Source organism: Brevundimonas sp., assembly GCF_029945885.1.
In the GTDB taxonomy this organism is placed as follows: Bacteria; Pseudomonadota; Alphaproteobacteria; order Caulobacterales; family Caulobacteraceae; genus Brevundimonas.
This window is the reverse complement of record NZ_JAQSDK010000004.1, coordinates 279,656-329,371: the sequence shown is the minus strand read 5'-3', so window position 1 is coordinate 329,371 and position 49,716 is coordinate 279,656. Positions and strand designations below refer to the sequence as shown.

General features: G+C 66.2%; 35 protein-coding genes, 2 tRNA genes and 1 other annotated feature (1 of these 38 running past the window's edge). Of the genes, 18 read left to right on the top strand and 19 right to left on the bottom strand.

All coding sequences use genetic code 11. The features are described 5' to 3' along the window. Positions 1–122 precede the first annotated feature (122 nt). From PSV00_RS04105 to PSV00_RS04095, 3 genes are all read right to left on the bottom strand, one after another. Positions 123–1,598, bottom strand: a complete 1,476-nt coding sequence (locus PSV00_RS04105; RefSeq protein ID WP_366944632.1) for a SulP family inorganic anion transporter — start codon at positions 1,596–1,598, stop codon at positions 123–125. 68 nt (positions 1,599–1,666) lie between these two features. Further along, positions 1,667–1,721: a sequence feature (sul1 is cis-regulatory element that is thought to sense ions involved in sulfur or methionine metabolism; They are found in Alphaproteobacteria), on the bottom strand. Between the two features lie 99 nt (positions 1,722–1,820). Next, positions 1,821–2,036, bottom strand: a complete 216-nt coding sequence (locus PSV00_RS04100) for a hypothetical protein (protein WP_300445154.1) — start codon at positions 2,034–2,036, stop codon at positions 1,821–1,823. Between the two features lie 33 nt (positions 2,037–2,069). Further along, complete coding sequence (locus PSV00_RS04095; protein ID WP_300445153.1) at positions 2,070–2,702, bottom strand: glutathione S-transferase family protein; 633 nt, start codon at positions 2,700–2,702, stop codon at positions 2,070–2,072. Between the two features lie 113 nt (positions 2,703–2,815). Between PSV00_RS04095 and PSV00_RS04090 the strand changes: the two genes are divergently transcribed. The 5 genes from PSV00_RS04090 to PSV00_RS04070 all read left to right on the top strand — a co-directional run bounded on the left by PSV00_RS04090 (position 2,816) and on the right by PSV00_RS04070 (position 9,681). Continuing rightward, entirely contained in the window at positions 2,816–3,244 is a 429-nt protein-coding gene (locus PSV00_RS04090) for a hypothetical protein (RefSeq protein WP_300445152.1), read from the top strand. 8 nt (positions 3,245–3,252) lie between these two features. Then, positions 3,253–6,885, top strand: coding sequence for a hydantoinase B/oxoprolinase family protein (locus PSV00_RS04085; RefSeq protein WP_300445151.1), 3,633 nt, complete (start codon positions 3,253–3,255; stop codon positions 6,883–6,885). Positions 6,886–6,959: 74 nt separating this feature from the next. Continuing rightward, positions 6,960–7,703 carry a DUF969 domain-containing protein gene (locus PSV00_RS04080; protein ID WP_300445150.1) on the top strand — a complete coding sequence of 248 codons (744 nt, stop codon included), beginning with the start codon at positions 6,960–6,962 and terminating at the stop codon, positions 7,701–7,703. Next, positions 7,700–8,665, top strand: a complete 966-nt coding sequence (locus PSV00_RS04075; RefSeq protein WP_300445148.1) for a DUF979 domain-containing protein — start codon at positions 7,700–7,702, stop codon at positions 8,663–8,665. The genes PSV00_RS04080 and PSV00_RS04075 overlap by 4 nt, the downstream gene beginning before the upstream one ends. Then, complete coding sequence (locus PSV00_RS04070) at positions 8,665–9,681, top strand: DUF2891 domain-containing protein (RefSeq protein WP_300445146.1); 1,017 nt, start codon at positions 8,665–8,667, stop codon at positions 9,679–9,681. The genes PSV00_RS04075 and PSV00_RS04070 overlap by 1 nt, the downstream gene beginning before the upstream one ends. On the opposite strand, the gene arsC is transcribed toward PSV00_RS04070, so the two are convergent. Continuing rightward, the gene (gene arsC, locus PSV00_RS04065) at positions 9,678–10,046 is read right to left on the bottom strand and encodes an arsenate reductase (glutaredoxin) (RefSeq protein ID WP_300445144.1); all 369 of its coding nucleotides are present in this window, start codon (positions 10,044–10,046) and stop codon (positions 9,678–9,680) included. The two genes, PSV00_RS04070 and arsC, sit on opposite strands and share 4 nt — an antisense overlap. Positions 10,047–10,184: 138 nt before the next feature. On the opposite strand from arsC, the gene PSV00_RS04060 reads away from it, so the two are divergent. From PSV00_RS04060 to PSV00_RS04050, 3 genes are all read left to right on the top strand, one after another. Then, complete coding sequence (locus tag PSV00_RS04060) at positions 10,185–11,444, top strand: multidrug effflux MFS transporter (protein ID WP_300445143.1); 1,260 nt, start codon at positions 10,185–10,187, stop codon at positions 11,442–11,444. Positions 11,445–11,511: 67 nt separating this feature from the next. Then, a complete protein-coding gene (locus tag PSV00_RS04055) occupies positions 11,512–13,470 on the top strand; it encodes a M1 family metallopeptidase (RefSeq protein ID WP_300445141.1) in 1,959 nt (652 codons plus the stop codon). Between the two features lie 79 nt (positions 13,471–13,549). Then, a complete protein-coding gene (locus PSV00_RS04050; protein ID WP_300445139.1) occupies positions 13,550–15,208 on the top strand; it encodes an amidohydrolase in 1,659 nt (552 codons plus the stop codon). Between the two features lie 86 nt (positions 15,209–15,294). Here PSV00_RS04050 and PSV00_RS04045 read toward each other — a convergent pair. The 5 genes from PSV00_RS04045 to PSV00_RS04025 all read right to left on the bottom strand — a co-directional run bounded on the left by PSV00_RS04045 (position 15,295) and on the right by PSV00_RS04025 (position 22,205). Further along, a tRNA-Gly gene (locus tag PSV00_RS04045) sits at positions 15,295–15,369 on the bottom strand. A gap of 103 nt (positions 15,370–15,472) precedes the next feature. Continuing rightward, positions 15,473–16,414, bottom strand: a complete 942-nt coding sequence (locus PSV00_RS04040) for an alpha/beta hydrolase (RefSeq protein ID WP_300445137.1) — start codon at positions 16,412–16,414, stop codon at positions 15,473–15,475. Next, entirely contained in the window at positions 16,414–18,645 is a 2,232-nt protein-coding gene (locus tag PSV00_RS04035; protein ID WP_300445135.1) for a TonB-dependent receptor, read from the bottom strand. Before PSV00_RS04035 ends, PSV00_RS04040 begins: the two co-directional genes overlap by 1 nt. 134 nt (positions 18,646–18,779) lie before the next feature. Beyond that, positions 18,780–19,766: an AraC family transcriptional regulator gene (locus PSV00_RS04030; RefSeq protein ID WP_300445133.1), complete on the bottom strand. Its 987-nt coding sequence runs from the start codon at positions 19,764–19,766 to the stop codon at positions 18,780–18,782. 84 nt (positions 19,767–19,850) lie between these two features. Further along, positions 19,851–22,205: a heavy metal translocating P-type ATPase gene (locus PSV00_RS04025; protein WP_300445132.1), complete on the bottom strand. Its 2,355-nt coding sequence runs from the start codon at positions 22,203–22,205 to the stop codon at positions 19,851–19,853. Between the two features lie 101 nt (positions 22,206–22,306). On the opposite strand from PSV00_RS04025, the gene PSV00_RS04020 reads away from it, so the two are divergent. Further along, complete coding sequence (locus PSV00_RS04020) at positions 22,307–22,582, top strand: metal-sensitive transcriptional regulator (protein WP_300445173.1); 276 nt, start codon at positions 22,307–22,309, stop codon at positions 22,580–22,582. Between the two features lie 349 nt (positions 22,583–22,931). After that, positions 22,932–24,704, top strand: a complete 1,773-nt coding sequence (locus PSV00_RS04015) for a hypothetical protein (RefSeq protein ID WP_300445130.1) — start codon at positions 22,932–22,934, stop codon at positions 24,702–24,704. 90 nt (positions 24,705–24,794) lie between these two features. Here the strand turns inward: PSV00_RS04015 and PSV00_RS04010 are convergent, their stop codons facing one another. Next, complete coding sequence (locus PSV00_RS04010; protein ID WP_300445128.1) at positions 24,795–26,282, bottom strand: hypothetical protein; 1,488 nt, start codon at positions 26,280–26,282, stop codon at positions 24,795–24,797. A gap of 196 nt (positions 26,283–26,478) precedes the next feature. Here PSV00_RS04010 and PSV00_RS04005 point away from each other — a divergent pair, with 196 nt between their 5' ends. The 4 genes from PSV00_RS04005 to dcm all read left to right on the top strand — a co-directional run bounded on the left by PSV00_RS04005 (position 26,479) and on the right by dcm (position 31,170). Then, entirely contained in the window at positions 26,479–27,051 is a 573-nt protein-coding gene (locus PSV00_RS04005) for a recombinase family protein (protein ID WP_300445127.1), read from the top strand. Positions 27,052–27,064: 13 nt separating this feature from the next. Next, positions 27,065–28,081 carry a hypothetical protein gene (locus PSV00_RS04000; protein ID WP_300445125.1) on the top strand — a complete coding sequence of 339 codons (1,017 nt, stop codon included), beginning with the start codon at positions 27,065–27,067 and terminating at the stop codon, positions 28,079–28,081. Between the two features lie 127 nt (positions 28,082–28,208). Beyond that, the gene (locus tag PSV00_RS03995; protein WP_300445124.1) at positions 28,209–29,126 is read left to right on the top strand and encodes a hypothetical protein; all 918 of its coding nucleotides are present in this window, start codon (positions 28,209–28,211) and stop codon (positions 29,124–29,126) included. 421 nt (positions 29,127–29,547) lie between these two features. Then, positions 29,548–31,170: a DNA (cytosine-5-)-methyltransferase gene (gene dcm, locus PSV00_RS03990; protein WP_300445122.1), complete on the top strand. Its 1,623-nt coding sequence runs from the start codon at positions 29,548–29,550 to the stop codon at positions 31,168–31,170. On the opposite strand, the gene PSV00_RS03985 is transcribed toward dcm, so the two are convergent. The 4 genes from PSV00_RS03985 to PSV00_RS03970 form a co-directional block, all read right to left on the bottom strand. Next, on the bottom strand, positions 31,171–32,031 hold the full coding sequence (locus PSV00_RS03985) for a DUF3883 domain-containing protein (protein WP_300445120.1): 861 nt from the start codon (positions 32,029–32,031) through the stop codon (positions 31,171–31,173). Beyond that, entirely contained in the window at positions 32,028–33,773 is a 1,746-nt protein-coding gene (locus tag PSV00_RS03980) for a DEAD/DEAH box helicase (RefSeq protein WP_300445118.1), read from the bottom strand. The genes PSV00_RS03985 and PSV00_RS03980 overlap by 4 nt, the downstream gene beginning before the upstream one ends. A 70-nt stretch (positions 33,774–33,843) precedes the next feature. Then, positions 33,844–35,160 (bottom strand): hypothetical protein, encoded by a 1,317-nt coding sequence (locus PSV00_RS03975; RefSeq protein ID WP_300445117.1) that lies wholly within the window; start codon positions 35,158–35,160, stop codon positions 33,844–33,846. Between the two features lie 2 nt (positions 35,161–35,162). After that, positions 35,163–35,618 carry a BglII/BstYI family type II restriction endonuclease gene (locus PSV00_RS03970; protein ID WP_300445115.1) on the bottom strand — a complete coding sequence of 152 codons (456 nt, stop codon included), beginning with the start codon at positions 35,616–35,618 and terminating at the stop codon, positions 35,163–35,165. 601 nt (positions 35,619–36,219) lie between these two features. On the opposite strand from PSV00_RS03970, the gene PSV00_RS03965 reads away from it, so the two are divergent. Next, the gene (locus PSV00_RS03965; RefSeq protein WP_300445113.1) at positions 36,220–36,648 is read left to right on the top strand and encodes a hypothetical protein; all 429 of its coding nucleotides are present in this window, start codon (positions 36,220–36,222) and stop codon (positions 36,646–36,648) included. Positions 36,649–36,829: 181 nt separating this feature from the next. Here PSV00_RS03965 and PSV00_RS03960 read toward each other — a convergent pair. After that, a tRNA-Arg gene (locus tag PSV00_RS03960) sits at positions 36,830–36,906 on the bottom strand. Between the two features lie 143 nt (positions 36,907–37,049). Here PSV00_RS03960 and PSV00_RS03955 point away from each other — a divergent pair. Next, on the top strand, positions 37,050–38,807 hold the full coding sequence (locus tag PSV00_RS03955; protein WP_300445111.1) for a gamma-glutamyltransferase family protein: 1,758 nt from the start codon (positions 37,050–37,052) through the stop codon (positions 38,805–38,807). Here PSV00_RS03955 and PSV00_RS03950 read toward each other — a convergent pair whose 3' ends face one another. Both PSV00_RS03950 and PSV00_RS03945 read right to left on the bottom strand, forming a co-directional pair. Next, complete coding sequence (locus PSV00_RS03950) at positions 38,808–39,656, bottom strand: lipid A-modifier LpxR family protein (RefSeq protein ID WP_300445109.1); 849 nt, start codon at positions 39,654–39,656, stop codon at positions 38,808–38,810. Between the two features lie 204 nt (positions 39,657–39,860). After that, a complete protein-coding gene (locus PSV00_RS03945) occupies positions 39,861–41,744 on the bottom strand; it encodes a ribonucleoside-diphosphate reductase subunit alpha (RefSeq protein WP_300445107.1) in 1,884 nt (627 codons plus the stop codon). A 280-nt stretch (positions 41,745–42,024) separates the two neighbouring features. Here PSV00_RS03945 and PSV00_RS03940 point away from each other — a divergent pair, with 280 nt between their 5' ends. Both PSV00_RS03940 and PSV00_RS03935 read left to right on the top strand, forming a co-directional pair. Continuing rightward, positions 42,025–42,792 (top strand): phosphatase PAP2 family protein, encoded by a 768-nt coding sequence (locus PSV00_RS03940; protein WP_300445105.1) that lies wholly within the window; start codon positions 42,025–42,027, stop codon positions 42,790–42,792. A 76-nt stretch (positions 42,793–42,868) separates the two neighbouring features. After that, complete coding sequence (locus tag PSV00_RS03935; RefSeq protein WP_300445103.1) at positions 42,869–45,007, top strand: response regulator; 2,139 nt, start codon at positions 42,869–42,871, stop codon at positions 45,005–45,007. A gap of 881 nt (positions 45,008–45,888) precedes the next feature. Here the strand turns inward: PSV00_RS03935 and clpB are convergent. Both clpB and PSV00_RS03925 read right to left on the bottom strand, forming a co-directional pair. Continuing rightward, positions 45,889–48,477: an ATP-dependent chaperone ClpB gene (clpB, locus tag PSV00_RS03930; protein ID WP_300445102.1), complete on the bottom strand. Its 2,589-nt coding sequence runs from the start codon at positions 48,475–48,477 to the stop codon at positions 45,889–45,891. A gap of 105 nt (positions 48,478–48,582) precedes the next feature. Then, positions 48,583–49,716, bottom strand: the 3' portion of a protein-coding gene (locus PSV00_RS03925) for a TonB-dependent receptor (RefSeq protein WP_300445100.1). Its footprint extends 1,101 nt past the window's final position; 1,134 of the gene's 2,235 nt are visible here — the last part of the coding sequence; the start codon falls outside the window, past its right edge; the stop codon is at positions 48,583–48,585.

Genomic DNA, 49,716 nt, shown 5'->3' with positions numbered 1-49,716 from the left:
ACACATAGTCATACGGTCTCCGGGCGGACGCCCGGCGCTCCGCCCACGCCCCCATACCCGCAGCCGGACCGGCGCGGCCCTTTGGCCTGCCTGCCCGACAGGCGGTCGGCCCCTGCCCGCGATCAGTGCGCCCCGGCCCCCTCGGGCAGATGCTGTCGCTCGTGCCTGCCGACGCGGGTCACCAGGGTCTGGCTGGCGGCGTTCATGCCGGTCAGCACAACCTCGGCCCCCTGGCGGCGATAGCGGAACACCACCTTGTCGACGGCGGCGGCCCCGGTCAGGTCCCACAGATGGGCCTCGGTCATGTCGATCTCGACCCGGGTCGGGTGGCCGTGATGTTCGAAGGCGGCGGCGAACACATCGGCCGAGGCGAAGAACAGCTGGCCGCTGACCGCGTAACACAGCTCGCCCTCGGGCGAGTCGACCTCGGTCACCACCACCGTCTTGCCGACCTTGCGCATGAAGAAGACCGCCGAAAGGATCACGCCCAGCATCACCCCCTTGGACAGGTCGTGGGTCAGGACCACCGTGCCGGTGGTGGCCAGCATCACGATCGACGACTGCATCGGCGTCTCGCGCAGCTTCAGCATCGAGCCCCAGTCAAAGGTGCCGATCGAGACCATGATCATCACCGCCACCAGGGCGGCCATGGGAATGACCGCGACCCAGTCCTGCAGCACCAGGATCAGGAACAGCAGGAACACCCCGGCCCACAGGGTCGACAGCCGCCCGCGCGCGCCGCTGGTTACATTGATGATCGACTGGCCGATCATGGCGCAACCGGCCATGCCGCCGAACAGGGGCGACAGGATGTTGGCGATGCCCTGGCCGCGCGTCTCGCGGTCCTTGTCCGACGGGGTGTCGGTGATGTCGTCGATCAGATTGGCGGTCAGCAGACTCTCCAGCAGGCCGACGAAGGCCAGGGTCGCCGCCACCGGGGCGATGATGGCGAAGGTCTCCCAGGTCAGCGGCACCTGCGGCAGGTGGAACATCGGCAGGGTCGAGGGCATCTCGCCCATGTCGCCCACGGTGCGCACGTCCAGCCCCATCCACACGGCCAGGCCGCTCAGCACCACAATGGCCACCAGCGGCGACGGCACGGCCCTGGTGATCCTCGGCAGGCCGTAGATGATGACCAGGCCGGCGGCGACCATGGCGAAGGTCTGCCAATTGGCCCCGATCAGCTCGGGCAGCTGGGCCATGAAGATCAGTATGGCCAGCGAGTTGACGAAACCGGTCATCACCGATTTCGAGACGAATTTGATGTACCGCCCCAGCCGCAGCAGGCCGACGGCGACCTGGAAAATGCCGGTCAGGATCGAGGCGGCGAACAGATATTCCAGCCCGTGATCGCGCACCAGGGTGACCATCAACAGGGCCATGGCCCCGGTGGCGGCGCTGATCATGGCCGGACGGCCGCCGACGAAGGCGATGGTCACGGCGATGACGAAACTGGCGTACAGGCCGACGGCCGGATCGACCCCGGCGATGATCGAGAAGGCGATGGCCTCGGGGATCAGGGCCAGGGCCACGACCGTGCCCGCCAGCAGGTCCTTGCGGGGATTGGCCAGCCATTGCTGGCGGGCGTTGGCGATCAGGGTCATTCCGTCAGGGTCCGTCGCTGGATCGACCGGGCGCGACAGGCGCGGGATGTCCGGGATCGATCCGTTTCCCGGGGGATCGGCACCCAGGCTAGCCACCCGGTCGAGGCCGGGTCCGTGATGACGGCTGCTGATGCGATATTGCAGTGCAAAAGGCAAGACGCCGCCACCCCCGGTCGGGGAGCAGCGACGTCCTGTGCCGTCCGGCTCGCGTCGGAGTCAGCGATCGATGCGGGTGGCCGGGCCGCTGATGTGGCAGGCGAACTCGGTGCCCGGATGGCCGGTGATCGCGCCGGTGGAGACGAGGACGCCGCCGCGGTCGCGGCAGCTCTGTTCCAGGGCGGTCAGTTCGCGCTGGTATTGCGAGTCACCGACGGTGCCGGTGGCACAGGCGCTCAGGGTGAGCAGGGCGATCAAGGCGAGGGAGGTACGCATCGGCTGGTCTCCTTCCAGTTCAGGGGGATGGGTTCAGACGGTCTTGGCGGCGGCGATCAGGGCGTCGTCGATCTCCCGGGCCCGCACCGCCGCCGGCCGGGTCGAGAGACGTTCGGCATAGGCCTGGAAGGCCGGCCGTTCGGGCAGGGTCTTGAACATCAGGCCCCAGATGATCTGGCTGCCGACATAGACGTCGGCGGCGCTGAACCGGTCACCGAGGATATACGGGCCGGCGGCCACGGCGGTTTCGAGGGTGTCGACCGCGGAGTCGAAACTGCCGTAGCCGGCCTGCATCGCCTTGTCGGCCGGAGCCAGCAGGCCCAGCGATTTGGCGGTGACGGCGGCCTCCAGCGGTCCGGCGGCGAAGAACAGCCAGCGCAGCCAGGTGCCGCGGGCCGGATCGTCAAACGCCGGGGCCAGGCCCGCCTCGGGAAAGGCGTCGGCCAGCCAGGCGCAGATGGCGGCGCATTCGGTCACCACCACGCCGCGGTACGCCACCGCCGGCACCTTGCCCATCGGATTGATGGCCAGATAGGCCGGGGCCTTCATCGTCGTGCCGTACTCCAGCACCTCGGTGCGATAGGGCTGGCCCAGCTCTTCCAGCATCCAGCGCACGATCCGTCCGCGCGACATCGGATTGGTATAGAAGACGATCTCGTCGCTCATCGCGCGTCTCTCCGGTCAGGGCAGATCCAGTCTAGTCTCCCGACGCGGCCGCCGCCAGCACCCTCACGCGCCGGTGACTATCGCCCGGCGCAGCCGGACGCTAAGTCATGCCCATGACCGCATCGCCCCGCCTGCGCCGCCTGATCGACCTGCCCGGCATCGATGACCTGGAATACCGGGCGCTGATGAAACGGGCCTGGGCCGAGCCGGACGCCCGCGCCGAATTCCCCGAGATCGATGCCTGCTCCCGCGCTGTCTTCGGCCTGACTGCCGACGAGGCCGAGGCCCTGCCCCGACCGGACGGCTGGGACGGGATCGACCAGGCGTCCCAGGCCCGCCAGATCGAGGCCTTCGCCGCCGAGGGCTGGGACGTCACCGATGACCGCCGCAAGCCGCTGCGCATGCTCGACCATTTCAGCACCCAGCTGTGGCTGGCCATTCGCGGTGTCGCCGGTGAACTGCCGTTCCAGCCTGACGACGAACAGCCCGACGCCTGGGGCGCGTCCCTCGCCGGCGACGCCGCCCGTTTCCGCAAACGCTGAGCCGCCCGATGACCCGTGACGACCGACAGCCGGGCTGGCGCTTCTGGATCGATCGCGGCGGCACCTTCACCGACATCGTCGCCCAGTCGCCGGACGGCCGCGTCCTGACCGGCAAACTGCTGTCGGAAAATCCCGAACACTATGCCGACGCCGCCGTCGAGGGTGTGCGTCGCCTGCTGGACGCCGGACCCGGCCCCCTGCCGCCGGGCCGGGTCGAGACCGTCCGCATGGGCACCACCGTCGCGACCAACGCCCTGCTGGAACGCAAGGGCGAGCCGACCGTCCTGGCCATCACCCGCGGTTTCGGCGACGCCCTGGCCATCGGCTGGCAGAGCCGTCCCGACATCTTCGCCCGCCACATTGTTCTGAACCGCCAGCTCTACGACCGGGTCATCGAGATCGACGCCCGGGTCGCGGTCGACGGTACGGTCCTGGAACCGCTGGACGAGGCCACGGCCCGCGCCGGACTGACAGCCGCCCATGCCGCCGGCTTTCGCGCCCTGGCCATCGTTCTGCTGCACGGCTGGCGCTGGACCGCCGACGAGGCCCGGCTCGCCGACATCGCCCGGGAGGTCGGCTTCGACCAGGTTTCGGTCAGCCACGAGATCGGGGCCCTGATCAAACTGGTCGGCCGCGGCGACACCACGGTGGCTGACGCCTATCTGTCGCCGGTGCTGCGGGCCTATGTCGACCGGGTCGAAACCGAACTGGGGGCGGACACGCCCCTGCTGTTCATGCAGTCGAACGGCGGCCTGACCGGTGCCCGCGCCTTCCGCGGCAAGGATGCCATCCTGTCCGGTCCCGCCGGCGGTGTGGTCGGCATGGCCGAAACGGCGGCCGCCGCCGGTTTCGACCGGGTCATCGGCTTCGACATGGGCGGCACCTCCACGGACGTCTGCCACTACGCCGGTGAATTCGAACGCACCTCCGACAGTATCGTCGCCGGGGTCCGGCTGCGGGCCCCGATGCTGGCCGTGCATACGGTCGCGGCCGGCGGCGGCTCAATCTGCCGCTTCGACGGCGCGCGGCTGCGGGTCGGGCCGGAATCCGCCGGGGCCGTGCCGGGGCCGGCCGCCTATCGTCGCGGCGGCCCGCTGACGGTGACCGACTGCAACGTCATGCTGGGCAAGCTGCGCCCCGAATTCTTCCCGCCGGTCTTCGGCCCCTCGGCCGACCAGCCGCTGGACGCCGATATCGTGCGCATCCGGTTCGAGGCCCTGGCAGACGAGGTTGAGGCCGCGACCGGCCAGGCCATGTCCCCGGCTGAACTGGCCGAGGGCTTTCTCGCCATCGCCGTCCAGGACATGGCCGAGGCGATCAAGGCCATCTCCATCCAACGCGGCCATGACGTCACCACCTATGTGCTGAACAGCTTCGGCGGAGCCGGCGGCCAGCACGCCTGTATGGTCGCCGACGCCCTCGGCATGACCCGGGTCATGGTCCACCCCCTGGCCGGTGTCCTGTCGGCCTACGGCATGGGACTGGCGGCGGTGCGGACCCTGCGCGAGGAGACCGTGGCCCTGCCCCTGGCCGATGACCAGGCCCGCCCGCTGGAGCAGCGCGCCAGCGCTCTTGAACAGCTGGCCCGGACCGAGCTGGTGACCCAGGCCATGGCCTTCGATTCCGTCGAGACGCGGGTCCGGGCGCGAATCCGTTATGACGGCACCGACACGGCCCTGGCCGTCCCCTTCGGCCCGGTCGCGACCATGCGGGCAGCCTTCGACGCCCTGCATCGTCGCCGCTTCGGCTTCGTTGCCGGCGACAAGGCCCTGATCGTCGAGAGTCTGGAGGCCGAGGCCACCGGCCGGTCCGACACGCCGGAACGCGCAGCCGTCCCGCCGTCGACAGCGGGGAGCGCGCCCATCCCCGCAGCCCGTATCCGCATGGCCGGCAGCGACCACAACACAGCGATCGTGCGGCGCGAGACCCTGACGGCCGGGGCCATTGTCGACGGTCCGGCCATCGTCCTCGAACAGACCGGCACCACGGTGATCGAACCCGGCTGGCGGGCCACCGCCGATGCCGGACTGAACCTGATTCTCGAGCGCGTCGCGCCCCTGGCCCCGCGTCTTGCCGCAGGCACGGCCGCCGATCCCATCCTGCTGGCCGTGTTCAACAGCCGCTTCATGGCCGTGGCCGAACAGATGGGCGAGGCGCTACGGGCCACCGCCTATTCGGTCAACATCAAGGAGCGGCTCGACTTCTCCTGCGCCGTCTTCGATCACGGCGGGGCCCTGATCGCCAACGCCCCGCACATCCCGGTGCATCTGGGATCGATGGGCGAAAGTATTGCCGCCGTTATCCGCGCCCGGGGCGAGGCCCGTGACGGCCGCGGCCTGCGCGACGGCGACGTCTATATGCTGAATGCCCCGTGGAACGGCGGCACCCACCTGCCCGACATCACCGTCATCATGCCGGTCTTCCTGCCCGACGACGACGCCCCGGCCTTTTTCGTCGCGGCCCGCGGCCACCATGCCGATATCGGCGGCATCACCCCGGGCTCCATGCCGCCGGGCAGCCGCACGGTTGAGGAGGAGGGCGTGCTGATCGACGACGTCCTGCTGATCGACGAGGGCCGACTGTGCGAGGCCGAGACCCGGGCCCTGCTGAGCTCGGGTCGCTGGCCGGCCCGCAACATCGACCAGAACCTGGCCGACCTGAAGGCCCAGGTCGCCGCCTGCGCCCGCGGGGCCCAGGAGCTGGAGGCCATGGTGGACGCCTTCGGTCGCGCCGCAGTCGAGGCCTATATGGGCCACGTCCAGGACAATGCCGAGGCGGCCGTGCGCCAGGTGCTGGCCGTGCTCAAGCCCGGCGAATTCGCGCTGGAGATGGATGACGGCGCGATCATCCGGGTCCGGATCGACGTCGACCCGGTGGCGCGGCGGGCCACCATCGACTTCACCGGCACCAGCCCGCAGCGCGACAATAATTTCAACGCGCCGCTGTCGATCACCCGCGCCGCCGTCCTCTACGTCTTCCGCACCCTGGTCGACGACGCCATTCCGTTGAACGCCGGCTGTATGAAACCGCTCGAGCTGATCGTGCCCGAGGGGTCGATGCTCAGCCCGCGCTATCCGGCCGCCGTCGTGGCCGGCAATGTCGAGACCAGTCAGGCGGTGGTCGACACCCTCTACGGTGCCCTCGGTGTGCTGGCCGCCAGCCAGGGGACGATGAACAATTTCACCTTCGGCGACGAGACCCGCCAGTATTACGAGACCATCGCCGGCGGCTCGGGTGCCGGACCGGATTTCGACGGGGCCGACGCGGTCCAGACCCATATGACCAACAGCCGGCTGACCGATCCCGAGGTTCTGGAAACCCGCTTTCCGGTGCGGCTGGACTCCTTCTCGATCCGGCGCGGTTCGGGCGGAGCGGGGGCCCATCACGGCGGCGACGGCGTGATCCGCCGCGTGCGCTTCCTCGAACCGATGACCGCCGCCATCCTGTCGAACCGCCGCCGTGTGCCGCCCTTCGGGGTCGCCGGCGGCCTGCCGGGCGCGGTCGGACGCAACAGCGTCGAGCGCGCGGACGGTACCCATGAGGCCCTGGGCTCGACGGCCGAGGTGCAGATGCAGCCGGGCGACGTCTTCGTCATCGAGACCCCGGGCGGCGGCGGATTCGGGCCACCGCCGGAGCGCTAGGCGCGGGCATTCGCGGGGGGCTTTCATCGTCCCCCGTTCCAAGTCACCATCACGGACGTTCGGGGGAATTCAACATGCTGGTGCTTCTGGGGATCGCGGTGGTCGTGGCCGGCTTCGTCGCCCGCATCAATCCGCTGCTGGTCATTCTGGCCGCCGCCATCGTCACCGGCGTGATGGCCGTGGTCGTCCCCGGCGTCGAACCCCGGGCCCTGCTGCAGGCCGCGATCGACACCCTGTCGGCCTTCGGCAACGCCTTCAACGACAACCGCTATTTCCATATCACCTGGCTGGTCCTGCCCGTGATCGGCCTGCTGGAACGCAAGGGATTACAGGAACGGGCGCGGATACTGGTCGGCAAGGTGCGGGCCGCGACCGCCGGGCGGCTCCTGGTCAGCTATCTGCTGGTGCGCCAGGCGACCGCGGCGCTGGGCCTGACGTCGCTGGGTGGGCATCCGCAGATGGTCCGCCCCCTGATTGCCCCGATGGCCGAGGGGGCGGCCGAGGTCGAGGCCGGCAGGCCCCTGACTGACCGGGTCCGCTTCCGGATCCGCGGGATGTCCGCCGCGACCGACAATATCGGCCTGTTCTTCGGCGAGGACATCTTCATCGCCATCGGCTCGATCGTGCTGATCGTCGGCTTCCTCGAACAGGCGGGGCTGATCGTCGAACCCCTGCAGATCTCGATCTGGGCCATACCGACCGCCATCGCGGCCTTCGTCGTGCACGGCGCGCGACTGCTGCTGTTTGACCGGTCGATCCACCGGGAGATTGCGGACACCGCCCCTGCGGCGGGTCCGGACGGGGAGGTGGGCCAGTGATCACCCTCGAACACGCCTATCTGGTGGTGGGGCTGATGTTCCTCGCCTTTGCCGTCCTGACCCTGCGCGACCGCGAGCATCCGACACGCATCCGCAGCGCCCTGTTCTGGGGTCTGATCGCCGCCTCCATGCTGTTCGGTACCTGGCTCGGCGGACTGGGCAACGGCATTCTGGTTCTGGCGCTGGTGGCCATCGGCGGGCTGAAGCGACTGGGGGTCGCCAGGCCGGCCACGACCGGTCCCGAGGTTCGCCTCGCCAGCGCCGCGCGGCGCGGCAATGCCCTGTTCCTGCCGGCCCTGATCGTGCCGGTCGTGGCCGTCGGCGGAACCCTGGCCGCCAAACATTCCGCCGCCGGTGCCTGGCTGATCGCGCCGGTCCAGACCACGCTGATCGCCCTCGGCCTGGGCTGTGTCATCGCCCTCGCCGTGGCCATGGCCTGGCTGCGCCCCCCGGTGCTGGCACCGGTTCAGGAAGGGCGGCGGCTGATGGATTCGATCGGCTGGGCCGCCCTTTTGCCGCAGATGCTGGCCTCGCTGGGCGCGGTCTTCCTCGCCACCAATGTCGGCGGGGTGGTCGGGGAACTGGTGACCCAGGCGGTGCCAATGACCTCGGCCCTGATCGCCGTGGTCGCCTACTGCCTGGGCATGGCCCTGTTCACCGTCATCATGGGCAATGCCTTCGCCGCCTTCCCGGTGATGACGGCGGCGATCGGCCTGCCCTTCGTCATCTACCAGTTCGGTGGCAATCCGGCGATCGTCTGCGCCATCGGCATGCTGGCCGGTTTCTGCGGGACGCTGATGACGCCCATGGCCGCCAATTTCAATGTGGTGCCGGCCAACCTGCTGGAACTGCCCGACCGCAACTCACCGCTGAACGGCGTCATCCGGGCCCAGATGCCCACCGCCCTGATCATGCTGGGGATCAATATTGTGCTGATGTACCTTCTGGCCTTCCGTTTCTGATGGCCGTCCTCACCCCCGACATCGCCGCCCTCTATGCCCGCACCGCCCTGGGCCATGTGACGCGCGAATATCCAAACAAGCTGGATCACGTGCTCGAGTCGGCCGCCGATGCGCAGGGACCTCGGGCCCTGCATCCGGTCTTCTTCGGCAGTTTCGACTGGCACTCCTGCGTGCACGGCTGGTGGACCCTGTTCACCGTCTATCGTCTGTATCCGGAGGGGCCCGAGGCCGGGCGGATCCATGCCCTCGCCGACAGCCTGTTTACGGCTGACAAGATCGCTGCGGAGGTTGCCTATCTGGCGCGTCCGTCCAGTCGCGGATTCGAACGGCCCTATGGCTGGGCCTGGTGTCTGATGCTCGCGGCCGAGCTGGCCCGGCATCAGACAGACCCGGGCCGGCGCTGGGCCGCCGCGCTCAAACCGCTCGCCGACGCCTTCGTGCAGCGGTTCATGGCCTATCTGCCACTGTCGACCTATCCGGTCCGGGTCGGCACCCACTACAACACCGCCTTCGCCCTCCGTCTCGTACTCGACTATGCCGATGAAGCCGGAGAGGCCGCCCTGGCAGCCCTGTGCCGCGAGCGGATCATCGCCTGGCACGGCGAGGATCGCGACTGCCAGGCGTGGGAACCGTCGCAGGACGAGTTCCTGTCACCGGCCCTGATGGAGGCCGAGCTGATGCGCCGGGCCCTGGCCCCGGACAGCTTCGTCGACTGGCTGGACCGGTTCCTGCCGCGTCTGGCGGAACAACAGCCGCAGACCCTGTTCACCCCGGCCTCGGTCAGCGATCGCAGCGACGGCAAGATCGCCCATCTGGACGGACTGAATCTCAGCCGCGCCTGGTGCTGGCGCGGCATCGCCTCGGCCCTGCCGGCGGACGACGCCCGGCGGGCCGTGGCCCTGACGGCGGCCACCCGCCATCTCGATGTGGCCCTGCCGCAGGTGACCGGCGACTATATGGGCGAGCACTGGCTGGCCAGTTTCGCCCTGCTGGCCCTTCTGGCACCGGCCGCCTAGCCGGGCAGCAGGTCCTGCACGGTCTCGACCGGGCGACACAGCTTCACACCCTTCGGCGTCTTCACGATCGGCCGGTTCACGAGGATCGGATGCTCGACCATCGCGTCCAGCAGGGCGTCATCGGAGACGGCCGGGTCCAACAGGCCGAGGTCGGTGACCAGGTCGCCGGTCGTGCGCATCAGCTGGCGCGGGGTCTTGTCCATGGCAGCGAACAGGTCGGTCAGCTGCTCCCGGGTCCATCCGGTCTTCACATAGTCAACGACCTCCGGTGTCAGTCCCGCCGTCTCGATCGCGGCCAGCACCTTGCGCGAGGTCCCGCAGGCCGGATTGTGGAAGACGGTGACGGGGAAGGCAGCGTCGGCCATGGTCAGCTCCTGCAATGGCGGATCGGGCGGCGCATCGCCGGTACGGCCTCGTAACAGTCCTCGCGCCGCCGATCACCTCGTGTGACGCCACGATCAAATCCCGGCCTCGCGGTTGCGGTCCAATCCGGTAGCGCGCACATGCAGGCGATGATCGAACGTCCGCCTGTCGCCGTCAGACCGAAAGGGCCGGGCTTTCCCGAGTTCGTCTGCCTGATCGCCATGATGATGGCGTTGAATGCCCTCGCCATCGACGCGATGCTGCCCGCCCTGCCCGCCATCGGCACGGCCCTGGGCGTCGTCACGGAGAACAGCCGCCAGTGGGTCATTACCGCCTATCTGCTGGGCTTCGGCGTGGCCCAGATCATCTACGGCCCGCTGGCGGACCGCTACGGCCGCAAGCCGATCCTGATGGTCGGGCTCAGCCTCTATGTCCTGTTCAGCGTCATCGCCGCCTTCGCCCCGACCTTCGAGGCCCTGATCCTGGCCCGGGTCTGCACCGGCGTCGGGGCTGCGGCGATGCGGGTGCTGGCGGTGTCGATCGTGCGAGACCGCTACAGCGGCCGGACCATGGCCCGCGTCATGTCGCTGAGCTTTCTCGTCTTCCTCGGCGTGCCCATCCTGGCCCCGACGCTCGGTCAGCTGATCCTGAACGTGGCCCCCTGGCCGTGGATCTTCGGCGTCCTGGCCCTGGCCGGCGGAGCCTTCACCCTGTGGGCCGCGCTCCGCCTGCCGGAAACCTTGCACCGCGAGGACCGCCTGCCGATCAAGGTCGATCGCATCGCCGCCGCCTTCCGCGAGGCCCTGACCAACCGGCGCTCGATGGGCTACACCCTGGCGATGACGGCGATCACCGGATCCCTGTTCGGCTTCATCAATTCCTCGCAACAGATATTCTTCGACGTGTTCGACGAACCGGCCCTGTTCACCACCTTTTTCGGCCTGATGGCCGGCGGGGTTGCGATTGCCTCGCTGCTCAATGCCCGATTGGTGGAACGGCTCGGGTCGCGCCTGATCTCGCACACCGCCCTGCTCGGGTTCATCATCATCGGCCTCACCCATTCGGTCGTGACCCTGAGCGGGCACGAGACGATCTGGACCTTTGCCATCCTGCAGGGGCTGACCATGTTCTGCTTCGGCCTGATCGCCGGCAATTTCGGCGCGATGGCGATGGAGCCCATGGGTCATATCGCCGGCACGGCCTCGTCAGCCCAGGGCTTCATTTCGACAACGGCCGGCTCGACCCTGGGCTTCCTGATCGGGCAGCAGTTCAACGGATCGGTGGCCCCCCTGGCCCTAGGCGTGACCGGCTGCGGTATCCTGGCACTGACCGCCGTCCTGTTCGCCGAACGGGGACGGCTTTTCAGCGCGCACAGCCCGGCCCGACCCGCAACCTCCTGAGACGCGCCCCTTGATCTTTGCCGGCGGAGGGGGCTGTCTCCCGTCCAACACGTCAACGGAGCGTTCAATGAACCGCAAACTGACCGGACTGGTGTCCGCCCTGGCCCTTTCCGCCGTCCTCGCAGCCTGCGGCCAGCCCGGCGGCAAGTCCGACATGCCGCCCCTGCCGGCCTCGGCCACGGCCCCGATCCAGTATGTCCGTGACATCCATTCCTTCGCCCGGCCCGAGATCGCCCGCGTCCGCAATGTCGACCTGGACCTGACGGCTGATTTCGCGACCAAGACCCTGTCCGGTACGGCCACGCTCGACATCACGGCCGAGCCCGGGGCCACCCAGATCATCCTCGACGTGCGCAACCTCGACATCCGCGCCATCACGGATGAGGCGGGAACGGCCCTGCCGTTCGTGCTCGGGGCCATCGACCCGGTCATGGGTCAGCCCCTGACCGTGACCTTCCCCGCCTTCAAGGCCGGTGAGCAGCGCAAGATCGTCATCCGCTATGCGACCCGCCCCGACGCGGCGGCCCTGCAATGGCTGACCCCGGCCCAGACGGCCGGGGGGCAACAGCCCTATCTGTTCAGCCAGGGCCAGGCGATCCTGACCCGCACCTGGATCCCGACCCAGGACAGCCCCGGCATCCGCCAGACCTATTCCGCGAAGATCACCGTGCCGGACGCCCTGAAGGCGGTGATGAGCGCCGAGATGCTGACTCCGGACGGCAAGGCCGCCGGCACCGGCCAACACAGCTTCAGCTTCCGCATGACCAATCCGGTGCCGCCCTATCTGATCGCCCTGGCGGTCGGCGACCTTGCCTTCGCCAGCGAAGGCAGCCGCACCGGCGTCTGGACCGAACCCAGCCGTCTGGACGCGGCCAAGGCCGAATTCTCCGAAGTCGGCCAGATGGTCGATGCGGCCGAGGCCCTGTACGGCCCCTATCGCTGGGGCCGCTACGACCTGCTGATCCTGCCGCCGTCCTTCCCGTTCGGCGGCATGGAAAACCCGCGCCTGACCTTCGCCACCCCGACGGTGGTGGCGGGTGACAAGTCGCTGGTCTCCCTCGTGGCCCATGAGCTGGCGCACAGCTGGTCCGGCAATCTGGTGACCAACTCCACCTGGTCGGACATCTGGCTCAACGAGGGCTTCACCACCTATTTCGAGAACCGCATCATGGAGTCGGTCTATGGGCGTGACCGGGCCCTGATGCTTCAGGTCCTGGGCTGGAACGACCTGCAGTCCAGCCTGAAGACGATGCCCGCCGCTGATACCCGGATGCACGTCGATCTGACCGGGCGTGACCCGGACGACGGTCTCAATGATATCCCCTATGAGAAGGGGGCCGCCTTCCTGCGCACCGTCGAGCGCATCGTCGGCCGCGACGCCTTCGACGTCTGGCTCAAGGGCTATTTCGAGCGCAACGCCTTCCGTCCGATGTCTTCGGCCCAGTTCCTGACCGACATCCGCACCCACCTGGTCAAGGGCGACGCCGCCCTCGAGACTCGGCTGCAGCTCGACAACTGGGTCTATCAGCCCGGACTGCCGTCGAACGCCATCGCGCCGGTCTCGACAGCCCTGACGACGGTCGACACCGCCGCCAAGGCCTTCTTCGCCGACAAGGGACCGGCCTCGGCCATTCCGTGGTCCGGCTGGTCGACCCAGGAACGCCAGCATTTCCTCGCCTGGCGTCCGACCGGACTGCGCGCCGGAACCGACTGGCTGACCCCCCCGCAGCTGGCCGATCTGGAATCGACCCTGAAGCTGCGCGACGAAGGCAATGCCGAGGTCCTGTTCGGCTGGCTGCAGATCGCCGTGGCCCATCGCTACCAGCCGGCGGTGCCGACGCTGGAGCATTTCCTGACCAGCCAGGGCCGACGCAAATTCGTGATGCCCCTGTTCACCAGCCTCTGGGCCGAGGGTGACTGGGGCCGGCCGATCGCCACCCGGATCTACGCCCGGGCCCGGCCCGGCTATCATCCGGTAACCTCGGGTTCGGTCGACGCGCTCGTCGGCGTTCCGACGGGCCAGTAGGCTCATACCTCCACGGACGGGCGCGCGACGTCCGCGCGCCCGTCCGCACCCTGTCCGTCCTGAACCAAGGATTCGTTCGATGCTGAGAGTGACCGCCCTCGCCCTGCTCCTCGCCGGTGCAGCCGTCCCGGCCATGGCCCAGAATCTGCAGATCCACGGCGGACCGATCTATACCGGGGTCGAGGCCATGCCCCGGGCCGAACTGGTCCAGGTGCGCGATGGCCGGATCGTCTTCGCCGGACGGGCCGCCGACGCGCCGGACGCCACCGGCCTGACCGACATCGACCTGGCGGGCGCGACCCTGTTTCCCGGCTTTACCGACGGCCACGCCCATCTGGACGGCATCGGCGCGCGCGAGATGGAGCTGAACCTCGAGGGCTCGGCATCGGTCGATGAGGCCATGGCGCGGCTGAAAGCCTGGGCGGAGGCCCATCCCGAGGGACCGATCCTCGGCCGGGGCTGGATCGAGACCCGCTGGCCGGAGGGGCGGTTCCTGACGCGCCACGATCTGGATGCGGCAGCGCCCGGGCGGCTGGTGGCGCTGTGGCGCGCCGATGGCCATGCGACGGTGATCTCCTCCTCCGCCCTGGCGGCGGCGGGAATCGATGCCTCGACCGTCGCGCCCCCGGGTGGCGAGATCCTGAAGGATGCGGCGGGCCAACCCACCGGCCTGCTGGTCGATGCCGCCATGGACCTGCTGGGGGGCTTCTGGAGCCAAATCGGAGACAATCCCGTGTCCGCACGGGACAGGTATCGCGCCGGCTTTGCCGTCTATGCCCGCTATGGCTGGACCGGCATCCATTTCATGAGCGCGCCCTGGGACGACGTGCCCCTGATGGAAGAGATGGCCGAAGCGGGCGAGGCGTCGATCCGCGTCTACAACAGCGTGACGCCCGACGGTGCCGCAGCCCTGTTCGCCTCCGGCCCCCGCTCGGTTGCGGACGGACGGGTCATCACCCGGGCGGTCAAGATGTATGCCGACGGGGCGCTGGGCTCGCGCGGGGCGGCCCTGTTCGAACCGTATGCCGACCGACCAGAGACCACCGGCCTGATGCAGATCGACGGCGAGGCGGCCGTGCCCGTCTATGAGGCCGCGCTGCGCTCCGGCATCCAGATCGCCACCCACGCCATCGGCGATCGCGGCAACCATGAGGTCACTGAATGGTACGCCACCGCCATGCGCGCGGTGCCGCTTGATCAGTGGGATGTCGCGGATCCCCGCTGGCGGATCGAACATGCCCAGATCCTGCGGCCGTCCGACTATGCGGCCTTCCGCGACCTGCCGATCATCGCCTCGATGCAGCCCAGCCATGCCATCGGTGACTTCCATTTCGCCGGTGCCCGGCTGGGCGACGCGCGGCTGGACGGGGCCTACGCCTGGAATAGCCTGGTCGACATGGGGGTGATCGTCGTCGGCGGGTCCGACGCCCCGGTCGAACGCGGCGATCCGCTGATCGAATTCTACGCCGCCGTGGCCCGCCGCGATCTCGACGGTTTCCAGGGCCCCGACTGGCGGCCGCAGGAGGCGGTGTCGCGTGAGACGGCGCTGAAGATGTTCACCCTGTGGCCGGCCTATGCCTCGTTCCGCGAGGCCGAACTGGGCACGATCGAGGTCGGCAAGCGCGCTGACTTCACCGCCTTCGACATCGACCTGATGACCGTGCCGGCCGCCGAGATTCCGCACGGCCATGCGATGCTCACCGTGGTCGACGGGGTGGTGGTCTGGTCGCGCGACTGAGCCGACCCGACAACAGGATCAGACCATGCCGGATGGCCCACCGCGTCCGGCGAACGGCGGGAGACCTGGCGAAGTGTAAGGGGTGTTGGAGCGGCCGGTGGGAATCGAACCCACGACATTCAGCTTGGGAAGCTGACGTTCTACCTCTGAACTACGGCCGCACCGGCTCGAAACCGCACGGGTTCCTGGGCGCACGCCGGTCTAGCCTGCACGGTGCCGGATGTGAAGCGCTTCCGGTGCGTTCGGACCGGGACCGGCTTCAGATCAGGACCTGAAGGCCCGCGCGATGCGGTTCAGCCCTGTCTGCCCGCGTTTCAGGACCCCCGCAAACAGGACAAACCCGTGAATGGTTCCGGGCACGCAGACATACTCCACCGGCACGCCCAGCCCCTTCAGCCGATCGGCATAGGCGCGGCCTTCATCCCGCAACGGGTCGAATTCAGCGGTGACGACCAGGGTCGGTGGATGTCCTCGCAGCGTTTCGTCGGCGGCGAGCAGGGGCGAGACGCGGGGATCCGCACCCTGCGAAGCCTGCTCCAGATACTCATCTTCGGCCCGCCTGATGTCGAACTCGCGCAGGAAATACCGGCCGTCGCCCAGCTCTGTCCGCGAGGCGAACCGTGCATCGGGGGCGGCCGTCATCACCGGATAGAGAAGAACCAGGCGATGGACCGGCACCTTTGCCGTCTGGCAGGTCACCGCCGCAAGCGCCCCGCCCGCGCTGTCTCCGGTGACCATCAACCGTTTGGGGTCGCCGCCCAGGGTACGGGCATTCGCGGCCACCCAGGCCAGGGCGGCTTCACAGTCGTCGATCGCGGCCGGAAAGCGGTGCTCGGGCGCGCGGCGATAGTCGACATCGACGACAATCACATCCCCCCGGTCGCAATAGGCGCGACAGACCCGTTCGTAGGACTCCGGCCCACCCAGAACCCAGCCGCCGCCGTGGATGTTCAGCACCATAGCCGGCGGCCTCAGGCTGAACCGACGCGGCCAGTAGATGCGCAACCGCAGGGGGCCGGCGGGCGTGCTGATCCACCGGTCCTGCGCCGCCTTGACCCGCGCCATCGGCGGTCCATAGGCGTGGCACATCCAAGTCATCAGCTCGCGTCGCTGCTCCACGGTGGGGTCCATCGGCGCACTGGCCAGATCGCCCCCCATCCGCGCCATCAGGGCCGTAACCTCCGGGTCGAGCCCCGAGGAGGCCATCAGAAGCGATACCGCACGTCGAGGGTAACGGTGCGCGGTACGCCGTAATAGCCCATCTGCACGCCCGGCGAGGCGCTCAGGTCGAAGGCGTGTTCCATATAGGCTTCGTCGCCGAGATTCTTGCCGCTCAGCAGGACGGTCCAGTTGGTATCCTGCGGCGTGAACAGGATCGAGGCGTCGAACAGCCAGTAGGCGTCCTGGGCCAGGATTTCGCTGCTGGACACGGTCAGATAGGTCTTCGACCGATAGGCGGCACCGCCGGACAGGGTCAGGTCGCCCAGCCCGCCCAGTGCCAGGTCATAGGTCAGGCCGGCCCGGCCGCTCCACTCGGGGGCGTTCACCAGCTTGCGTTGATCGCTGATGTCCACGCCGAGGTCGATATATTCCGTATATTCGCTGTGCAGATAGGCGAGGTTGCCGTCGAACCGCAGCGCCTCCGACATCTGGGCCGAAAACTCGGCCTCCAGCCCGTAGAATTCCGCGCCGCCCGCATTGTCGAACACCGAGGTGAAATCCCCCGTAATCGGATCGGCGGCGAAGCGGCTCAGCTGCAGGTCGGTATAGTCCTGGAAGAAGGCGGCCAGGTTCAGTCTCGCCCGACCGTCGAACAGGTCGGACTTCAGTCCGGCCTCATAGCTCCACAGGGTCTCGGGCTCGAAGCCCTGGGCAGCGGTGGTGATCCGTCCGTTGAAGCCGCCGCTCTTAAAGCCCTGGGCGGCGCTGACATAGGCCAGCACATCATCCGAGACCTTGTAGTTCAGCGCGATACGGGGCGTGAACGAGTCCCAGCTCTGTTTGGCCTGGTATCCGCTCGCCCCATAGCCGAGGCCCTGGCCGAACAGACGCTCCATATCCTCGGCGGTCGCGGCCGTCGCCGGCAGGAAGAATTCACCGCGGTTGTCGGTGGATTTGGTCTCGTGGGTATAGCGCAGGCCCACCGTCAGGCTGGCCCGGTCCGTCAGGTCATAGTCAACCTGGCCATAGGCGGCGATGCTCTCATTGTCCGACACGCGCAGGCCGGCCGAGTTCAACGGGAAGGGCAGGATGAAACCGAGATCGAGGAAGAAGTCCGGGGCAACCGCCCCGCCGAAGGTGGTGTCATTCTCCTGGAAATAGAACAGGCCGCCGACCGCCGACACCCGGTCGCTGTGATAGAGGACCTGCAGTTCCTGGCTGGTCTGGTCCTGGGTCTCGAAATCATAGATGCCGAACGACTCGTCGGGCGAGGCATCCAGATCCAGGTGGGTGCGATATTCCATCTCGCGGTAGGCGCTGATGGATTTGAACGTGAGCGGACCCGAGTCATAGGTCAGCGTCAGGGCGACGCCCGAAGTGTCCAGCCGTTCGAGGTCGTTGTAGGTCACGTCGACGGCATAGGGATCGGCGATGACCGGTCGCATGGCCCCGGTGTTGATCGAATAGATCGGCGTTTCCCGATGCGGGGTCCGCGACCGGTCGGGACGGCTCTGCGACGCGTCGAACGTCAGATTGGCGGAAAACTGATCGGTCGGCTGGTACAGGAGGGTGGCCCGGCCGGCGATCAGATTCTTGTCACCGTCGCTCTGTCCGTCATTGAGATTGGTCGTGTAACCGTCGCGGCTGGACGACGCGAGGGCGATAGAGCCCAGCAGCTGGTCGGAGCCCAGCGGTCCTGACAGACGCGCCCGTACCCGGCGCTCGTCATAGCTGCCGATCGCCGCCTCGATATAGCCTTCGGGCGTGGCGCTGGGTTTTTCGCTGGTGAATTTGACGGCACCGCCGATCGTATTGCGACCGTAAAGCGTGCCCTGGGGGCCGCGCAGAACCTCGATCTGCTGGGGGTCGACCACCTCGAGGAACGAGCCCTGGACCCGGCCCAGATAGACGTCATCCAGATAGACGCCGACGCCGGGATCGTTGAACGAGATCGAGTCGATCTGGCCGATGCCGCGCAGATAGATCACCGCGTTCGATGCATCGCCGACGTGCAGCGACAGGTTCGGCACCAGGGACTGCAGGTCACCCAGGGTCTGGGCCTGGTTGCGATAAAGGGTCTCGCTGGAGAAGGCGGTCACCGCCGAGGGTACGTCCTGCAGCCGCTCCGACTGGCGACGCGCGGTGACGATGATCTCGCCCACACCATAGGTGGCTTCCGGCTGCGGCGGTGTCACGTTCTGCGCCTGCGCCTGAACGGCCGTCGCCATCGACAGAACGATCGCCGAAGCGCCCGCCAGAATTGCCCGGTATTTCATCTCGACCTCCCCATCGCGACTTCTGTGACGCGTTGGGAACCAGCTAGGTCGGCAGCCCGCCCGCTGTCGATGACGGAAGCGCCGCATCGCAAGGGACAATTTCGCTCAAGTACTGCGGCGCGATCCGAACAGGCTCACCGGGTCCGGCGCGGCGAGGTGCCGTTCCAGCGTTTGAAGGCGCGGGCGAAGCTGCGTCCATCGGAATAGCCCAGGGCCTCGGCAATCTCGGCGATCGGTTCGGTACCCAGCAGGGCCAGGCGGGCACGGTCGTTCAGGATCTCGTCGCGCAGTCGTCGAAACGGCAGGCCGTCGGCCGCCAGTTGCCGGCGCAGGGTCGCCGGACTCAACCCCAGTTGGCGCGCGGCCGACGCCTGGTCGCAGGCCGGATCCAGCCGCAGCAGGGCCCGGACGAGGGCGGGCAGGTCGGACCCATGCGACAGCTCGGCCTCGCGGCGCTCCACCAGATGCATCAGCCGGCTCTGAACGGTCGCCGCCGAGGGTCGCGGCCCCGCGCTGGCCACCGGTGCGGCGGCCACCCTGTCGCTATAGGCCAGGGCATACCACTGCCGGCCCCATCGCACGTCGCACGGCCACAGCCGCATGGCCCCGTCCCCCTCACCCGGGGCCCGCCGTGTGGCGACATGGGCCACGGACGGCGTCAATTCACTGTGGGTGAGAGCGCAAAAGCAGCTGTGAAGGTGGATCAGCACGCATTCGAGCATCAGGCTCACCGCGGCGGACGGCATGTCAGAATAGGGGAAGTGGGCGTCGTCGATGATGTAGATCAGCAGACCGTTCATGCGGCGGACCCGGTTGTAGGCTCCGCCGTGAAGCTTGTTGTAGGCCTCGGCCGTGCGACGCATGGCCTGTTCCAGTGTGGGCTCGCTGGCTGCCTGGGCGAGGACGAAGTCAGTAGTGCCGCGCACCAGCGGGCGCGGAGTCAGGCCCAGCGCCTCATCGAGCGAGGCCGCCGTCCGGGCTTCGGCGGCCCGGAAATAGTCGCCGAGCCAGATGCGGGTCTGATCCTCGGCCGGTTCATCGAGGCAGTTGGGCAGGATGGCCCCCACGGTCGCCCGCGACAGCCACAGGGTTCTGGATGCTGACTGAAGATCGTTGGTCACTTCGTCCTGCCTCCCATGGCCCATGATCGGGCAACACGGACCAAACCGCAAAGGTGAAGCATCGGAGCGAAAAATCGGCCGCTCCTAGAGTTTGACCGACCGCAGCCTCAGGGCGTTGCCGATCACGCTGACCGACGACAGCGACATGGCCAGGGCCGCCAGGGCCGGGGACAGCAGCAGGCCGAAGGTCGGGTACAGCAGGCCGGCGGCGATCGGGATACCCAGGGCATTGTAGCCGAAGGCGAACAGCAGGTTCTGGCGGATATTGGCCATCACCGCCTTCGACAGGTGCCGGGCCCGCACAATGCCTTGCAGGTCGCCGCTCAGCAGGGTGACGGCGGCGCTCTCGATGGCCACATCCGAGCCCGCGCCCATGGCCACGCCGACATCGGCGGCGGCCAGGGCCGGGGCGTCATTGACCCCGTCTCCCGCCATGGCCACGACGCGGCCTTCGGCGCGCAGCTGTTCGACCACGCTGGCCTTGTCCTGCGGCAGAACCTCGGCCCGCACATCGTCGATGCCCAGACGCCGGGCCACAGCCCCGGCCGTGGTGCGGTTGTCGCCGGTCATCATCACCAGCCGCAATCCGGCGGCCTTCAGCGCGATGATGGCGTCGGCGGTGGTCGCCTTGACCGGGTCGGCGATGCCCAGCACCCCGGCCGCCTGGCCGTCGACGGCGACGAAGATGGCGGTGGCCCCGTCATGACGCAGGGCCTCGGCCCCGGCTTCCAGCGCCGAGACGTCAATGGCCAGCTCGCCCAGATAACGGCTGTTGCCCAGCACCACCCGACGGCCGTCGACCAGACCGGTGACGCCGCGACCGACCGGGCTGTCGAACTCACGGGCTTCGGACAGGGTCAGGGACCGGGCCTTCGCCGCCTGGACAATGGCGTCGGCGAGCGGGTGTTCACTGCCCCGTTCGAGGCTGGCGGACAGCTGCAGCAGCTCGGCCTCCTCCAACCCGGCCACGGGCTGGATCACTGTGACCGACGGTCGGCCCTCGGTCAGGGTGCCGGTCTTGTCCACCACCAGGGTATCGACCTTCTCGAACCGCTCCAGAGCCTCGGCATTGCGGATCAGCACCCCGGCCCGGGCCCCGCGCCCGACCCCGACCATGATCGAGATCGGCGTGGCCAGCCCGAGCGCGCAGGGGCAGGCGATGATCAGCACCGACACGGCGGCGATCAGCGCATAGGTCAGCCGCGGCTCCGGTCCGACCAGGCCCCAGATGACGGCGGCCAGAACGGCTGCGGCGATCACAGTCGGCACGAACCAGCCCGAGACGACATCGGCCAGACGCTGGATCGGCGCGCGGCTGCGCTGGGCCTGGGCCACCATCTGGACGATCCGCGACAGCAGGGTGCCTGCCCCGACCTTGTCGGCCCGCATCACAAATGACCCGGTCCGGTTCAGCGAGCCGCCCACAACCGCGCCGCCCGGCTCGCGCGTCACCGGCATGGACTCACCGGTCACCATCGACTCGTCGATCGACACCCGGCCCTCAAGGATTTCCCCGTCGACCGGCACCTGTTCACCGGGCCGCACGCGCAGCCGGTCGCCGACACCTACCTGCTCCAGCGAGACGTCCTCGTCGGTGCCGTCGTCGCGGACCCGCCGCGCCGTCTTGGGCGTCAGGTCCAGCAGGGCCCGGATCGCGCCGGACGTCTGTTCGCGGGCCCTCAGCTCCAGAATCTGACCGATCAGGACCAGGACGGTGATGACCGCCGCCGCCTCGAAATAGACCGGTACGCTGCCGTCCATGCCGCGCACCGCTGCCGGAAACAGGCTCGGGAACAGCACCGCGACGACGCTGTAGATCCAGGCCGCGCCGATGCCGATCGAGATCAGGGTGAACATGTTGAGGCTGCGGTTGCGCAGCGAAGCCCAGCCCCGCTCGAAGAACGGCCAGCCGACCCACAACACTACCGGCGTCGCCAGCCCGAACTGGATCCAGTTCGAGGTCTGGCCCGGAATCCACCGATGCAGGTCAAACAGATGGCCGCCCATCTCCAGCACGAAGACCGGCAGGGTCAGGACCAGACCGACCCAGAATCGTCGGGTGAAGTCGATCAGCTCATGATTGACCGGGGCTTCTGCGGTGACCGTCTCCGGCTCCAGCGCCATGCCGCAGATCGGGCACGACCCCGGCCCCTCCTGGCGGATCTGCGGGTGCATCGGACAGGTGTAGATCGCGCCGGGGATCGCCGCCTCGGGCTCCGGCCGGGCACCGAGATAGCGATCCGGGTCAGCGATGAATTTGGTCCGGCACCCGGCCGAGCAGAAGAAATGCTCCTCGCCCTCATGCGTGGCGCGATGGGTCGCGGTCGCGGGGGCGACGGTCACACCGCACACGGGATCGACGGCTTGGGCGCTCCCGGCGGCGGATAGGTTTGAGCAGCAGTCGTGACCGGTCGGGCGCGAATGTGCGGGCGTTGACATGACAGACTCCTGGCTGGACCTGATGACGATATATACCCATAGGGGGTATAGCGCAAGATACCGGTCCGGGGTATATGGAAACGATCAAACCGGGGAATTGGATGCAGACCGAAACGAAACCCAGGCTGATCAACCGCCTGAACCGTATCGAGGGACAGGTGCGAGGCATCGCCCGCATGATTGAGGAGGATCGCTATTGCATCGATCTGCTCACGCAACTCCAGGCAGTCCGCGCCGCCTTGCACAGGGTCGAGACCGAGGTCCTCAAGGACCACCTGGATCATTGCGTGATGGGGGCCATGACGGGCGACGACCCCCTCGACCGGCGCGCCAAGGCCGAGGAACTGATTGAACTGCTTGGTCGAGCCGGCCGTTAGGTCGCCCGCAAACCCTGCACCGGCGTCAGCCGGCGGCGCGCGACGCCCAGTCGATATGCGTAATGCGCCAGCTGACCGGCCGGCCTCCGCCGCAGGCCAATGCTTCAACTGGCAACAATTTGGGGAAAGAAATGGCGCGCCCGGAACGATGAAGCCATCTGTGTCGGAACTGGGATTATAACCCACTGGTTTGAAAGAAAACCAATAATAAGCCGACACTTACGTTCTCGATTGCTGCTATGGACGTTGTAAATCGGGTTGTGTTTGATCGAAACGGGTGCGCGTGGGACGAAAAAGAAGTCCAGGAAATGAACGTTTGGGAGAAAACGTTCAGCGCCGATCAGGCGGCATGCTTGAGCTCCGTTTCCCGCTGCCAGTTGATGTCGCCCCAGCCTTCACGGGCGCAGCCAGCGGCGGCAAGCCCTACGTCATCCGGTCCTTGGGCACGTCCGATGTGCGACTTGGCAACGCCAAAGCAGACGTGCTGCGGGTGAAACTTCGTGGAGACATTGCGGCGGTCAGAGCGGCGCAGGCTGCCCCCGACCTGGACGGCTACCTGGCGTCCCTCTTCGACAACGAACTACGGCAATGGGAGAGCCAATCAGGCACCTTGGCTCGTGATGCGCTGAAGACCAATACACCGCAGCGCGCAGAAGCCAGCCGTGAACGGTCAGCGGCTGCGCGAAACACATGGGCAGGCGCGCTGCTGTCCGACGATCCGGCTGAACGCAGAGCTGTCGCTAGCTGGGCGGCAGAGCGCTACTTTTCGGACTTAGGCATGACGCCGGGCGACTCGCCCGCTTTTCTCGCCGTCGTTGACCGTTGCGCCTCCACGTTGGTCGAAGCCCAGATCGCAATCAACGACATCGCATGTGGAAGGCAACCGACTGCACCTCCGGCTACGCTCAGCTCGCGCGCACCCGCTTCGATCCTTGTCCACCCGGACGACAACTCGGCTATGACGCTGAGCGACTATTTCAACCAAGTCTATATGCCTGCGCTTCGCCAGACGAAGGCGGCTAGAGGCGAGCGCATGCTGTCTGGCAAGGATCGCGCCGTCAGGCTGTTCGGCGACCTGGTTGGAGACTTGCCAATCGGCGCGATCACGAAACGGCACATCTGGATATTTAACGACGAGCTGCTCAAGTTGCCGGACGTCAATGCTTTGACCGCGAAGTGGCGAAACCTATCGGCCAAAAAGCAGATCCAGGCGCTGGCCAGCGGCGACCTCGTCGCGGCGACGCTCAGCCCGAAAACTGTCAATAAGCATTTGTCGGGCTTGAGAACTGTGCTCGATTTCGCCGAACGCCGAACCGACATAGTCGCTTCTCCCGCCGCCGGGGTCCGTGCGATTGTTCCCCCCGAGGAGGACACGGGCCGCGCGTTTTCTACGGATGAACTCAACCGGATTTTCCGTCAGCCCCTGTTCGCGGGCTGCAGCGAAGGGCTACTGCCAAAGGGGATCCAGAAACCCGGGCCGGTGAAGGTGCGCGACGATCGGTTCTGGATCCCGTTGTTGCTGCTGTTCACCGGAGCGAGGTCATCCGAGGTAGTAGGCCTTCAGGTCGATGACGTCATTGTCGATCATGAGTTTCCGCATTTCATTTTCCGCCCAAGCGAGACGCGCAGGCTCAAAAACCTCCAGTCGAAGCGCATGGTGCCTGTTCACCCGAAGCTCATCTCGATGGGCTTTATGGAGTTCGCGAATGCGCAGCTGGTCCGCTCAGAAGGTCAGTTTTTCTCGCTCGCGATCCAGCAGTATTTCAACGAGACGATCACCGGCACCCGACAGAAAAAAGCACTGTCGAACAGCCCCATCATGCGGCATTTCAACCGGACGATCCTGGCGGACGCGGACGCCAAGGCCGATGGCGGATCGATTAAATGCTTCAGGAACACATTCGAACAGGAGGCGGTGGCAACAATACCGTCTGACGAAGTTCGACGCCGTCTCACGGGGCGCGATCTGAAGAGCAGCGTGCAAATCTACACCCAGAATATTCCGGACGACCCCATCAAGCGGACGGGCCAGCTCAGGATGCTGGCGGGGGAGATCGGGCGTATCGTTTACCAGGGTGTTGAGCTGGGGCATCTGCGGAACTCCGCGCGCCAAGCCGAGTGAGATTGGACGCACATTTGGTGGCGCTGTTGCGCCTCAGCAGACAGTTGCCCAGATTAACCACCATGGTTCTCATTCGTCGCGGCGCACTACTCAGGCGTCGTCGGCGCTTCCTTGAATGGATGACAGAGCCGGACGATAGAGAAACGGCACGCGCCAGAAGGCTCCCTGCTTCTCAAGCACGCCGATCTCCAGCAATCGGCCCACGATCTTCGAAGCCTCCGCCTCTTCGACGGACCAAAGCTTCGCCAAGGTGGGCGTAGTATGGGTTGCCTTCTGCTCTGTCAGAGCCTCTACGAATGGTCTCTCATCTGGAAACTCAGCAAAAATGGTCTGCTCTAGTCTAACTTTAGAAACTGCAGGAAGAGCTTCCTTGAATGTAACCTGCTCGAACAAACGTTCGCCCTGAGGGAAACTTTCACCACGCTCAAGCCGGGATATTTGCTCCTCCCGGAGTTCGTTCAATAGGTGTATTACCTCTCGTGGGGCCGACTCTTTCGTTCCGTCGGCAGTTCGCGACAATATCCAGGTCATTGTGCTTGGTTTATTGCCGCCCGAGTCCACTTGATCGGGGAAGACGCGATAGATGAAATCGGTCTGCTTCTTGAAGTCAGACAAAATGGCTGCTTTGTCGGCATTATAATATTCGCAAATCGCCTGATTGGAGAGAAGCCGACGGACAACGAGGTTGATGAGGTCGGCCTCCTTCCAGGTGATCGTTTTTGAACGCTCGATATGGCTCGCCTCCCGAAAACCCTGCTTCGTGATCGACTGCCAGATGTCCGTTCGCAGGAAAATCTTCGGCCGGATCTGTGAGCTTCCCTTGGTGTCGAGATAAAACTTGAAGAGCGCCTTGAGGGCCTCATCCTCGAGGGTGGGCTTGTCCGTGAAGGCCACGTCGAGTCGATCCAGAACGATCCAGATCTGAATGCCCTCTTCCTTCAGTGCGTCATTAGCGACCTGATAAAGCTCATCGATAGACACCGCTCCGAGCTTCGCCTGGATCGAACTTGGCTCTCTCAGATAAATCTTGTTTGCCACCCCGACTGGGGTGCCGGTCACGGGGTCGAACTGCATCGAGTTTTCTACGGCCTCTACGCTTGAGTTCTGCCGAACGTATTCGAGAACGTATTTAACTATCTTAGAAAGCGTAAAATGGGTCGGGAGCAGCCCCGCATCTTCGAGTGCTTGCACAACCTGTTGCGCTTTTTTCGACTTGAAGCCGTAACTTTTAATCGACTGACCGCAGAGGGTCAGGACGTAAAGCTTCCATAGACTTACGAACTCAAACTCACCGTCTGGAGTGTCGTCGCGAAGATGTTGAAATGCGGGGGCGCCTTGAGGGTTTTCCCCGGGAACAATAAGCACGCCACGGTCAAATAGCGTAGCTTCGTTCTTTATGATCAGGCTGTATATAGCGCTCTTGCCGGACCCTTTTGGCCCGTAAATAATGTCAACGTCGCCGGAGAATACCTTTGTCCACTGCTCAGTTTCCACGAAATACTGCTGAAGGTGGTCGTGTTCTTCTTCGGCGGTCCTGCGGCCAAACGAAGATGCCTTCAGGACCTCAAGAGGCGTCATTAAAGTCACTCCAGTCAATCTAGCCATGAAGCTTAGCGGGATAGCGAGCAGATGACTAGGAATGGTGGTGGACCATTTAGGTATACCCGGCGAGGCGCGGCCATGAGACGGGAAAGTGCGTCTCGTATGGGTTAATGCCCGACTTCCGAGACGGTCTCGGTCTATGCTCTAGAACCAAACAAGACAGGAGCATCGCTTGGCGACCATCGGATACGCGCGGGTCAGTTCGACCGGCCAATCACTGGAGGTCCAGGTGGATCAGCTACGTGCTGCCGGCTGCACCAAGATATTCGAGGAGAAGATCAGCGGCACCAGCCAACACGGGCGCACCCAGCTCGCGCTCGCCCTCGATTATGTTCGGGACGGCGACGACTTCCTGGTCACCAGACTCGACCGGCTGGCTCGGTCCATGACCGACCTCCGGGAAATCGTCGATCGCCTCATAGCCAAGAGGGTCGAGTTCAAGGCGATCCAGCAGGGTGCGATCGATACGTCCAGCTCCGGTGGTAGGCTGATGCTGAACATGTTGGCTGCCGTTGCCGAGTTCGAGAACGACCTAAAACGAGAGCGGCAGCGAGAGGGGATAGAAAAGGCGAAGGCTGCGGGCCGCTATCTGGGACGCCCAGCTTCCATCGATGCGGCAGAGGTTCAACGACTGCTGAAATCTGGGATAGGTGCCACACGGGTCGCGAAGGAGCTTGGGATCGGGAGGGCGACGGTTTACCGCCTGTCTCGAAGTGTCGGCCCCGAACAGTCGGCTCCGCTCTGATGCGGAGTAGCGCGTGTCCCAGCGTCCTGATGTCATTCTATCGCCCGCTGATGAGCAGTGGATCGAGGATACGCTCTTCGAGATGGAGGACCCCGACCTCCGGGCGGAATGGGATGTGAGGCTCCGGAAGGAGCTGGCTGCGAAGGCGGTCTCAGCGGACGAAAACCGGGACACCTTCAACGAAGCCTACAAGCGCGCCATGGATACCGGCATCGCAGATCCCCTGGAGTATGCCGAGCGAGCGGTCGAACTCGCGTTCAAGCAAAAAATCATGGACTGGAACCTGGCTGCGCTGAAGGCGAGCCCGCAAATCTTCGCCACCAAAGCTGCCAATCGGGCTGCCGAGCAGGGAGAGGGAGCGTCCAAATCTGCCAGCCCTGGGAAGCGGCGGATGCTCCAGGCCGACCGGAGATACCTTGAGATCACTGGGATCGCGGACCGGAATGGGCAGCCGATGTCGGCGGGTTCAGTAGGGGCCGAAATCAAGAAAACCCTCCCAGGATACAAACTACCTCACTGGGAGAAGACGACCCTGCCGTTGAAGGTGTTGGCGCTGGCCGTGGAGACCGGGAAGAGGGGAGGTCGGACCATCAACCTTCGCATCAGTCACGATGCATCAGCGAAGGCATTGAGGTCATCAAGGGGGCCGGTGAGCTTCGTTCAGAACCAGGTCCGGGACACCCTCAAGAGAAGGTTCGAGGCGGATGCTCCCGAGTTCTGGTTCGTCATGGAGCAGGACCCGAAGGGGTTCCACCTCCACGGTGCATATGAGCACGCCTCCCGCATCGACTACCTCGACATCGACAGAGCACTCCGGGATGCCGGCGGATGGGGGAGCGCCCAAGGCAAGGGTCTGAGTCAGATGTCGGCGTTCCTCAAGGATCCGATCTGGTGGGCTCATTACACGGTGAAGCAGATCAACGTGACGAGGATGCTGACAGACAGAAAGCTATTTGCATCGACCGCTGAAATCCGGGACGCCGCACGAGGGGGCTGGGAAGCGGTGCGGGCAAGAATGCCTCGGGGCTGATCGACGATCCGGTCGAAATATGGTATCATTTGCAATGACGTGAGACTTCCCGGCGAGTTCATCTCTCCGGCCTCAACCTGGTGTTTCCAGGCTCCTCGCGTCCGAATGAAGCCCCAAGAAAAATCCGATGACCCCGCCCACGGCCGGCACCCCGATGCCCCGGTCTGTCTCCTCCCAGCTGGCGTGGGCCGGCTTCGAGCACATCTTCACCCAGACCAACTTCCGGCTCAAGATCGCAGCCCGAGACCCGATCCGTCTCACTGTCGAACACGACGCTGCGTTCGGCTCGTGCCTCTCCAGTTCCGACGCTTGGGAATCCAGTGAACAGGCACGAGGCTGGGTCGCGCACCGCGTCCTCGAACTGGTCGCCGAGGTCGACAAGACGTCAATCCGTCGCCTCTGCCTCCAGGTCCCAAGCCTTGGGGATGAGCCAGCGATCGAAGCGTTCCTGACCGGGCTTAAGCGACGCCTAAAGGATGACCTCAGGATCGAGATCTCCCGCCATTTCGACACCTCCCTCGAGCAGTGGACGGAGGACGCCATGGCTTTCGCCTACGGGGACGAAAATACGCACGATCGGCTGAGGCTGTTCAACTACTCCGGGCTCGACCAGCTGGTGTCCATCGATGCCGGTCGGAAAGGGCTGAAATGGATTTTCGGCAGAACCCATTGGTGGTTGTCGGGCACCGGGGCGGATTTGGTCCTCAATCCCGACTACAAGTTCGACGTGGTGCGATCCCAACGGGGCAGCATCGATGAAACCACCAGGGCAAGGAGCCTCGTCGCCCGCGCGGTCCAGGTCATCGTCGACGAGGGGGTTCGGCGAGCAAAGTCAGACGAGTTGTTCGCCCCGGTGACCAGAGCTTCGATCAAGGCGGACCTAGAGCGGGTCTTCGAGAAGGACGGGCCGTGGGGTATCGTCCACCTCGCGCTCGCGACTGATAGGCGCCGGTATCACATTTCCCCGCCGCCATGGCAGAACGCGAGAGCTATAGCGCTCCTGGAACGTCAGGACCCATGGCTCTTCGAACCTGTCGTTGGATAGTGGAAGTCCAAGAGATGGCGACGGGTAGCTGACCCTGGTCGGGGAAATCTGGCACCACTTCTCGGCTTCGCCTTATAGAGGCGAGGTGGCTCTCCGGCCTATTTCAAGGCAACGCAGTGCGACCTGCAGGGCTCAAAAAACCGTTTGGGGGCTCTGGCGCATGATTGGCCGTTATCAGCGGGCCGCAAACCTCGGTATGGCGGCCCCGGAGCGTCCCTATAAGGACTTCGATGACGACCCCGGTTTTGTGAAATAGACCGGTTCGCGCTTGATGTGTTTCGGTGCCCCAGTCGTTTGTCCTTACTGGGCTTGGGGTGCGAAGTCGGCCGAGGGTCAGTTTGGATCTTGCGGGTGCCGACGAGTTCGCTACACTGCGTGCTCACCAATGATCGTGGGCGCGAGTCGCGCCGGAGTGGATTCAGTGCGCGCTATCGACCTCTATGCCGGTATCGGCGGGTGGAGCCTCGGGCTGCGCCTAGCCGGCGTGGACGTAGTCGCTTCCTACGAATGGTGGCAGCCGGCCGTAGATACCCACAACGGGAACCACGGCGGCGATGTAAAGCCGACGGATATCCGGAAGCTAAGACTGGAAGACCTTCCCCAGGACATTGACCTGGTGGTCGGTAGTCCGCCATGCACCGAGTTCTCCTATTCCAACAGGGGTGGAGGCGGGAACCTCGAAGAGGGTCTCAAGGATCTCATCAAGTTTCTCGAAATTGTCGAGCATCTGAAGCCGACTTACTGGGCTTTGGAAAACGTCCCCCGGGTCGCCGGCGTTCTGGAGCATGGCCTGCGTGAGCCCGAACACCCGCTTTATCGCTTCCGCCATCTGAAGCCGCAGATCGTAATCATAGACTTCTCCGACTACGGCACACCGCAGTCCCGGCGGCGGTGTATCGCGGGACGCATTCCGTTCGACCTGATCGAGAGCTATCGGCCCAAACTGCCACGCCGGACGCTCGGTAATGTAGTTGGGGCGATCGCCTCCAGCGAGGTTCTCGACCCCGTCTGGGGATGCGTGCTTCCGGCCTCTGCGGTAACGGAGCGGGAGATCGAGCCTGCATTGAACGCGGAAGAGCTCCGCATGAACCGGGAGTCCAAGACCTATCATCCGGTCTACAATAATATGGCATTTCCGGACTCGATGGACGTCCCGGCGCGCACGGTGACCGCCACTTGCACCCGGGTGTCACGCGAGAGCATCGTTATAGCGGACGGTGCGGGTTTCCGCCGTCTGAACATCCGCGAACGGGCCGCGTTGCAGGGCTTCCCGGTCACCTATCAATTCTATGCTCGCTCCTTTGCGGAGAAGGCGAAGATGGTGGGTAATGCCATCCCCCCCACCTTCACATATCTCGTCGCCCAAGCGGCCAGAGGCGTGACCGCTGAGGCCTTCCCGACCTTTTTGGACGCGGGTCGGAGTTTGCGCGTTCCCAAGGCGAAGTCACGGGTCACGCCGCCGAATACCGAAGGACGAACCTATCCGACGGGGCGCAGCTTCCGTGCGGCGCTGCCTGGCCTGCGCTTCAAGAGCGGAATGCGGTTCGAGCTGGCCAACGCCCGGGGCGGAGAGGGGGCCTGGCGCGTCCGGTTCTTCTTCGGCCCGTCGATAGATATCCGGGAAATCGAACTCGACGCTGAGCTGACCCAGCAGCTTCAGGACTCGGCATTCGTCCAGCGCGTCCAGATGGCGACCGGGGCGCAGTTCGCCCAAGCCGAGCTGCGGCTGCGGACCAGTTCGCCGGCGAACCTCCAGCAGGTCTGGACCCGCCGGGCCAGCGGTTTGGGCCCGTATGAGGTGACGGACCTGCTTGGGGACCTGGCGGCCGCTGTGCTCGTCCACGTGGAGGCCGCTTCTGCGGATATTCAGCACGCGGCGATTGGATATGTCCTGGAGGCGGCAGCGGAGGGCGAGGTGACCGAGAGCATTCCGGGCTCTCGCAAGCTGACCCATAACGCCTTGGCGATCTTCAGCGGAATGTTGGTCGGTGCCTGGTTCAACAGTCTGACATGGCATGAGCAGGTCAAGGCCGAGGCTGCCTGATCAGACGGCCTGCTCTGCGAAGATCGCCTCGAACTCGCGGATCGGGATCAGGACTTCGCGCCATTCTCCGGCTCCGATGTCGCTCGGGATATGATCCGCCATCGTCTCGACCGTGACGACGGCCAGTCTTGGCGAGCCTGAGCCCCCTACGATCCAGAGGTGAAACAGGTGAGCCAGACTGTCCAAAGCCTGATCCCACTCATTGCGGGTCAGGTGAAGTCCGCCGGCGACGCTCGTCGTGGTCTTCACCTCGATGGACAGGGGCGTTCGGTCATCGCTCGCCCTGATCGACAGGACGTCGAAGCCATCCTGGTTGCTGTCTATTGCGATCCAGCGAGGCTCGACCCCAGTCCGGGCGTGTTCGTAAGCGATTGATAGACGCTCTCCGCGCCGGCCGATTTCGAGAAGCCGGTCATCGCGCCGACCGCGGGCCAAGGCGGCGAGGTGGTCCCAGAAGGCCACGACCGCGTCGCCTGTTCCAGAGGCGACGCCGGCTTCGACCAGGACTTGGTGCACGCCGACGGGGCAGAACGAGAGGACCCGGGATCGGCCCCATGGCGCGTTCTGCAACCAGTCCGGCGAGAGAGCCTCGGCATGGTCGATAATGATCCGGCGGAGTGCCGCCTGATATCCCTCACAGGCCGCGACCCGCAGGCCCGCAGGACTGGCCTTGAGCAGGCCGGTGTCGGTAACGACCAGCCAGTTCAGTGACTGAGATAACTCCAGGGCGGCCGACGATGGCATGCCGCCGACCTTGGCAAGGCCTGATAGCAAATCCGGCGCGCTCAGAGGCATGCGGCTGATTAGCTCGAGCAGCGCGAGGCCCGACTGGGCAAGCCCGGGCGAAAAGGGGACCGTCACCCGGGTCGGCCCAGATCATCCGCCAACGCGCGAATGTCGTCGCGCGCGAGGCCCGTTGCATACTCTTCCGGATCCTCGGCCTCGGCGTCGGTCGGATCAATCGGGATCGGGTCGGGGGCGAGGGACGAGTCCTCAAGCGCTCGCGCCATTTCACCGATCTTAAACCCGAGACGGGTTCGAACGGTCTCGTCGACACTGCCCGCGCATTCCACGATCTCGATAAGGGTCTGCTGGTCTGCCGGAAGGCCGAAGCGGTGGATGCGGTCTTCGGACTGGAGGTAGTGGGCGGCGTTGAACGTCCGGTCCAGATAGATGGCATGATGACAGATGCGGTGCAGGCTCACGCCTTCGCTCGCCGCAGCCGGGTTCGCGACCATCACCCGGACGGTCTCGTCATCGTGGAAGGCCTTGATCTTGCCTTCGCGGGTGTCGCTGTCGTCTTCGCTGCCCGCGTCCACCCCACCGTGGATGTAAACTGCACCAAGGTCGGAGAGCCGTGACGCCATATATTCGACGTTGCGAACGAAGGAGGACCAGATGAGAACCTTGTGTCCCTCACGGGACAGTCGTCGCGCGCGCCTCAGGACGTAGTCGAGCTTGGGACCCTCTCCTTCCGCAAGGACTGCCGACAGCAAGTCTTGGTGCGCGAAACCGATCTGGCTCGACAAGAGCGAGGGGTTGGACACGAATTGCAGGAGCCGAGCGACGGACCTGCCCAAGGATCGAAAGGCCTGACGTCCTTGGGCGTCCAGCAGGGCAGACGCTTCCCGCGCCACCTCCAGCCGCATCAACTGGTAGAGTTCCTGCTGAACCGGCGCCATCGTGAGGCTGACGAGGGTCCGAGTGACCTCTGGGAGGCCCAGTTGTGCCTTGTTGGTCCGGACGTAGATCGGCTTCATCAGGTCGATGACCGTTTCCTCGACCGCAGGAATCTCCGGGTAGAGGAAGCGGAATTGGGGCAGCAGGTCGGCGACTGACTGGGGCATGGGCGTGCCGCTCATGATCAGTTTGCCGACCGGGAGATGGGACAGGTTCATGACCGACCGGGCGCTTGCCGCGCCTACGCCGGATTTGATGCGGTGGCTTTCGTCGAGGAAGACAAAGGTCCGATGCTGGGCAAGGTGCTGGGCGACCAAGTCCTGGACCTTGGTCAATTGCTGGTAGCCGATCAGCATGAACCGCGGGTCCGCCAGGAGGGCGCTCCGGATTCGTTCCCGACCACCGCGGAGTCTGACGAACTCCGCGCCGAGGCTCGGGAGGCATTCCGTGATCTGTTCATCCCAAGCCGCGAAGGCGTTCTTTGGCGCGATCACCAAGAGACGATCGCCCGCCTCGGCTCGATGGGTGAAAAAGGCCAGCGCCTCCGTGGTCTTGCCCGCGCCAGGGACCGAGAAGGTCGCGGCAGCCGGTAGAGCGGCCATCCGGCCAACGTTCTCACTCTGTCGATCCGAGAGGGTCCGAGCGAATCCCGCAGAGGCGAGGCCCGCTGTCAGCTCATCAATCGGAAGGGGGGCGGCTTCAGCAGCGGCGTAATAGGTCTCGGCCACACGCCTGGACTGCTGGAGCAGTCGCGTGGCCTCCGGAGTAATTTCGAGACCCGCGCCCGGCCGCAAGCCATGCGCGCGGAACACCTGAAGGAATTCGTCGCGCGCGCCGGCAAAGGCCCACCACGGCAGGGTGAATGCAGCGACGCCATCCAGCGAGGTGTCTCGACTGGTGTCGTAGGCGACACGCTTGAGCATCGCCAGCCACGGCGAGCCTGCGTCGGCCGCATTCCAGGAGAACCGGGCCCGACCGTCCCGTGGGGTGTAATCAAGCCTTAGCATGCTGGGCCAGGAACGCCCGGATCACAGCAACCCTCGCGTCGATCTCGTTCAGCTGTTTTTCCACGCCGCCGAGCTTCGATTCCGGCCGCAGACCGTCCTTGGCCGCGACAGTCAGGGCGCTGTTCGCTTTGGCGCACATGTCGAGCAGATAGCCGGTTTTCTTGTTGTCCTTCTTGAGCTGTCGTTCGGATTCCAAGACGTCCGCGATGATTTCCCGGGCTCGGGGCAGGCTCTGTTCGTCGCGCAGAACTGCGGCCAAGGCCGCCTCCCGATCTGAGGCATTGTCCGCGACTCCGCCACCGAACAGTGCGTCGAGCTCGTCATCATGCACATCGGACGCCACATCGAACTCACCCGCCAGCCGCTCCGTGACCTTATCCAAGCTGAGGGCGAGCTCGGGGATGGCGGTGTAGAGGCGGCCGACAGCACTCGGATCGTCGATAAGGGCGAAGGCGGCTTCCTTAAACAGTTCCTTGCGCCCGACGCCCCCGGACAGCTTGCCACGGCTTTGCACCAGCCTCTGGAACGTGTGTTCCTGGGATGAAACCTCGGACCACATGTCGGTCTTTCCGCGCGATCTGAGGTATTCGTCTGCGTATTCGCGCATATCGAGCAGCTGCTGGAGATCGCCCTCCTTCATCTTGTAAAGATGGCAGAGGTCGGCCGGCGTGAAGCCGAACCGCTCCATTTTCACCAGCATCATATTGGCTTCGGCGTCCCAGTCGTATTCGGCGCGGATGTCCTTCTCGATCTGAAGGCGCGCCTCCAGCTGGTTGATCTCCTTCTCCGTGGCGTGAGGGAGGACGACGACATCGATATGCTCGAAATGACCGTATTTGGCCGGATCGCTGTGGATCAGATCGCGCCAGGCGGAGAGGCGCCGATTGCCGTTCACTGCGAACCCGTCCTGATCGAGCAGGAGCGGGTCGACTTGCTTGTGCGCCGGGTCAGCGAAATATTTATCGAGCTCCGACTGGCGGCCGAGCTGGATCAACAAGGCGTGCTGGGCTTCTTGCGCGTCCCACATCTCGGGGTCGCCGATGAACAGGTCGCGCCGGTCGTCAGGATTGAGCGCGAGGTGTTCCACCTGCAGGGACGCCGTCCGGCCATTGACCATCCGGTATTTCGGCAGGTCGATCGGCACCCTAATGATGGGAAAGTCCTTGGTTTGCCCCTGGAAGACCACCCGGTAGGTCGGAAGTCCCTCGGCCTTTCCGCGGGTTTCGAACTCTTCCCGGCGTGCGGGTTTTGTCCAGCCAAAGCGTGAGCCATTCGGGGTGTCAGGCATGGCGATGTTGGTCATGCTCACTCCAAGCCGAGCAAGAGCGTCGGCACATTATAGGCCTTGCGGTAGATTTCGAGCTCCCGCTCGAGTCGAGCAGATTGGGCAATGTTGCTGCCGATAGCGAGCGCTAGGGGCTGCGACGGCAGGACGATGACTGCCGCTTCGATAGCATTGTCCAGATAGAGGGTCTGCAGCTTGATCAGGTCAGCATACATCCTCGCCATGTTGCCGGTCTGAAGGCAGAGGCCGACCTTTTTGCGCATGGAGGTGATGGTGACGTCGGAGTCCCGTGAGACGGTGATCTCTCCAGACCAGCCATCCTCCCTCAGGCTGGCCATGAACTGACGGCGAATCTGGGGGGCGGCACCCCGCTCAGCGCGCACATCAATGACTTCGGCCGCCTTGATGATTTCCGCCAGGAGTTCGGGTGGCACTCGTTCCCCACCGCAGCAGTGGTCGTGGATCGAAACCTTCATCGGGCGGCTCGGCGATAGGCGAGAGAACCCTCCGACCGAATGAGCCAGTTCGGTTTGAAAATCATCGACGTCCCCGCGCTTGTCGATCTGCCGTCGACTTTCAAGAACTACCCGGAGTCTTGGACGGGTCAAACCCCACACTAGAGGTTGAAGTCGATACTCGTAATCGAAAGCTCCACCTTCGACGGACAAGGCAGTCGTTCAGCGTCGTATTTGTGGGGCCGCGCCTATGTTTCTTCTGGCGCTGAGCGGGTTGTCATCGGTCCCGGGGTTCTGTGGAACACGATCCGAGGAATTGCTCGGCGAAGCGGGACACGGTTAGGGCAATATCATCGACCTGCACGTAGCGTGCGGGCGACTCTACAGCGAGTCCGCTGGAGCGATTTCGCGCGGTTCGTTCGCTACCGGACCGGAGCACCAGAGTTGCGCGTCCAGCACCGGTTCAGAGCGATTGTAGAAGACATGCTGAGCGCGTTGGTGCTCGACGATGTTTAGAGGATGGTCCGGCAAGTGGATATGTGATCAACATCGCCGACAGAGGGAATAAGTAGTCAGTGTATTGATCCTGCTTGAACGATATTGTTCAACAGAAAGAAGTATAATGTCTAAAGCTGGTCGTCCTCGCGTGGCATCAAAGTCCGCAAAAACATCCCCGCTGTCTGAGTTCATAGATGCCAAATGGGGATCTACTGGCCTCACCAATGACGAAGCCGCAAGCAAGTTCGGCTTCATGGCTGCGAACAACATCTCGATGTGGCGAACAGGACGGACAGCTGTCCCACTGTCACGCCTTCCCAAGATCGCCGAACTGCTCAGGGTCGACATGGTGTCCCTGTTCGTCCTTTGGCTTCGTCAATACAAGGCGAGGAACGACACCGCCCCGTCCATACTCATCGAGGTCCTGGAGAGGCGACTTATGAGCGCCAACGAGGCGGAGGTGATCAAGACCCTTCGCCATGCGACACGCAACTCTGATCCGGCGTTCTCGACGTCAGCTCTCGGGGCAATCGCCAGAGCGGCGCTGCCATAGCAGATCCGTGAGTGGGTGCGTCGGGCCGCCGGACCCTTTGGCATCAAAATGCGACGATAAACCAAGCGCGAGCACCGGATCGAGGCCGGTGCCGGGCGGTGTCCAAATAGTTGTAAATCCGGTTGATAAACCCATCGCCGGGAAACCGGAAAGATGAGTTAAAACAACACTTAAAGGAAAATGGCGCGCCCGGAACGATTCGAACGTCCGACCCTCAGATTCGTAGTCTGATGCTCTATCCAGCTGAGCTACGGGCGCGCACAGGCCTTTACGGCGAGGGCGGGTATCTAGCCGCTCGGCCGGCGGGGCGCAAGCCGGTTCGGAGAGTTTTTGCGGGCTTGGCGAAGCGGGGAGCGCAGCCTAGGTCTGGGGTCTGTCCGTCGCCCTTGCCGAGACCGCCCATGCGCCCTGTCCGTTCGTCGCTCGCCGTCCTGTCCCTGTCGGTCGTTCTGACCGTGACGACGGCCTGCGGGACCCTGCCGCGCTGGCCAACGGTGCCGGGAGCGGTCACCGCCGCGGAAGCGGCCCCGCTCCCCGCCCGCGGACCGTTCGTCGCCGCCGCCAATCCGCTGGCGGTCGCGGCCGGGATGGCGGTGCTGCAACGCGGCGGGTCGGCGGTTGATGCGGCGGTGGCGGTTCAGGCTGTGCTGGGCCTGGTCGAACCCCAGTCGTCCGGTCTCGGCGGCGGGGCCTTCCTGATGCATTTCGACGCCGCCACCGGCGAGGTCACCGCCTATGACGGGCGTGAAACGGCCCCGGCCTCGGCCACGGCCCGGCTCTTCTATGAGGACGGCAAGCCGCTGGGGTTCGGTGATGCGGTGCTGAGCGGGCGCTCGACCGGCACGCCGGGCGTCGTGGCCATGCTGGGCCTGGCCCAGCACGATCACGGCTCCCTGGCGTGGGCCGGGCTGTTCGGCGACGCCGCAGCCCTGGCCCTTGACGGGTTCATTGTCAGCCCGCGCCTGGCCGGCTTCATCGCCGCCCCCGCCGGACAGGCCCGTACCGGGTGGGCCGACGCCTATTTCACCCGGCCCGACGGCGGCCGCTATGGTGCCGGGGACCGGCTGCGAAATCCGGCCTATGCCGAGACCCTCGCGCGGATCGCCGCGGGCGGGCCGCAGGCCTTCTATCGCGGCCCGATTGCCGAGGGCATCGCCGCCACCGTGGCCGAAGCGCCCCGGCCCGGTGACCTGACCACGGCCGACATCGCCGCCTACAGCCCGATCGAGCGCGGGGCCCTGTGCCGCCCCTACCGGATCTATGTGATCTGCGTCCCGCCCCCCCCGTCCAGCGGCGTGGCCCTGCTGCAGCTTCTGGCCATGGCGGAACAGACTCCGGACATCGATCAGGGGCCTGACAGTGCCGCGGCCTGGACGGCCTTCGCCCAGCTGCAACGGCTAATGTACGCCGACCGCAACCGCTATGTCGGTGACCCGGCCTTTGTCGGGGTGCCGGTCGCCGGACTTCTGGACCCGGCCTATGTCGCCGGTCGGGCGGCCCTGGCACCGGGCCTGAACGGGGCCGCTGCGGCCGGAACACCGCCGGGGGGCATCTTTCGGGGCGCGGACGCAACCGCCGAACCCGCCGGAACTTCGCATGTCGTCATCGTCGACGCCGCCGGCAATGCCGTCAGCATGACCACAACGGTCGAGAGCGTGTTCGGCTCGGGCCGTATGACCGGCGGCTTCTTCCTCAACAACCAGCTGACCGACTTCTCGTTCGAACCCACCCGGCCCGACGGCGGTCCGGCCGCCAATGCGGTGGCGGCGGGCAAGCGGCCGCGCTCGTCGATGTCACCGGTGATCATCCTCGACCGTCAGGGGCGGCTGGTCGGGGCCCTGGGGTCACCGGGGGGCTCATCGATCCTCGCCTATAACGCCAAGGCCCTGATCGCGACCCTGGACTGGAACCTCCCGGTCCAGACCGCCTTCGACCTGCCCAACCTGGTAGCCAAGGGTGACGGCTTCGGGGCCGATACCGACCGTTTCGCCGCCGCCCTGGCAGCGGATCTGGCGGCGCGCGGCATCGAGCTACGCCCCAATGCGAGCGAGAACTCCGGCCTGCATGGTGGCCTCTGGCGCGACGGCCACTGGGACGGGGGAGCCGATGACCGGCGCGAGGGCGTGGTGGCGACGGCCGACCCGGCGTCCGGGCGGTGATCACCAGCCGGGTTTGATCGACAGCTGAAAGGCGAACACGCCCTCGGATATATCGGTATCGACACCATAGCCGGTGCGCAGGTCAGACGGGCCCAACTCGCGATAGATCACGCCGATCGAGCTCTGAAGGTCGCCCTTGCGGAAGGCGACGCCCAGTGAGGCGTCACCGGCGAAATTGCTGGAATCATGGCTGACACCGGAGCGGGCAAACTCCCCGTCACGGGTACGGGCGAAATTATAGCCGACTGCCCGTCCCGATCCGGCGGCATAGATGTACCAGCGGGCCCGCTCACCGAAGGTCGTGCTGCCGGCGGGAACCAGATGCTCCATATCCGTGCCGATCTTCAGGATCGCCCCGGCTTCGGCCGTGCCGCCGCGGGTGCCGATCCCGAGCCCGGCGTGCGGGGTCAGGGTCACTTCCAGGCCCGAGGCCGTATAGCCCAGGGTGGCCGGCCAGCCCCGGATATAGCTGAGGTCATAGTGTTCGGATTCGAGCGCCGCCGCGTCCAGCGGGCTGACGGGCACCGGGGCCCCGTCGGCGCGGCGCAGGATTCCCTCGGTGCGCAGGCGCAGGCGATCCGTAAATTCAGGAGTCTCGAACCAGATATCACGGTGGTCCGTGGCGCGCGGGGCGGCACCGGAATCCACAAACCGGTCTGACGCCTCTAGCGGCGGCGCAAAACCGCCCGCGTCGGTGTCGTTCAGGGATGCGTGATGATCGAGCTGGATCAGCAGCTCGGCGACTGTGGCCGGCGCAGGTTCGTCCAGCGCAACGGCGGTGTCGACGATCCAGGAGGTCGGCGCGGCCTGGGCAATGGCCGAATTGGCGCTGGCGCAGATCAGCGCCATCCCCACTCCAGACATGATCGTCGCCAGACGCATCAACGGGCCCCTCAGTCCGTTAGCGATAGGAAATCCTGTATCAGATGCCCCTGTTCGCCAACACACATTTTCGCAATGTGCGACCAGGACGCAAACGTCGGGGTCACACACGGGTTCCAGGGCAGGCATCTGTCCTGACCGGTCGCGTGCCGTCAGGGCGACGGCCTCGCCCTACTGGCAGGCGAGGCACTCGTCATAGTCGGTGGGCGCGGCGCTGAAGAGATCCGGCTGGTTCGGGTCGATTTCGGCCTCGACCTTGTCTTCCGAACCGGCGAAGGCGGCCCGCTGCACCGATTTGGACCGCAGATAGTAAAGGGATTTCAGCCCCCGCTCCCATGCCGACCAGTGCAGCATGTGCAGGTCCCATTTGTTGACGTCACCCGGGATGAACAGGTTGATCGACTGGGCCTGGCAGATTTCGGGGGTGCGATCGGCGGACAGTTCGACGATCCAGCGCTGGTCCAGTTCGAAGGCGGTCTTGAAGATCGACTTTTCGTCGTCGTTCAGCCCATCGAGATGCTGGACCGAGCCCTCATGCTCGAGGATCGACGACCAGATGGCATCGGTATCCAGACCCTTTTCGCCGAGGATCTTCTCCAGATAGGGGTTCTTGACGGCGAAGGAGCCCGACAGGGTCTTGTGGGTATAGATATTGGCCGGGATCGGTTCGATGCCGGCGCTGGTGCCGCCGCAGATGATCGAGATCGAGGCGGTCGGGGCGATGGCCAGCTTGTGGCTGAACCGCTCCATCACGCCGCGCTCGGCGGCGTCCTCACAGGCCCCCTTTTCCTCGGCCAGCAGGCGGCTGGCCTTGTCGGCCTCGCGGCGCAGATGCTTGAACAGCCGCATGTTCCACGACTTGGCCATGGCGCTTTCGAAAGCGACTCCCTGGGCCTGCAGGAAGGAGTGGAAGCCCATCAGGCCCAGACCCACCGAGCGCTCGCGCTTGGCCGAATAGACGGCCGCGGCCATCTCCGGCGGGGCGCGACGGATGAAGTCTTCCAGCACATTGTCGAGGAAACGCATCACGTCCTCGATGAATTTCGGCTCCTCGCGCCATTCGAGGAAGGTCTCGGCATTGACCGAGGACAGGCAGCAGACGGCGGTCCGGTCGACGCCCAGATGGTCGCGGCCGGTGTGGAGCATGATCTCCGAACACAGGTTGGACTGTTTGACCTTCAGGCCCAGATCGCGCTGATGCTGCGGCATCTGGCGGTTCACCGTGTCCGAAAAGATCAGATAGGGCTCGCCGGTCTGCAGGCGGATCTCGAGGATCTTCTGCCACAGGCTTCGGGCGTCAACCGTGCGGATGACCTCCTGGTCCTTCGGCGACAGCAGGTCGAAGGTGCGCCCGTCGCGCACCGCCTCCATGAAGGCGTCGGTGATGTTGATGCCGTGGTGCAGGTTCAGGGATTTGCGGTTGAAGTCGCCCGACGGTTTGCGGATCTCGAGGAACTCCTCGATCTCGGGGTGGTGGACGTCCAGATAGACGGCGGCCGAGCCGCGACGCAGCGAGCCCTGAGAAATGGCCAGTGTCAGGGAGTCCATCACGCGGATAAAGGGGATGATGCCGCTGGTCTGGCCCGCGCCCTTGACCTTCTCGCCGATGGAGCGGACGCCGCCCCAGTAGGTGCCGATGCCGCCGCCGTTCGAGGCCAGGGCGACATTTTCGTTCCAGACCGACTGGATGCCGTCGAGACTGTCAGCCACGGCGTTGAGGAAGCAGGAGATCGGCAGGCCGCGATCGGCCCCGCCGTTCGACAGCACCGGGGTCGAGGGCATGAACCACAGCTTGGACATATAGTCATAGACGCGCTGGGCGTGGTCGGCGTCGTCGGCATAGGCGGTGGCGACGCGGGCGAACATGTCCTGGTAGCTCTCGCCGGGCAGCAGATAGCGGTCCTCGAGGGTTTTCTTGCCGAAGGCGGTCAGCAGGTCGTCGCGCGACCGGTCCAGTTGCAGCGACGGAACCACCGACAGCAGCGGGCGATCAGCCGTGTCCGCAGCCGCAACCGACTGGAATTCAACCGTCTTCAAAGCTTCGCCGCCAGCCATTGCTTTATCGCCCTGAACTAAAATCGTTGATCGTTGCTGTCGCGCCCCAACCACATCATCTAGTGGCCGAAGCGCTCCCCAAGCCCACATATGGGGCGCAGATGGCTAACGACCCGTCAACGGGCTTGACGATCACTTTCTGCCCGAATCGCTACGGAAGGCGGGATGAGCCTGTGGGAAACCGGATGACGGGGGCATGACAGGCGATGTCGGCCCCGGATCACGAAGCCGTGAACCCGGTCGGGGTGGAACGGGCGGCCAGCTTGGCCGTTAGCAGCCGATGGCCCTGAAGTCCGCGACCGGAACCCTGTCCCACCTCCTGCATCTGGCGCGAACCGAGATGGCCGTTCTGAGCGGCCTCCTCATCGTCACCCTCGGTGTCCTGGCCTTTGCCGGCCTGGCCGACGAGACCGGCGAGGCCGGCGGCCAGGTCTTCGACCAGGCCGTGCTGGCGGCGGTGCGGCCGAATATCGATCCGTCCGACGCCTGGGGCCCCTGGTGGCTGCAGGTCGCGGCCGGTGACATCACCTCCCTGGGCGGTATCGCCGTGCTGGGTCTGTTCGCCACCATCGTCGTCGCCTTCCTGCTGATCCAGGGCAAGCGGCTGTCGGCCGTACTGCTGCTGATGGGCCTCGGCGGCGGGGTGGCGCTCAGTGAGGGGCTGAAGGGGGTGTTTGAACGGGCCCGGCCTCCGGCGATCTTCCAGGCGGTCGAGACCGTCAACGCCAGCTTCCCCTCGGGTCACGCCCTGCTGTCGACGGTCTTCTATCTGACGGTCGGGGTGCTGCTGGCCCGGACCCTGCCGCGGCGACGCCTGAAGGTCTTTGTCCTGGGGGCGGCCATTCTGATCGCCCTGCTGATCGGCGCGACCCGGGTCTATCTGGCCGCCCACTGGGCCACTGACGTCCTGGCTGGATGGAGCGTCGGGGCCGCCTGGGCCATGAGCCTGTGGCTGGTCGCCCATATGATCGAACGCCGGCAGCGGTCGCGCCATGCGGCCCTGCAGGACGCCCCCGCTCCGACGGCGGAGATCGCCGACCCCGTCTGAATCCCCCGCGACCCGTGGCATCTCAAATTTAACCTCTCTGTGGGATCAAGGGAATCCGTTGGTCAGGAGGGGCCGAATGCACGGTCGCTGGCGACTGTTCCGACACGAAGGAGGCCTGGCCTCCGGGCCACCGGCCTGGGCCTATGTGGTCCTGTTCTCGGCCTGTCTGCTGCTGGGCATCTGGAGCGCCCGGACCTTCGGGGCCGTGGTCATCTGGCCGGCCAATGGCGTGATGCTCGCCGCCCTGCTCCAGCTGCACCGTCGCAAGGCCGTCTCGGTTCTGGCCGCCTGCCTGACCATCAATCTGCTCGCCAATATCGTGCGCGGCGATCCGATGCCCTTCCTGTGGCTCAACGCCGTGCTCAACCTGGGCCAGGTCTGCCTGGCCGGCCTGATCGCCCGTCGCGTCGGCGGGGCGGCGCTGGACCTGCGCCAGCCGCGCCGTCTGGCCAATTTCGCCCTTCTGGCCGTGACGCCGGCCGTCCTGCTGTCGGCCCTGCTGATCGTCACGGTCGCCGCCTCGCTGCGGCCCTATAGCCTGACCCTGTATCTGTTCACCGTGGCGCGCTACTCCGCCATGGAGATCCTCGGCATGCTGATGGTCACCCCGGTCCTGCTGCTGATCGCCAAATCGCATCGGTTCCGCGACTCGGCCCCGGCTAGCCCGGCCGAGACCCTGGGCCTGATGGTCCTGCTGATGGGCGTGACCGCCGGGGTCTTCTTCCAGCCCCTGGCCGGGATCCTCTTCCTGGTCTTTCCGCCCCTGCTGCTGATCGCCTTCCGCACCTCGCCGGTCTGGGTGGCCCGCGCCGTGATCCTGGTCGCGGTGGTCGGCGGGTTCAGCACGGCGACCGGACAGGGGCCGATCGCCCTGACCCGGATGGTCGACATCCCCGGACTGGAGGCGGTGCCGCTCGTCATCCACCGGCTCAACATCTTCTACCTGTTCCTGCTGGCCGTGGTCGTCACCGCCCTGCCGGTGAGCACGGTGATGTCGGCCCGCCGGCGGCTGGTGGCCCGGCTGCAGGCGCGGACCACCGCCGCCCAGGTCGCGCGTCGTCGCGCCGAGGAGGCCGATGCCGTCAAGACCCGTTTCCTGGCCCTGATGAGCCACGAGATGCGCACCCCGCTGAACAGCGTCACCGGCTATGCCGAGGTGCTGGCGCGCCGGCCCGCGATGGAGGCCGAGGCCCGCGTCCAGCTGGACCAGATCCAGCGGTCGGGGGAGTGTCTGCTGATGCTGGTCGAGGATGTGCTGGAGGTGTCGCGCGGCGACGAATCCCTGGACCTGCAGCCCCTGGTGCTGTCGACCCTGCTGACGGCGGCCGTCGAGACCGGCCGACCGGCCGCGGCCGACAAGGGGGTCGAGCTGACGCTGGAAATCCGCCCGACCGCGAGCGGATCGGTCACCGGCGATCGCCGCCGCCTGCGCCAGACCCTGAATCACCTGATCGGCAATGCGGTGAAATTCACCGACCGCGGCACGGTCCGCGTCGTCGCCGACCGGATCGACGGCGACGTCGTCATCACCGTCGCCGACACCGGCTGCGGCCTGGATACGGCCCGGGCCGACGCCCTGTTCGAGGTCTTCGTCCAGGGCGACGACTCCATCAGCCGCTGCCATGGCGGGGCCGGGATCGGCCTGGCTCTGGTCAAACGTCACGCGACCATCATGGGCGGGGCCATCAGCGTCGCCAGCCGTCCCGGCGAGGGGGCGATCTTCACCCTGCGTCTGCCCCTGCCCGCCGCTGACACAGAGGCGGGCGAGGCCATCGACCCGTGCGAAGGTCCCGCCGCGACCGGCGAGACCGAGGCCCGTGCGCCCCGGGTCCTGGTCGTCGATGATCACCCGTCCAACCGCGAGGTCGCCCGGCTGATGCTGACGGCGGCCGGCTGCGAGGTGGTCGAGGCCGCCGACGGCGACGAGGCCGTCGACATGGCCCGGGCCGGCCTGTTCGACCTGATCCTGATGGATGTGCGGATGCCGCGCGTCGACGGCCTGGCCGCGACCCGGATGATCCGCAACCTGCCCGGTGCCGTCGCCCATACCCCGATCCTGGCCGTCACCGCCGACGCCATGCCCGCCGACGCCGCCCGCTGCCTGGCCGCCGGGATGAACGCCCACCTGGCCAAGCCGATCAGCCACCAGGCCCTGTATGCGGCCATGGACCGGCTGCTGACCGCCTCGTCCCCGGACGCCACCGCCGCCGCCTGAGGCGGAGTCGTCCCTGACCGGGACGTCCCCCGGCAGGGCGGGCCGCCCGTCACCCATGACAAGGCGCCGCACGCGGAACGCTGCGGTGATGGGGGCATGGGCGGAGCGCCGGGCGTCCGCCCGGAGACCGTATGACTGTGTGTTTCGGCGAACGTCAGACGCTCCGCGCGGACGGGCTTCCACATGCGCGGACCGTGGGCCTCGCTGTTGACGAGGGATCCTTCTGCACGCGGCGGGCAGGGATGGCAGCGACCATCTCCTGGACCGGTGCGGGTATCCACCCCGCCCCCTCGGCCGTCCGGCCTTCCACCCGGCTCGACCTCGCATCCCCTCGGCCAGCGACCCCGCAGGGTCCGGCTCCGGGTTGCGCCCGCTCCATCCGCTCCCGCCGCCGCTGCGGATCGCCGGCCGAGCGAGCCCCCGGGCGACGGGACGGGGGTATTATCGGCGCGGTTGGAGGTGGGGCGGGAAGTTTGGGTGGGGAAACGGTCAGGGGGTTGAATCGGCGGGGGTTCGACTGTCACCGATGCGCGGGTTTTGGCAAAAGACCTCGCCGGTTTCCGCTGTCGTCATCCTTCGGCGCGGCGCAGCCGCGACCGGAGGACCCCGCGGCGCGCGGCGCGCGAAACGGTCTGGCACGGTCGGTGCGGCCCCTCGCCCTCGCTACGCTCGCGCGCCGCTGGGTCCTCCGGTCTCCCGCCCGCAAGCGCGGGCGCTCGCCGAAGGATGACGACAGCAGGGGGGGCGGTGCGAAACGGTCTGGCAGGGTGCGGCGGACAGATTTCGCGATCGCTCGCGCGACCGCGCCGCTGGGTCCCGGGGTCAGCGCGGCTGCGCCGCTTGCCCCGGGATGACGATAGCGGAGGGGAGAGCGGTGGTGGCTAGTGCACCCGCACCTTGCCGATCTCCAAGCCATCCGCCCCGGCTGTCACCCCGATGACCGAGCCGTCCTCGATATCCCCGGCCAGCAGTTTCTTCGCGATCGGGTCGACCAGGTCCTTCTGGATCACGCGTTTCAGCGGGCGCGCGCCATAGACCGGGTCGTAGCCGCGGTCGGCGATCCAGGCGAGGGCGGCGTCGTCGATGGACAGGGTCAGGCGGCGGTCGGCGAGAAGCTTTTCGAACCGCGACAGCTGGATGCGGACGATGCCGGCCATCTGGTCGCGGCCGAGGCGGCTGAACAGGATGATCTCGTCGATCCGGTTGAGGAATTCGGGGCGGAAATGGGCGCGCACCGACTCCATGACCATGGGGCGCACGGCCGCGACGTCCTCACCCTCGGCCTGTTGTGACAGGTATTCGGAGCCGAGGTTACTGGTCATGATGATCAGGGTGTTCTTGAAGTCGATGACGCGGCCCTGACCGTCGGTCAGGCGGCCGTCGTCGAGCACCTGGAGCAGGACGTTGAACACATCGGGGTGGGCCTTTTCGACCTCGTCGAACAGCACGACCTGATAGGGGCGACGCCGCACCGCCTCGGTCAGGGCCCCGCCCTCGTCATAGCCGACATAGCCGGGAGGGGCGCCGATCAGGCGGCTGACGCTGTGTTTTTCCATATATTCCGACATGTCCATCCGGGTGATGGCGGCCTCGTCGTCGAACAGGAATTCGGCGAGCGCCTTGGTCAGTTCGGTCTTGCCGACGCCGGTCGGGCCGAGGAACAGGAAGGAGCCGAGCGGGCGGTTGGGGTCGTTCAGACCGGCGCGGGCGCGGCGCACCGCATCGGACACGGCGGTCAGGGCCTCGTCCTGGCCGACCACGCGGTTGCCCAGAGCCTCTTCCATGGCCAGCAGTTTCTCGCGCTCGCCCTCCAGCATCTTGTCGACCGGAACTCCGGTCCAGCGCGACACGACCTGGGCGATCTGTTCGGCGTCGACGACCTCGGGCGTCAGGGGGCCCTGTTTGTCGGCCTCATTGGCCTCGGCCTGTTCCAGCTGTTTCTCGATGCCGGGGATCTGGCCATAGGCGATCTCGGACGCGCGACCGAGGTCGCCGGCGCGCTGGGCGGCGGCCAGTTCGGCGCGCAGCCGGTCGAGGGTCTCGCGCAGCTGGGCCCCGGCCCCGACCTTTTCCTTCTCGGCCTTCCAGCGCCCGGTCAGGTCGTCGGACTGGCCCTCGAGGTCGGCGATTTCGTCCTCCAGTTTCTCGAGCCGGGCGACCGAGGCCTTGTCGGACTCCTTCTTCAGGGCCTCGCGCTCGATCTTGAGCTGGACCAGACGGCGGTCGATCTCGTCGAGGGATTCCGGCTTGGAATCGACGGCCATGCGCACGCGGCTGCCGGCCTCGTCGATCAGGTCGATGGCCTTGTCCGGCAGGAAGCGGTCGGTGATGTAGCGGTGCGACAGGGTGGCGGCGGCGACGATGGCGGAGTCGGAGATCCGCACCCCGTGGTGGACCTCATATTTCTCCTTGATGCCGCGCAGGATGGAGATGGTGTCCTCGACACTGGGCTCCTCGATGAAGACCGGCTGGAAGCGACGCGCCAGGGCGGCGTCCTTCTCCACATGCTTGCGGTATTCATCGAGGGTGGTGGCCCCGACGCAGTGCAGCTCGCCGCGCGCCAGGGCGGGCTTGAGCAGGTTGGAGGCGTCCATGGCCCCGTCGCCCTTGCCGGCCCCGACCAGGGTGTGCATCTCGTCGATGAACAGGATGATCTGGCCCTCGGCGGCGGTGACCTCGCCCAGCACGGCCTTGAGCCGTTCCTCGAACTCGCCACGGTATTTGGCCCCGGCGATCAGGGAGCCCATGTCGAGCGCCATCACCGTCTTGTCCTTCAGGCTCTCGGGCACGTCGCCGTTGACGATGCGCACGGCCAGGCCCTCGACGATGGCGGTCTTGCCGACGCCGGGTTCGCCGATCAGGACGGGGTTGTTCTTGGTGCGCCGGGCCAGGACCTGGATGGTGCGGCGGATCTCCTCGTCGCGGCCGATGACCGGGTCGATCTTGCCGTCGCGGGCGGCCAGGGTCAGGTCGCGGGCATAGCGTTTCAGGGCGTCATAGGCGTCCTCGGCCCCGGCGGAGTCGGCGGTCTTGCCCTTGCGCAGCTCGACGACGGCCGCGTCCAGGGCCTGGGCGGTGACGCCGGAGGCTTTCAGCACCTCGGCGGCAACCCCGCCCTCGCGGGCGATGGCGGCCAGCAGGCGTTCGGTGGTGACGAAGGCGTCACCGGCGGCCTTTGAGGCGGCCTCGGCGGCGGCGAAGACGCGGGCGGTATCGCCGTCCAGATAGACCTGGCCCGAGCCGCCGGTGACCTGGGCGCGCTTCTTCAGGGCGGTCTCGGTCGCGGTCTCGGCCATGGCGGGGTCGCCGCCGGCGGCGGTGATCAGATTGCGGGCCAGGCCGTCGCGCTCCTCCAGCAGCACCTTGAGCAGATGCTCGGGCGCGAACTGCTGGTGGCGGCGGGCCAGGGCCAGCGACTGGGCGGACTGGATCGCCTGTTTGGCGCGGTCGGTATAGAGTTCGAGATTCACGGCGTGTCCCCTGGAGCGGCGGATGATCGATCAGCTGCGCCCTTGCGACAAGCGACGCCTTGATCCAGGGCAAAGGTGGGTGTGGCCGACCAGCCACACAAGGGGTCAGCCGCCCGCCGGACCGGTCGAGAAGTCGAACTGTTCCGGCTGGCGGCGCGGCCCCGCGCCCAGGCTCCAGCTGAGGCCGATATAGAAGGCCCTCAGCCGGATATTCTGTTCGGTCCGCTCCCGGAACAACGGGGTCTCATAGACCGAGGCGCTGTTGAACCCGCTGAACAGGTCACGCCCGGTGACGTTCAGCGACAGGGTCTCGCTCAGCTTGCGCCGGTAGCCCAGATTGACCATGCCGCCGCCCTCGCGCCGGCCCTGGGCCAGCAGGCTGTCGCCCTGCCAGAATCCCGACAGCTGCACGAAATCGGTCGGGGTCGGCTGCCAGTTCAGACTGGCGCGGCCACTGGCCAGGGTGGCCGACCGGTCGCCGCCGCCGGCGATGCCGCCCGCGTCGATCGCCTGGCGGAAGACATTGACGCTGGCGCTGTAGCGCAGGCTGGCATGCAGCTGGCCGTTGGCGGTGGCCTCCAGCCCGGTATCGCGCCGCCCGCCCAGGTTTTCGGGCCGGGTCAGCAGCACCCCGCCGCCCAGGTCCGTCACCGTCTCGGTGAAGGCCTTGTCGGTGTCACGCAGATAGGCGGTCAGCTGGTAAAAGGTCGAACCCTGACGCTTCTGCCACATGGCCTCGAACGAATCCGTCTCCTGCGGCTCCAGATCCGGATTGCCAGAGCGGCGATTCAGCGGGTCCCCATAGCTCACGAACGGATTCAGCTGCCCCGGCTGCGGCCGCTGGATCCGGCGCGAATAGCTGGCGCGCAGGGTCTGGGTCTCGGACAGCTGATACTGCAGATGGGCGGTGGGATAGGCGCGGAAATAGTCCTGGGACGCCGAGGTGCCGCCGGTCAGATCCTCGACCCGGATGTCGGCCTGTTCCAGCCTCAGCCCCGCCTGGGCCGAAAACGCCTCGGTCAGCGGCCGCTCCCAGGTTCCGTACAGCGCATGCACGGTCTGGCGCGCCTCGAACCGGTTGCTCAGGCCCGGCACGACGGCCAGGGTCCCCGCCGACGGACCGCGGCTGAAGGTGACCTCCTGATCCGGGCGGACCTCGGTGACCTCATAGCCCAGCCGCACCTTGCCGCCGTCGGCCGTGGGGCGGACATAGGCGCTGGTGAAGCCGAGGGTGACCTG

Bases quoted from the DNA above. Each gene is read 5' to 3' on its own strand.
- PSV00_RS04060 (WP_300445143.1), top strand. From the start codon at position 10,185: ATGCAGGCGATGATCGAACGTCCGCCTGTCGCCGTCAGACCGAAAGGG.
- PSV00_RS03935 (WP_300445103.1), top strand. From the start codon at position 42,869: ATGCACGGTCGCTGGCGACTGTTCCGACACGAAGGAGGCCTGGCCTCC.
- PSV00_RS03975 (WP_300445117.1), bottom strand. From the start codon at position 35,160: ATGACCAACATCGCCATGCCTGACACCCCGAATGGCTCACGCTTTGGC.
- PSV00_RS04025 (WP_300445132.1), bottom strand. From the start codon at position 22,205: ATGTCAACGCCCGCACATTCGCGCCCGACCGGTCACGACTGCTGCTCA.
- PSV00_RS04020 (WP_300445173.1), top strand. From the start codon at position 22,307: ATGCAGACCGAAACGAAACCCAGGCTGATCAACCGCCTGAACCGTATC.
- PSV00_RS03945 (WP_300445107.1), bottom strand. From the start codon at position 41,744: ATGGCTGGCGGCGAAGCTTTGAAGACGGTTGAATTCCAGTCGGTTGCG.
- PSV00_RS04035 (WP_300445135.1), bottom strand. From the start codon at position 18,645: ATGAAATACCGGGCAATTCTGGCGGGCGCTTCGGCGATCGTTCTGTCG.
- PSV00_RS04050 (WP_300445139.1), top strand. From the start codon at position 13,550: ATGCTGAGAGTGACCGCCCTCGCCCTGCTCCTCGCCGGTGCAGCCGTC.
- PSV00_RS04085 (WP_300445151.1), top strand. From the start codon at position 3,253: ATGACCCGTGACGACCGACAGCCGGGCTGGCGCTTCTGGATCGATCGC.
- PSV00_RS03955 (WP_300445111.1), top strand. From the start codon at position 37,050: ATGCGCCCTGTCCGTTCGTCGCTCGCCGTCCTGTCCCTGTCGGTCGTT.
- PSV00_RS03950 (WP_300445109.1), bottom strand. From the start codon at position 39,656: ATGGCGCTGATCTGCGCCAGCGCCAATTCGGCCATTGCCCAGGCCGCG.
- PSV00_RS04040 (WP_300445137.1), bottom strand. From the start codon at position 16,414: ATGGCCTCCTCGGGGCTCGACCCGGAGGTTACGGCCCTGATGGCGCGG.
- PSV00_RS03995 (WP_300445124.1), top strand. From the start codon at position 28,209: ATGACCCCGCCCACGGCCGGCACCCCGATGCCCCGGTCTGTCTCCTCC.
- PSV00_RS04010 (WP_300445128.1), bottom strand. From the start codon at position 26,282: ATGACGCCTCTTGAGGTCCTGAAGGCATCTTCGTTTGGCCGCAGGACC.
- PSV00_RS04080 (WP_300445150.1), top strand. From the start codon at position 6,960: ATGCTGGTGCTTCTGGGGATCGCGGTGGTCGTGGCCGGCTTCGTCGCC.
- PSV00_RS04095 (WP_300445153.1), bottom strand. From the start codon at position 2,702: ATGAGCGACGAGATCGTCTTCTATACCAATCCGATGTCGCGCGGACGG.
- PSV00_RS04090 (WP_300445152.1), top strand. From the start codon at position 2,816: ATGACCGCATCGCCCCGCCTGCGCCGCCTGATCGACCTGCCCGGCATC.
- PSV00_RS04070 (WP_300445146.1), top strand. From the start codon at position 8,665: ATGGCCGTCCTCACCCCCGACATCGCCGCCCTCTATGCCCGCACCGCC.
- PSV00_RS03980 (WP_300445118.1), bottom strand. From the start codon at position 33,773: ATGCTCAAGCGTGTCGCCTACGACACCAGTCGAGACACCTCGCTGGAT.
- PSV00_RS03970 (WP_300445115.1), bottom strand. From the start codon at position 35,618: ATGAAGGTTTCGATCCACGACCACTGCTGCGGTGGGGAACGAGTGCCA.
- PSV00_RS03940 (WP_300445105.1), top strand. From the start codon at position 42,025: ATGGCCCTGAAGTCCGCGACCGGAACCCTGTCCCACCTCCTGCATCTG.
- PSV00_RS04055 (WP_300445141.1), top strand. From the start codon at position 11,512: ATGAACCGCAAACTGACCGGACTGGTGTCCGCCCTGGCCCTTTCCGCC.
- PSV00_RS04100 (WP_300445154.1), bottom strand. From the start codon at position 2,036: ATGCGTACCTCCCTCGCCTTGATCGCCCTGCTCACCCTGAGCGCCTGT.
- PSV00_RS04015 (WP_300445130.1), top strand. From the start codon at position 22,932: ATGCTTGAGCTCCGTTTCCCGCTGCCAGTTGATGTCGCCCCAGCCTTC.
- PSV00_RS03965 (WP_300445113.1), top strand. From the start codon at position 36,220: ATGTCTAAAGCTGGTCGTCCTCGCGTGGCATCAAAGTCCGCAAAAACA.
- arsC (WP_300445144.1), bottom strand. From the start codon at position 10,046: ATGGCCGACGCTGCCTTCCCCGTCACCGTCTTCCACAATCCGGCCTGC.